Source organism: Sphingomonas montana, from assembly GCF_001956315.1.
GTDB classification, from domain to species: domain Bacteria; phylum Pseudomonadota; class Alphaproteobacteria; order Sphingomonadales; family Sphingomonadaceae; genus Sphingomonas_R; species Sphingomonas_R montana.
The window spans coordinates 1-56,503 of record NZ_MOLY01000041.1 but is presented as its reverse complement, the minus strand read 5'-3'; the positions used below and the strand labels follow the sequence as shown (position 1 = coordinate 56,503).

The 56,503-nt window shown below is 69.2% G+C and carries 53 protein-coding genes, 1 tRNA gene and 1 other annotated feature (1 of these 55 cut by a window edge); of the genes, 28 read left to right on the top strand and 26 right to left on the bottom strand.

What is annotated here, in order from left to right; translation table 11 throughout:
* Nucleotides 1-1,486: the 3' portion of an alpha-N-arabinofuranosidase gene (locus BKY59_RS11470; RefSeq protein WP_276205508.1), read on the top strand. Its footprint begins 110 nt before the window's first position; the window shows 1,486 of its 1,596 coding nt (coding positions 111-1,596); its start codon lies beyond the left edge, outside the window; it ends in the stop codon at nt 1,484-1,486.
* Nucleotides 1,487-1,724: 238 nt separating this feature from the next.
* Here BKY59_RS11470 and BKY59_RS11465 read toward each other — a convergent pair whose 3' ends face one another.
* The 7 genes from BKY59_RS11465 to BKY59_RS11435 all read right to left on the bottom strand — a co-directional run bounded on the left by BKY59_RS11465 (nt 1,725) and on the right by BKY59_RS11435 (nt 12,160).
* Nucleotides 1,725-2,648 (bottom strand): Gfo/Idh/MocA family protein, encoded by a 924-nt coding sequence (locus BKY59_RS11465; protein WP_076071634.1) that lies wholly within the window; start codon nt 2,646-2,648, stop codon nt 1,725-1,727.
* A 1-nt stretch (nt 2,649) separates the two neighbouring features.
* Nucleotides 2,650-3,633, bottom strand: coding sequence for an AraD1 family protein (gene araD1 / locus BKY59_RS11460; RefSeq protein ID WP_076071632.1), 984 nt, complete (start codon nt 3,631-3,633; stop codon nt 2,650-2,652).
* A gap of 65 nt (nt 3,634-3,698) precedes the next feature.
* Nucleotides 3,699-5,273 carry an aldehyde dehydrogenase (NADP(+)) gene (locus BKY59_RS11455; RefSeq protein ID WP_076071630.1) on the bottom strand — a complete coding sequence of 525 codons (1,575 nt, stop codon included), beginning with the start codon at nt 5,271-5,273 and terminating at the stop codon, nt 3,699-3,701.
* Nucleotides 5,274-5,372: 99 nt separating this feature from the next.
* Nucleotides 5,373-7,178 (bottom strand): sensor domain-containing diguanylate cyclase, encoded by a 1,806-nt coding sequence (locus tag BKY59_RS11450; protein WP_083672080.1) that lies wholly within the window; start codon nt 7,176-7,178, stop codon nt 5,373-5,375.
* 90 nt (nt 7,179-7,268) lie between these two features.
* Nucleotides 7,269-8,315 carry a phytase gene (locus BKY59_RS11445; protein WP_076071628.1) on the bottom strand — a complete coding sequence of 349 codons (1,047 nt, stop codon included), beginning with the start codon at nt 8,313-8,315 and terminating at the stop codon, nt 7,269-7,271.
* Nucleotides 8,315-11,131 (bottom strand): TonB-dependent receptor, encoded by a 2,817-nt coding sequence (locus BKY59_RS11440; protein ID WP_240500075.1) that lies wholly within the window; start codon nt 11,129-11,131, stop codon nt 8,315-8,317. Before BKY59_RS11440 ends, BKY59_RS11445 begins: the two co-directional genes overlap by 1 nt.
* 138 nt (nt 11,132-11,269) lie before the next feature.
* Complete coding sequence (locus tag BKY59_RS11435) at nt 11,270-12,160, bottom strand: bestrophin family protein (protein WP_076071626.1); 891 nt, start codon at nt 12,158-12,160, stop codon at nt 11,270-11,272.
* 151 nt (nt 12,161-12,311) lie between these two features.
* Here BKY59_RS11435 and coaBC point away from each other — a divergent pair, with 151 nt between their 5' ends.
* Genes coaBC through BKY59_RS11415 form a run of 4 tightly spaced genes read left to right on the top strand, consistent with a single transcriptional unit; the run spans nt 12,312 to nt 15,056 of the window.
* Entirely contained in the window at nt 12,312-13,502 is a 1,191-nt protein-coding gene (gene coaBC / locus BKY59_RS11430) for a bifunctional phosphopantothenoylcysteine decarboxylase/phosphopantothenate--cysteine ligase CoaBC (RefSeq protein ID WP_076071624.1), read from the top strand.
* Complete coding sequence (gene dut / locus BKY59_RS11425; protein ID WP_076071622.1) at nt 13,499-13,945, top strand: dUTP diphosphatase; 447 nt, start codon at nt 13,499-13,501, stop codon at nt 13,943-13,945. Before coaBC ends, dut begins: the two co-directional genes overlap by 4 nt.
* Nucleotides 13,942-14,706, top strand: a complete 765-nt coding sequence (locus BKY59_RS11420; RefSeq protein ID WP_076071620.1) for a HesA/MoeB/ThiF family protein — start codon at nt 13,942-13,944, stop codon at nt 14,704-14,706. The genes dut and BKY59_RS11420 overlap by 4 nt, the downstream gene beginning before the upstream one ends.
* On the top strand, nt 14,694-15,056 hold the full coding sequence (locus BKY59_RS11415) for a DsrE family protein (RefSeq protein ID WP_083672079.1): 363 nt from the start codon (nt 14,694-14,696) through the stop codon (nt 15,054-15,056). The genes BKY59_RS11420 and BKY59_RS11415 overlap by 13 nt, the downstream gene beginning before the upstream one ends.
* Before the next feature lie 544 nt (nt 15,057-15,600).
* Here the strand turns inward: BKY59_RS11415 and topA are convergent.
* The 3 genes from topA to plsY all read right to left on the bottom strand — a co-directional run bounded on the left by topA (nt 15,601) and on the right by plsY (nt 20,387).
* Nucleotides 15,601-18,261 (bottom strand): type I DNA topoisomerase, encoded by a 2,661-nt coding sequence (gene topA, locus BKY59_RS11410; protein WP_076071617.1) that lies wholly within the window; start codon nt 18,259-18,261, stop codon nt 15,601-15,603.
* A gap of 388 nt (nt 18,262-18,649) precedes the next feature.
* Complete coding sequence (dprA, locus tag BKY59_RS11405; RefSeq protein WP_076071833.1) at nt 18,650-19,753, bottom strand: DNA-processing protein DprA; 1,104 nt, start codon at nt 19,751-19,753, stop codon at nt 18,650-18,652.
* A gap of 16 nt (nt 19,754-19,769) precedes the next feature.
* Nucleotides 19,770-20,387 (bottom strand): glycerol-3-phosphate 1-O-acyltransferase PlsY, encoded by a 618-nt coding sequence (gene plsY, locus BKY59_RS11400; protein ID WP_240500084.1) that lies wholly within the window; start codon nt 20,385-20,387, stop codon nt 19,770-19,772.
* 334 nt (nt 20,388-20,721) lie between these two features.
* Between plsY and murI the strand changes: the two genes are divergently transcribed.
* Both murI and hemA read left to right on the top strand, forming a co-directional pair.
* Entirely contained in the window at nt 20,722-21,519 is a 798-nt protein-coding gene (gene murI, locus BKY59_RS11395; RefSeq protein ID WP_076071615.1) for a glutamate racemase, read from the top strand.
* 116 nt (nt 21,520-21,635) lie between these two features.
* Entirely contained in the window at nt 21,636-22,850 is a 1,215-nt protein-coding gene (gene hemA / locus BKY59_RS11390) for a 5-aminolevulinate synthase (RefSeq protein WP_076071613.1), read from the top strand.
* A 181-nt stretch (nt 22,851-23,031) separates the two neighbouring features.
* On the opposite strand, the gene BKY59_RS11385 is transcribed toward hemA, so the two are convergent.
* The 3 genes from BKY59_RS11385 to BKY59_RS11375 are packed head-to-tail and all read right to left on the bottom strand — an operon-like array spanning nt 23,032 to nt 24,476.
* Nucleotides 23,032-23,403 carry a tRNA-binding protein gene (locus BKY59_RS11385; RefSeq protein WP_076071611.1) on the bottom strand — a complete coding sequence of 124 codons (372 nt, stop codon included), beginning with the start codon at nt 23,401-23,403 and terminating at the stop codon, nt 23,032-23,034.
* Between the two features lie 19 nt (nt 23,404-23,422).
* Nucleotides 23,423-23,962: a DUF3429 domain-containing protein gene (locus tag BKY59_RS11380; RefSeq protein WP_083672078.1), complete on the bottom strand. Its 540-nt coding sequence runs from the start codon at nt 23,960-23,962 to the stop codon at nt 23,423-23,425.
* 22 nt (nt 23,963-23,984) lie between these two features.
* The gene (locus BKY59_RS11375; protein WP_076071609.1) at nt 23,985-24,476 is read right to left on the bottom strand and encodes a hypothetical protein; all 492 of its coding nucleotides are present in this window, start codon (nt 24,474-24,476) and stop codon (nt 23,985-23,987) included.
* Between the two features lie 119 nt (nt 24,477-24,595).
* On the opposite strand from BKY59_RS11375, the gene rpiB reads away from it, so the two are divergent.
* From rpiB to BKY59_RS11355, 4 genes are all read left to right on the top strand, one after another.
* Nucleotides 24,596-25,069: a ribose 5-phosphate isomerase B gene (rpiB, locus tag BKY59_RS11370; RefSeq protein ID WP_076071607.1), complete on the top strand. Its 474-nt coding sequence runs from the start codon at nt 24,596-24,598 to the stop codon at nt 25,067-25,069.
* Entirely contained in the window at nt 25,066-26,379 is a 1,314-nt protein-coding gene (gene glyA, locus BKY59_RS11365) for a serine hydroxymethyltransferase (RefSeq protein WP_076071604.1), read from the top strand. Before rpiB ends, glyA begins: the two co-directional genes overlap by 4 nt.
* A gap of 115 nt (nt 26,380-26,494) precedes the next feature.
* Nucleotides 26,495-26,956, top strand: a complete 462-nt coding sequence (nrdR, locus tag BKY59_RS11360) for a transcriptional regulator NrdR (protein WP_076071602.1) — start codon at nt 26,495-26,497, stop codon at nt 26,954-26,956.
* Between the two features lie 90 nt (nt 26,957-27,046).
* Nucleotides 27,047-28,195 carry a TrmJ/YjtD family RNA methyltransferase gene (locus BKY59_RS11355; RefSeq protein ID WP_076071600.1) on the top strand — a complete coding sequence of 383 codons (1,149 nt, stop codon included), beginning with the start codon at nt 27,047-27,049 and terminating at the stop codon, nt 28,193-28,195.
* 94 nt (nt 28,196-28,289) lie between these two features.
* Here the strand turns inward: BKY59_RS11355 and BKY59_RS11350 are convergent, their stop codons facing one another.
* Complete coding sequence (locus BKY59_RS11350) at nt 28,290-28,616, bottom strand: chorismate mutase (RefSeq protein ID WP_076071598.1); 327 nt, start codon at nt 28,614-28,616, stop codon at nt 28,290-28,292.
* Between the two features lie 209 nt (nt 28,617-28,825).
* Here BKY59_RS11350 and rpsD point away from each other — a divergent pair, with 209 nt between their 5' ends.
* From rpsD to BKY59_RS17745, 5 genes are all read left to right on the top strand, one after another.
* Nucleotides 28,826-29,440, top strand: a complete 615-nt coding sequence (gene rpsD / locus BKY59_RS11345; protein ID WP_076071596.1) for a 30S ribosomal protein S4 — start codon at nt 28,826-28,828, stop codon at nt 29,438-29,440.
* Nucleotides 29,441-29,714: 274 nt separating this feature from the next.
* Nucleotides 29,715-31,574 (top strand): ABC transporter ATP-binding protein, encoded by a 1,860-nt coding sequence (locus BKY59_RS11340; RefSeq protein WP_083672101.1) that lies wholly within the window; start codon nt 29,715-29,717, stop codon nt 31,572-31,574.
* A 92-nt stretch (nt 31,575-31,666) separates the two neighbouring features.
* Nucleotides 31,667-32,653: an agmatine deiminase family protein gene (locus BKY59_RS11335; RefSeq protein ID WP_076071594.1), complete on the top strand. Its 987-nt coding sequence runs from the start codon at nt 31,667-31,669 to the stop codon at nt 32,651-32,653.
* Between the two features lie 132 nt (nt 32,654-32,785).
* A complete protein-coding gene (gene aguB / locus BKY59_RS11330; RefSeq protein WP_076071592.1) occupies nt 32,786-33,634 on the top strand; it encodes an N-carbamoylputrescine amidase in 849 nt (282 codons plus the stop codon).
* Nucleotides 33,635-33,691: 57 nt separating this feature from the next.
* Nucleotides 33,692-33,853, top strand: a complete 162-nt coding sequence (locus BKY59_RS17745; RefSeq protein ID WP_165374840.1) for a hypothetical protein — start codon at nt 33,692-33,694, stop codon at nt 33,851-33,853.
* Between the two features lie 82 nt (nt 33,854-33,935).
* Here the strand turns inward: BKY59_RS17745 and BKY59_RS17740 are convergent, their stop codons facing one another.
* Nucleotides 33,936-34,085: a hypothetical protein gene (locus tag BKY59_RS17740; protein ID WP_165374839.1), complete on the bottom strand. Its 150-nt coding sequence runs from the start codon at nt 34,083-34,085 to the stop codon at nt 33,936-33,938.
* Nucleotides 34,082-34,888 (bottom strand): uracil-DNA glycosylase family protein, encoded by an 807-nt coding sequence (locus BKY59_RS11325; RefSeq protein WP_240500074.1) that lies wholly within the window; start codon nt 34,886-34,888, stop codon nt 34,082-34,084. Before BKY59_RS11325 ends, BKY59_RS17740 begins: the two co-directional genes overlap by 4 nt.
* A 104-nt stretch (nt 34,889-34,992) precedes the next feature.
* Between BKY59_RS11325 and folK the strand changes: the two genes are divergently transcribed.
* The 4 genes from folK to BKY59_RS11305 all read left to right on the top strand — a co-directional run bounded on the left by folK (nt 34,993) and on the right by BKY59_RS11305 (nt 37,212).
* Nucleotides 34,993-35,493, top strand: coding sequence for a 2-amino-4-hydroxy-6-hydroxymethyldihydropteridine diphosphokinase (gene folK / locus BKY59_RS11320; RefSeq protein ID WP_076071590.1), 501 nt, complete (start codon nt 34,993-34,995; stop codon nt 35,491-35,493).
* Between the two features lie 37 nt (nt 35,494-35,530).
* Nucleotides 35,531-35,606: transfer RNA gene (locus tag BKY59_RS11315), tRNA-Lys, on the top strand.
* A gap of 41 nt (nt 35,607-35,647) precedes the next feature.
* Entirely contained in the window at nt 35,648-36,430 is a 783-nt protein-coding gene (locus tag BKY59_RS11310) for an NUDIX hydrolase (RefSeq protein WP_165374838.1), read from the top strand.
* 44 nt (nt 36,431-36,474) lie between these two features.
* Entirely contained in the window at nt 36,475-37,212 is a 738-nt protein-coding gene (locus tag BKY59_RS11305) for an extensin-like domain-containing protein (protein ID WP_076071587.1), read from the top strand.
* Between the two features lie 142 nt (nt 37,213-37,354).
* Here BKY59_RS11305 and BKY59_RS11300 read toward each other — a convergent pair whose 3' ends face one another.
* On the bottom strand, nt 37,355-37,903 hold the full coding sequence (locus tag BKY59_RS11300; protein WP_076071585.1) for a hypothetical protein: 549 nt from the start codon (nt 37,901-37,903) through the stop codon (nt 37,355-37,357).
* 261 nt (nt 37,904-38,164) lie between these two features.
* A complete protein-coding gene (locus BKY59_RS18120; protein WP_076071583.1) occupies nt 38,165-38,479 on the bottom strand; it encodes a hypothetical protein in 315 nt (104 codons plus the stop codon).
* A gap of 111 nt (nt 38,480-38,590) precedes the next feature.
* Here BKY59_RS18120 and BKY59_RS11290 point away from each other — a divergent pair, with 111 nt between their 5' ends.
* Nucleotides 38,591-39,715 (top strand): sensor histidine kinase, encoded by a 1,125-nt coding sequence (locus BKY59_RS11290; RefSeq protein ID WP_076071581.1) that lies wholly within the window; start codon nt 38,591-38,593, stop codon nt 39,713-39,715.
* Nucleotides 39,716-39,903: 188 nt separating this feature from the next.
* Here BKY59_RS11290 and BKY59_RS11285 read toward each other — a convergent pair whose 3' ends face one another.
* Genes BKY59_RS11285 through BKY59_RS11275 form a run of 3 tightly spaced genes read right to left on the bottom strand, consistent with a single transcriptional unit; the run spans nt 39,904 to nt 42,487 of the window.
* The gene (locus BKY59_RS11285) at nt 39,904-40,743 is read right to left on the bottom strand and encodes a type II secretion system minor pseudopilin (RefSeq protein ID WP_076071579.1); all 840 of its coding nucleotides are present in this window, start codon (nt 40,741-40,743) and stop codon (nt 39,904-39,906) included.
* 23 nt (nt 40,744-40,766) lie between these two features.
* Nucleotides 40,767-41,387 carry a type II secretion system protein GspJ gene (locus BKY59_RS11280; RefSeq protein ID WP_076071577.1) on the bottom strand — a complete coding sequence of 207 codons (621 nt, stop codon included), beginning with the start codon at nt 41,385-41,387 and terminating at the stop codon, nt 40,767-40,769.
* Nucleotides 41,388-41,392: 5 nt separating this feature from the next.
* Nucleotides 41,393-42,487 (bottom strand): ABC transporter substrate-binding protein, encoded by a 1,095-nt coding sequence (locus BKY59_RS11275; RefSeq protein ID WP_240500073.1) that lies wholly within the window; start codon nt 42,485-42,487, stop codon nt 41,393-41,395.
* 86 nt (nt 42,488-42,573) lie between these two features.
* Between BKY59_RS11275 and BKY59_RS11270 the strand changes: the two genes are divergently transcribed.
* Nucleotides 42,574-43,209 carry a hypothetical protein gene (locus BKY59_RS11270; protein ID WP_076071575.1) on the top strand — a complete coding sequence of 212 codons (636 nt, stop codon included), beginning with the start codon at nt 42,574-42,576 and terminating at the stop codon, nt 43,207-43,209.
* Nucleotides 43,210-43,501: 292 nt separating this feature from the next.
* Here the strand turns inward: BKY59_RS11270 and BKY59_RS11265 are convergent, their stop codons facing one another.
* The 4 genes from BKY59_RS11265 to gspL form a co-directional block, all read right to left on the bottom strand.
* Nucleotides 43,502-44,731 carry a type II secretion system F family protein gene (locus tag BKY59_RS11265; protein WP_076071573.1) on the bottom strand — a complete coding sequence of 410 codons (1,230 nt, stop codon included), beginning with the start codon at nt 44,729-44,731 and terminating at the stop codon, nt 43,502-43,504.
* Between the two features lie 202 nt (nt 44,732-44,933).
* On the bottom strand, nt 44,934-46,475 hold the full coding sequence (gene gspE / locus BKY59_RS11260) for a type II secretion system ATPase GspE (protein WP_076071571.1): 1,542 nt from the start codon (nt 46,473-46,475) through the stop codon (nt 44,934-44,936).
* Nucleotides 46,472-46,957, bottom strand: a complete 486-nt coding sequence (gspM, locus tag BKY59_RS11255; protein WP_076071569.1) for a type II secretion system protein GspM — start codon at nt 46,955-46,957, stop codon at nt 46,472-46,474. The genes gspE and gspM overlap by 4 nt, the downstream gene beginning before the upstream one ends.
* Complete coding sequence (gene gspL, locus BKY59_RS11250) at nt 46,957-48,159, bottom strand: type II secretion system protein GspL (RefSeq protein ID WP_076071567.1); 1,203 nt, start codon at nt 48,157-48,159, stop codon at nt 46,957-46,959. Before gspL ends, gspM begins: the two co-directional genes overlap by 1 nt.
* A gap of 88 nt (nt 48,160-48,247) precedes the next feature.
* On the opposite strand from gspL, the gene gspG reads away from it, so the two are divergent.
* Genes gspG through gspD form a run of 5 tightly spaced genes read left to right on the top strand, consistent with a single transcriptional unit; the run spans nt 48,248 to nt 52,591 of the window.
* Nucleotides 48,248-48,676, top strand: a complete 429-nt coding sequence (gspG, locus tag BKY59_RS11245) for a type II secretion system major pseudopilin GspG (RefSeq protein ID WP_276205507.1) — start codon at nt 48,248-48,250, stop codon at nt 48,674-48,676.
* A 4-nt stretch (nt 48,677-48,680) separates the two neighbouring features.
* Nucleotides 48,681-49,157 carry a prepilin-type N-terminal cleavage/methylation domain-containing protein gene (locus tag BKY59_RS11240; RefSeq protein WP_076071565.1) on the top strand — a complete coding sequence of 159 codons (477 nt, stop codon included), beginning with the start codon at nt 48,681-48,683 and terminating at the stop codon, nt 49,155-49,157.
* Entirely contained in the window at nt 49,154-49,639 is a 486-nt protein-coding gene (gene gspI / locus BKY59_RS11235; protein WP_083672074.1) for a type II secretion system minor pseudopilin GspI, read from the top strand. The genes BKY59_RS11240 and gspI overlap by 4 nt, the downstream gene beginning before the upstream one ends.
* Nucleotides 49,636-50,484, top strand: a complete 849-nt coding sequence (locus BKY59_RS11230) for a type II secretion system protein N (RefSeq protein ID WP_076071563.1) — start codon at nt 49,636-49,638, stop codon at nt 50,482-50,484. The genes gspI and BKY59_RS11230 overlap by 4 nt, the downstream gene beginning before the upstream one ends.
* Before the next feature lie 10 nt (nt 50,485-50,494).
* Nucleotides 50,495-52,591, top strand: a complete 2,097-nt coding sequence (gene gspD, locus BKY59_RS11225; protein ID WP_076071561.1) for a type II secretion system secretin GspD — start codon at nt 50,495-50,497, stop codon at nt 52,589-52,591.
* Between the two features lie 56 nt (nt 52,592-52,647).
* On the opposite strand, the gene BKY59_RS11220 is transcribed toward gspD, so the two are convergent.
* Nucleotides 52,648-54,606 carry a glycoside hydrolase family 127 protein gene (locus BKY59_RS11220; protein ID WP_076071559.1) on the bottom strand — a complete coding sequence of 653 codons (1,959 nt, stop codon included), beginning with the start codon at nt 54,604-54,606 and terminating at the stop codon, nt 52,648-52,650.
* 142 nt (nt 54,607-54,748) lie between these two features.
* Nucleotides 54,749-54,804: a sequence feature (sul1 is cis-regulatory element that is thought to sense ions involved in sulfur or methionine metabolism; They are found in Alphaproteobacteria), on the top strand.
* Nucleotides 54,805-54,875: 71 nt separating this feature from the next.
* On the opposite strand from BKY59_RS11220, the gene BKY59_RS11215 reads away from it, so the two are divergent.
* Nucleotides 54,876-56,393, top strand: a complete 1,518-nt coding sequence (locus BKY59_RS11215; RefSeq protein WP_076071822.1) for a SulP family inorganic anion transporter — start codon at nt 54,876-54,878, stop codon at nt 56,391-56,393.
* Nucleotides 56,394-56,503: the final 110 nt, after the last annotated feature.

Genomic DNA, 56,503 nt, shown 5'->3' with positions numbered 1-56,503 from the left:
TTCGGCTGCCCCCGCGGCGACCATGACCATCCACGCCGACCAGCCGGGCGCCCGCCTGAACCGGCAGTTGTTCGGACAATTCGCCGAACATCTCGGCACCGGCATCTATGGTGGCCTCTGGGTAGGCGAACGGTCGAAGATCCCCAACACCCGCGGCTTCCGCAACGATGTGGTGGGGGCGTTGCGCGCGTTGAAGGTGCCCGTCATTCGCTGGCCCGGCGGCTGCTTCGCCGATGAATATCATTGGCGCGAGGGCGTCGGCCCGCGCGGCAAGCGCCCGGTCAAGATCAACACCCACTGGGGCGGCGTCACCGAACCCAACAGCGTCGGCACGCATGAATTCATGGATCTCGCCGAACAGATCGGGGCGGAGGCCTATATTGCGGGCAATGTCGGCAACGGCACGCCGCAGGAAATGGCCGAATGGGTCGAGTACATGACCGCCCCCGCCGGATCATTGGCGGACGAACGCGCCCGCAACGGCCATCGCGCGCCGTGGAAGGTCCCCTATTTCGGCGTCGGCAACGAGCTGTGGGGGTGTGGCGGCAACATGAAGGCGGATTATGCCGCCGATCTCACCCGCCGCTACGGCACCTTCATCAAGGCACCCGCCGGCACCAGCATCCTGCGGATCGCCAGCGGAGCGAACGCACAGGATTACAACTGGACCGAGGTGATGATGCGCGACGCGGGCGACCGGATCGACGGCATCGCGCTGCATTATTACACGCTGCCCGGCAGCTGGGGCAAAAAGGGGTCCGCCACCGAATTCGACGAGGACGGCTGGGCGCGTACCTTGTCCAAGACGCTTGAAATGGACGCGCTGGTGACGAAGCACAGCGCAATCATGGACAAATATGATCCGAAGAAGCGCGTCTGGCTGCTCGTCGACGAATGGGGCACCTGGTATGATCCGACACCCGGCAGCAACCCCGGTTTCCTGCAGCAGCAGAATTCGCTGCGCGACGCGCTGATCGCCGCGGTCAACATCAACATTTTCGCGCACCATGCCGACCGGGTGAAGATGGCCAACATCGCGCAGATGGTGAACGTGCTGCAGGCGATGATCCTGACCGATGGCGACCGCATGGTGCTCACCCCCACCTATCACGCGTTCGATCTCTACAAACCGTTCATGGATGCCACCTATCTCCCGATCGACCTGGTCTCGCCCTGGTACAACAAGAACCAGTGGACCATGCCGTCGGTCAGCGCCGCGGCGGTCCGCGGCACGGACGGGAAAGTGCATGTCGCCCTGGTCAATCTCGACCCGAACCGGCCCGCCACCATCACCGCGAAACTGGCGGGGGTCACCGCTGGTGCCGTCACCGGCCGCATCCTCACCGCGCCTGCCATGAACAGCGTGAACAGCATGGCCCAACCCAACCTGGTCCGGCCCGTCCCCTTCACCGGCGCACAGGTCGCCGGCGACACGCTCACCGCGACGCTGCCGCCCATGGCGGTCATCATGCTCGACCTGAACTGACGGGATGGGGGGCGGAGTGCGCGTAGACCGTGACGACTTCCGGTTTACCCGCTTCCGCAACCCCTGGTTCGACCCTGTCGAGAACCCTTCGCGGTTCTCGACAGGCTTGAACCAAACGGATCAGGCACGATCTGACTCATGCGATCACAGTGTAGCGGAAGCCCCGCGGTCCGCGCCCAAGTTCAGGAACCCGGCGCGCCTGATTGAAACGTCCGGCAGCGCACATCCCGCCCAACGCTCAGTCCTCGAACGCCGCCACCACTACCCGCGCGCTGCGCAGATAGGCGTCCGCCACATGGCGCAGCGGGCTGACGTCCACGTCGCTTTCCCTGCGGGCCACCAGCGCGGCGAACCGGTCGTACAGCCCGCGATATTCCGCCTCCGGTGCCGTCTCCTGCACCATGCCGGCGATGGTCAGCACGCTGCCGCCCTTCGACAGGACCAGCGCCCCGTCGTCGGTCTCGACGCGGATGTCCCAGGTCTGCGGTCCGGTCTGCCGCCAGTCGAAGGCCGCCGTGATCGGCACGCCGGTCTCGTCGCGGAACGTCAGGTCCGCCGCGATCGGCGCGCCGCGGTTGGCCGGAAACGACAATGTCCCGTCCAGCAGGAAGAACGGCCGCGGCAGGATATGCGTCACGATCGACAGGGCGTTGATGCCCGGATCGAACACGCCCAGCCCGCCGGGTTCCCAGATCCATGCCTGCCCCGGATGCCACACGCGGACATCCTCCTTCCACGCGACCGAGACGGACCGGATGACCCGCCCCGCGATCCAGTCCTTCGCCGCCGCCACGCCCGATGCGTAGCGTGAATGCCAGCTGGCGAACAACGATACGCCATGGTCGCGCGCCAGATCGGCCAGCGTCTTGACCTCGCTCAGCGTCGCGCCCGGCGGCTTTTCCAGGAACACATGCTTGCCAGCCAGAATGGCCGCACGCGCCGCCTCGTACCGCGCCTGCGGCGGCTGGCAGAGCGCGACCGCGTCGATCGCGTCGCCGTCCGCCAGCATCGCCGCGATGTCGTGATGATAAGGCAGATCGGGCAATCCCCCGCTCCGGCTCGCCACCGCGGCCAGCGTGAAATCGGGGGATGCCGTAATCACCGGGACATGCTGGTCCCGCGCGATCTTGCCCAGTCCGACGATGCCGATCCGGATCGCCATGTCAGAGCACCTTCACGGCGACCGGAACGGCATCCGCCACCGCGATCGGGTTGCGCACCGGCAGCACGAACGGCGCGGCCTCGATCTCGAACACATCGCCCGCCTGCGTCTGCACACCTTCGCTGAACGACAGCGTGGCGGTGCCGAAGAAGTGGACATGGACGTCGCCCGGCCGGCGGAACAGCGCATATTTGAAATGATGCGCCTCCAGATTGGCGATGCTGTGCGACATGTTCGCCTCGCCCGAAAGGAACGGCTTCTCCCACATGGTCGCCCCGTCGCGCACGATCCGGCTCGTGCCCCGCACGTCCGCCGGCAGTTCACCAACCAGCAGTTCGGGGCCGAGCGCTGCCGGGCGCAGCTTGGAATGGGCGAGCCACAGATAGTTGCCGCGCTCGGTCACGTGATCGGAAAACTCGTTGCCCAGCGCGAACCCCAGCCGCACCGGCACGCCGGCCTCGTCGATCAGGTAGACGCCCGCAATCTCCGGCTCCTCGCCCATGTCCTGCGCGAACGCAGGCGACGTCAGCGGGGCACCGGGTGCCACCAGCTGCGTCCCGTCGCCCTTGTAGAACCATTCCGGCTGCACGCCTTCGGCGCCCGCTGCGGGCTTGCCGCCTTCGACCCCCATCAGGAACATCTTCATCGAATCGGTAGGGGCCGCGTCCACCTTGGCCGCACGGTGCATCGCGTCGCGCCCCTCGGCGGACCCGAGATGGGTCAGGCCGGTCCCGGTCATCGCCAGGTGCGCGGGGTCGTCATGGTCGATCGGCGGCAACAGCGTCACGGTCGCCAGGTCGACGACATCGCCGGTTCCCGCCGCGGCAACCGCGTCGGCCAGTCCCTGCCCCGCCGCGATCGCCGCCAGCGCCAACGCCCGGACCGAGCCTGCACCCGGCACGATCCGGGCCACCCCGTCTTCACGGATCGCGGCCACGGAACGGCCTCCCCCGGCATCCCGATACTGCACCAGCGACAGACGCATCCCGACTCTCCTATCCTCGTCGTTTTCCAGTGCGGCTGTACCGCTCACGGGCTCAGGTCACAGTGTCAGGCCGGGGTCATCGTCCCGTCGATCCGCCGCGCCACGTGCCACGGGTTGGCGTCGCGCAGCACCGGCGGCAGCAGCGCGTCAGGCAGCGACTGGTAGCAGACCGGCCGCAGGAACCGATCGATCGCCAGCGCCCCGACCGACGTCGTGCGCCCGTCCGACGTCGCCGGGAACGGCCCGCCATGCACCATCGTGTGCGACACCTCGACCCCGGTCGGCCAGCCATTGGCCAGCACGCGCCCGACCTTTGCGGCCAGCAACGGCACCAGCGCCGCCGCCATCGCCTCATCGTCCGCATCATGCTGGATCGTCGCGGTCAGCTGCCCTTCCAGGCCGGTGATCACGTGCGCGATCTCGGTCTCGTCGCGGCACGCCACGATGATCGCGGACGATCCGAACACTTCGTGCCCCAGCGCCGCATCCGCCAGGAACTGCGCCGCATCGGTGCGGAAGATCGCGCCGCGCGCCTGGTTCACGCCATCGCCCACGCACCCGCGCGCCACGACCGTGACCGCCGCATGCTGTTCCAGTGCGGCGACACCCTGTTCGAAACTGGCATGGATGCCCGGCGTCAGCATCTGGACCGGCTTGGCCTCGGCCAGCACCTTGCCCGCTTCGGCCGCGAACGCGTCCAGATCGGGTCCGGCAATCGCCAGCACCAGCCCCGGATTGGTGCAGAACTGCCCCGCCCCCATCGTCAGCGACTGGACGAACGCCGCCGCCATCGCCGGCCCGCGCGCCGCCAGCGCCTGCGGCAACAGCACGACCGGGTTGATGCTGCTCATTTCGGCATAGACCGGAATCGGCACCGCGCGCTCCGCCGCGATCTTCACGAGCGCCAGTCCGCCGCCACGCGATCCGGTGAACCCGACCGCGGCGATCCGCGGATCGGCGACCAGCCCGCCGCCCAGTTCATGCGTGGTGCCCGGCAGGAACGAGAACACGCCTTCGTGAAGGCCGCAACTGTCCACCGCGGCGCGGATCGCGCGTGCCACCAGCTCGCCGGTGCCGGGGTGGGCGGGGTGCCCCTTCACCACCACCGGGCAACCGGCCGCCAGCGCGGATGCGGTGTCGCCGCCACCCACGGAGAAGGCGAGCGGGAAATTGCTCGCGCCGAACACCGCCACCGGGCCGAGCGCGACGTTGCGGCGCCGCATGTCCGGGCGCGGCAACGGCGCACGATCCGGCATCGCCGGGTCGATCGTCACGTCCAGGAAATCGCCCGCGCGCACGACGCTGGCGAACAGCCGCAACTGGCCGACAGTGCGCCCGCGCTCCCCCTCCAGCCGGACGCGCGGCAGGCCGCTCTCCGTCATCGCGCGCACGATCAGCTCGTCCCCCAGCGCCATGATCGCGTCGGCGATCGCTTCCAGGAACGCGGCCCGCGTCGTCAGGTCGGTTTCTGAAAAGCTCGGATAGGCGTCCGCCGCCAGCGCGCAGGCGGCGTCGATCTCGGCCGCGCCGGACTCCGCGAACTGCGGTTCCAGCATCGCGCCGGTGGCCGGATCGACCGCGCGGAACAGGCGCTGGCCGACATGCTCGGTCGCGCCGACCAGAATAGAGCCGTTGATCATGTATTTCCCGATCCGCTGATTTGTCGGACATTGGACTAACGGCTGCCCGATCCGGGCGCAAGGCGGTCCCGTCCCGTCCGGACCGGTCTGCCGTGGTGGTCAGGCGGCCAGTCGCAACCGGTTCCGCCCGGACCGTTTGGCATCGTACAACGCCCGGTCGGCCCGGTTCAGCAGGATCGTCGCGGACGTGTCGACGTCCGGATCCAGCCGCGCGACGCCGACGCTGATCGTGACGGCGGGCGCGTCGCCGGCATCGGCATCGGCATCGGCCCCATTGCCGCTCGCCTCGATGGCGGACCGGACGCGTTCGGCGATCTTCATGGCGACGGTCTCGTCCGCGCCGGGCAACAGCATCACGAACTCCTCGCCCCCCAGCCGGCCGACCAGGTCGTCGCGCCGCGACGCGCCGGTCGCGGCGCGCGCGATGCGGCGCAGCACCGCGTCGCCGATCAGGTGCCCGAACCGGTCGTTCACCGCCTTGAAATGATCCACGTCGAAGATCGCGACGGACAGCGGTTCCCGGCCGGTGCGGGCCGTTTCGATCGCCTCGTCCAGCACCCGCAACGCGCGCCGCCGGCTGGCCAGCCCGGTCAGCTGGTCGGTGTCGGCCGCCGCCTCGGCCGTTGCGCGGGCCGCCTCCAGCGCCGCTGCGGCGGTCACCCGGTCGGTTACGTCCTGGATCACCCCGAACAGGCTGATGAGCGTCCCGTCGGGCGCGCAGTCGGCGTGGCCGCGCGTCAGGACATGGCGGATCGCCCCGTCGGGATTGACGAGCCGCGCCTCGAACACGAACTCGCCGCCGATGTCGGCCATCGCCGACGTGATGAACGCGGTCACCCGTTCGCGGTCGTCGGGGTGGTACGCGGCGATCGCGTCGGCCAGCGACGGCGCGTCGCCCACCGCCATGCCGTGCAGCCGGAAGACCTCGGGCGACCACAGCAATGTCCGGGTCACGGTGTCCATCCGCCAATGGCCCATCTGTGCGGTGCGCTCCGCCATCCGGAGCAGGCGGTTGCTCTCGCCCACCTGACGCATCAGTTGTCTGTGCGTCGCCAGCAGCGCCGCCAGCGGCAACGCCGTACCCAGCATGACGAGCAGGTAGAATTGCAGGAACAGCGATACTGCGCGCTGATTGTCGTGCAACAGCATCATGGGGCCATGCGCGTCGGTGGTCAGCGCCGTTCCGATCGCCGCGATGGTCAGCACGCCCCCCGCCGCCCCGATCGGCCCCAGCCGGTATGTCGCCGCGAGCAGGGCGACCAGCGGCAGGAACAGCAACGGGTAGCCGGACTGTGCGAATACGCCGGCCGTCACCACCGCGACCAGCCCCAGCAGCAGCAGCAGGTCCCGCCGCCGCACGACCATATCCGGGTTCCGACCGCGGACCGCATCGGCCGCGATCAGGATCAGCGGCGTCAGGATCAGCATGCCCAGCAGGTCGGTCAGGAACCAGGATGCGCTGAACTGCGCGCTGCCGAACCCGGTGCCGATCGACGCCAGGAACGCACTGGCCGATGCCGCCGCGGTCGCCGCGACGCAGAACCGCCCGATCTCCGCCGGTTGCGTGAAGCGCGGCCGCGCCTCTCCCCGGCCACGCAGCATCCACCAGCCGATCACCGCCTCCGCCATGTTGGCAAAGGTCATGCCGACGACATCCCCCGGCGCGGCACCGAACGCCAGATTGGCCGCCGCGCTCGCCACCATGGCGCCCGCGACATAATAAGGGATCAGCCTGCGTCCCGACAGCAACAGCGTGGCCAGCAGGATGCCGCTGGGCGGCCAGATCGTCGCAATGCCGTCCGCACCCTGCGTCAGGTGCAGCGCCAGCCATGCGAAGCCGAAATACAGCACCGCCACCGCGATCGGCCCCAGGATGACGAAAGGTCGGGTGGGAGGCAGCGCCACGTGCAGTGTCCGTTCGGTTGAGACGCCCCCGCCGGTAGCACCGCCCGCCTTAATGCTTCGACAACGGCGTCGGTGCCGCCCGATCCGCCCCTATCGCAGCCGCAACGCGGCCAGCACGTCGGCCCAAGCCGTCAGCTTGAAATTCTGCGTCGCCGGAGCATTGTCCCCGTCCTGCACCACCAGCAGCCCACCCGGATAGTCCGGCCCGAAATCGCCGGTCACCAGGTCGATGCCATCGGTTTCGGACGTCGCGTCCACCCGCCCGTCGCCGATCCGGAACCGCCCGGCAAAGCGCATGTCGGGCAGCCGGTACAGCGCATAGGCGTTGTCGCCCTGGCTCGACACGATCAGATAGCCGCCCGTCCGGCCGCGCGGGGCCAGCGCCATCCCCTCCGCATCCGCGAACAGCGTCACGCCGTCCACCCGGCCCAGCGGGCGTGGCGTCACCGGCGCGTCTGGTTCGGCGTCGAAACTCCACAGGCCGACATCCTCTTCGGATACGTACAGCCGCCCGGTGCGGTCGTCGGCGACGCAGCCTTCGGATTGCGTCCCCAGTTTCAGGCTGCGGACCCGGCGCGCGGTCGGCGCCGCGCCACTCAGGTCGAACGCCATCTGGTCGATCCGCCCGTCCTTCATCACGACGAAGCCGAACAGCGCCCCGTCGCGCGCGCGCCGCCACAGGCACATGCCATAGGCTTCGCCCGGGCCGACCGGCACCGACGCCAGCGGCAGCAGCCGCCGCGTGACCGCATCCAGCCGGAACAGCGCCATCTTCGCGGCGGCGACATCGGCCCGGTCGCTCGCCGCGACCAGGATCGCGGGCACGCCGCCGATCGTCACCCGGTCGCGCAGGTCGACATTGTTCAGCCGCGCGGACGGCGTGAACCCCAGCCGCTTGCCGTTCAGGTCGTACAGATGGATGCCGGCCCGCTTGTCGGTCGCCACGATCAGGCTTGCCGCCGGGTCCGCCGGGTTGCGCCAGATCGCGGGATCGTCCGCCGCATCGTCCAGGCTGTCGACCGGATCCGTCTCCGCCCGCGCCTGCACCACGGCCGTGACGGGCGCTACGACCGCATCCGGCTGCGGCACCGGCGCGCAGCCCGCCAGCAGCAGCGCGAAGATCGCCACCGTCCGCATCAGAAGTTCACGCGCACGCCGCCGGTATAGCGCCGACCGAACGTCTCATGCTCGATCGTCCGCGCGCTGATGCCCGCATAACGCCGCCCCGGCCCGTTCAGCAGGTTCGCCCCGTCGACATAGATTTCGACATTCGGGGTCAGGGCATAGCGGGCCGACGCGTCCAGCTCGTCGTCCGTGCCCCAATATTGGTCGCCGCCATCGCCCAGCGCCAGCACCGCCACGCCGTTCCGCACGCCCTCCTGCGGCGACGCGATCGAATCGATCCACGGTGTCCGCTTCTGATAGTTCACCCGCGCCGAAAAACCGTATTTCTCGTAATAGGCGCCGACATTGTAGACGAATTTCGACGTACCAGGGAACATGATCTCCCGACCGTCGGGCGTCGTGGCCTCGCTCTTGTTATATGTCGCGTTGGCCTGGATCCCGAAGCCGCCCATCCAGTCCGGCAGACCCAGGTCGCCCACAAATGGTTCGAGCTGCTGCTGGAACGCGCCTTCGACCCCGTAGATCTTGCCGTCGCCACCGTTCAGGGTCGTCGACAGGATATATTGCGACCGGTCCTGCCCACCGCTGTTCAGCACGGTCGATCCGAACGTGCGGGTGTTGTTGAACAGCACGTCGCGAACATCCTTGTAGAACGCACCGACCGAGAAGAAGCCCTGCGGCTGGATATACCATTCGAAATACAGATCGACACCGCGCGCCTTTTCGGGCGTCGCCTCCGGGTTGCCACCGGATACGGTCAGGTTGGCGTCGTTGAACGTGAAATTGGGTCGCAGCTGATCGTAATCAGGCCGCGCGGCACCCGTGTTGAACGACAGCCGAAGCTTCTTGGATCGGTCCAGGTCGAAATTGAAATGCAGGCTGGGATAGATCAGGGTCTGGTCGTTCTTCACATCGATCGGGGTGTTGACGTTGTTCAGCACGACGATGGCGCTGCCGTCGTTGCGGATATGTTCGACCCGCGCGCCGCCGACGACGTTACCCCAGTCATATTTGACCAGCGCCATGGCATAGCCCGCCAGCACTTCCTCGCGGACGCGGTAGAAGTTCGCGGTCTGCGGCACATAGGTGCCGACGCCGCGCGCCTTCGCCAACGGGTCCTCGACCCGCTCGCGCCCGAAATAGCGGAAGTCGTAGCCGAGCGGGATTTCACCGCGGAACGGCCCGTCGATCGCGATCGCGTTGTAATTCGTGCTGATCCCCGCGCCCGCGAACGCTGCGGTGCGTACGTCGAGCAGGTCCTCGTTCGACGTCTTGGTACGGTGGTCATACTGACCGCCGACCGAGAACACCGCCTCCCCGCCCAGCAGGCCGGCTTCGTAACTGACGTCCAGCTTGCCGGTGTAGGCCCGCGTGATATCCTTGGCGAGCAGCGAACGCAGCCGGACCAGGTTCAGCGGAAAATCCTCGATCTGGCGGACCTGCGCCCCGCGACCATAGGTCCCGTCGGCGTTGGTGATGGTCCGGTACAGCGTCACATAGGACTGCTGCGGATCGCGCAGGTCGTAGTCGATCGTCGGGCGGTTGGCGGCCGCCGACGGGCTTTCATAGTTCAGCTGCGCCGGCTGCGTCCGGTCGTCGATCGACCGCGTGTAATTGCCGCGCCACCTGATCTTCAGCGTGTCGAGGTCGTGATCGCCGCCGATCGTGCTGGTGAAGATCGACTGCTTATATTTGCGGATCGTGAAATTGGGATTGATATCGATGCCGTACAGCGTGCCCTGAGATGGCGTGTTGCCGGTGCAGACGTCGGCATAACCGGTATTGGGGGCGCGCGGCGCGGACGGCGTGGTCGCGCATGCCGTCGCGGCGGTCGGCACACGCGCCGCCTGATCGTCCAGGTCGAAGATGTAGTTGGACCGCAGTTCGTCGTCCTTGAACGCGGAATAGATGGACGACACGAAGAAACGGTTGTCGCCGTCCGGCTTCCATTCCAGCTTGGCCGAACCGGAATAGTTGCGGCGCGTCAGGCGGTACAGCTTGTTTTCGGTTTCGCGCGCCCAGACACGGTCGGCGAACCCCGGGCGGTTGTCGCGAAATTCGTTGGCCCAGTCATTCTCGAAATTGTCGGTCACCATGCCGCGCTGATAATAGCTGCCCGACACCAGCAGGCCGATCTCGCCGATCCCGGTGTTCCACCGGTTCGCCAGCACCAGCGAACCGTCATATTCCACGGTGTCGCCCAGCTCGACATAGCCCGCGCCCGCCTTTGCCGCGACGTGGAAGCCCTTATAGTCGAACGCGGACCGCGTCACGATGTCGACATTGCCGGCGATCGTCTCGCCCGTCATGTCCGGCGTCACCGCCTTGCGCACGATGATCTGCGACGCGATCGCCGACGGGATGGAATCGAACCGCGCGTCGCGGCCTTCCGGGCTTACCACGTTGATCCCGTCGAACGACAATGTTGTCCAGTTGATCGGCGCGCCGCGCAGGTTGATGTAGCGCGCCTGGCCCTGGTCGCGCTGGACCGCCACGCCGGGCAGCCGGCTGACCGCCTGCGCGATATTCTGATCGGGCAGGCGCCCCACCGCGTCGGATGCCACGACGCTCACCAGCGACGGCGATGCCTTCTGGATCGCCAGCGCCGCGGCTTCGGACTCCGCGATCGGGCGGGTGCCGGTCACGACGATCGCGTCGGCTTCCGCCTCGGCGACCGCGCTGGCCGGCAGGTCGGCGGCCGCTTCTGTCGGGACGACCACCTGCGCGCCGGCGGCCACGCTCGTCATGCCGATCGTGGCACATCCGGCGGCAAGGAACGCGCGCATGGACATGCGGCCGGCGTTGCGCCGGTTAAACTGACTGGTCACGATATGAGCCCCCAACGACGCCGTGCGTCCGATCAGGGGCAGCTAGGGTCGCTGCATGACGGCGGGGCTACGCGACGATGACGGCCCCGCGTCGATGACGTTACGGTTCAATGACGTTACCGCACTGCAACATATTATTTACCACAGGATACCCTTCACCGGTTCCAGCGGCCGCGGCGCCTCGTCGCCGATCGCCTCCAGCAGATCGATCTCGATCGTCCGACACATCGACGTCAGCGGGACGTCATGATCGTCATTGGCGAACGGATCGACCAGATCGTCGCCGATCCGCAGGATCGCCAGGAACATCAGCCCCGCCACGGTGGATCCCAGCGGCGTCGCCCAACCCAGCGACTCCACCAACCCGATGGGCAACGCCACGCAGAACAGCCGGGCGAAGATTTCCGGAAAGAAGCGGTACTGCATCGGCAGCGGCGTGTTCTTCAGCCGCTCCATCCCGCCCTGTGCATTGGCGATGTCGACCAGCACGCGTTCCAGCTGCGTCTGCTGGATCGTGTCGATCAGCCCGCGGCGCTGCGCCTCCGCCATCCGCCGCGCGGTTCCGTCCAGCAATCCGTTCGGCACGTTCTGGCGTGACAGTCCCTCCTGCGCCTCCTCCGGCGACAGCATCCGCAAGACTTCCGGGGCCGGGTCCTGCTTGCGCAGCCGGCAGCGCAGCGCATGGACATAGGCGATCTGGCGCAGCACGATCGTCCGCTTCAGGTCGACCACGCCCGGCTCGTCGTCGTGCAGGAACGCGATCGTGCTGCGCGCCAGACTGCGCGATGCGTTGATCATCAGCCCCCACAGCCCGCGGCCTTCCCACCACCGTTCGTACGCGCTGTTGACGCGGAACCCCAGGAACAGCGCGATCGCCGAACCGAACAGCGTCAGCGGCAGCGACGGCGCCTTGAACGGCAGCACGAAATAGGTGACCGTCACGATCACGTCCCAGATGAACAGGACGGTCAACGGGCGCCACACCTCGCTGACCATGCGCCGCACCCGCGGCGTACTCGGAACGATCATTCGCGCCTGCCTTCCTCGTCAATATCGTCGCGGGCCAGAGCGTTCCGGGCCCGATATGGTTGCATCCATCATGCTGCACGCGCGTGCAACCGATCGGCTGCCGCGGCGGGACGCACTCGACAGCCTCCCCGCCAACCGCCAATAGGGGGCCATGCCGGGCAAGCATATCCTCCTGATCGTCGGTGGCGGCATCGCGGCCTACAAGGCGTGCGACCTGATCCGCACGCTGCGCCGTGCCGGCGCCACCGTCACCTGCGTCCTGACCGACGGCGGCGCACGCTTCGTCACCGCCATGACGCTGGCCGCCCTGTCCGAACGCCCGGTCCATACCAGCCTGTGGGACCTGGACGAGGCGGAAATGGGCCACATCCAGCTCAGCCGGCAGGCGGACCTGGTCGTCGTCGTGCCCGCTACCGCCGATCTGCTGGCGCGAATGGCGGCCGGCATCGCGGACGATCTGGCCACCACGCTGCTGCTCGCCACCGACAAGCCCGTGCTGGTCGCGCCCGCGATGAACGTGCGGATGTGGCTGCACCCTGCGACGCAGCGGAACGTCGCCACCCTGCGCGCCGATGGCATCACTGTCGTCCCGCCCGATGAAGGCGCGATGGCCTGCGGTGAATATGGTCCCGGCCGGCTGCCCGCCATCGATGCGCTGAGCGACGTCATCCTCGCCCGCTTCGCGGCACCGGCACCCCGGCCCGGCCTGCTGGCCGGTCGCCACATGCTCGTCACCGCCGGGCCGACGCACGAACCGATCGATCCGGTCCGCTACATCGCCAACCGGTCCTCGGGCAAGCAGGGGTTCGCCATCGCCGCCGCCCTTGCCGCGCGCGGCGCGCGCGTCACGCTGGTCGCGGGGCCGGTCGCGCTACCCACCCCGCCCGGCGTCGACCGGGTGGACGTGGAAACCGCGCGCGACATGGCCGTCGCCGTCGACGCCGCCCTGCCCGCCGACGCCGCGATCCTGGTCGCCGCCGTGGCCGACTGGCACGTCGCGCCCAGTCCACAGAAGATCAAGAAGACACGCGACGGTACGCCGGCGCTGGTGCTGCGCGAAAATCCGGACATATTGGCGACGCTCGCCGCCCATCCACGCCGCCCCGCGCTGCTCGTCGGTTTCGCGGCGGAGACGGAGGACGTCGTCGCCCACGCCACGGCCAAGCGGCTGCGCAAGGCGGTCGACTGGATCGTCGCTAACGACGTCTCGGGCGACGTGATGGGCGGCGACGAAAACAGCGTTCATCTCATCACCGCCGCCGGCGTCGAAAGCTGGGCCACCGCGTCGAAAACGCTCGTCGCGGAACGGCTCGCCGACCGTATCACGGACCAGTTCTCATGACCCCGATCACGATCCGCCTGACGCGCCTGCCGCACGGCGCCGGCCTCCCGCTGCCCGTCTACGCCACTGCCGACGCCGCCGGCATGGATGTCGTCGCGGCGGAGGACCATGTCCTGGCGCCTGGGGCTCGCGCCGCCATTGCGACCGGTTTCGCCATCGCGATCCCGACCGGCTATGAGGTTCAGGTCCGCCCACGGTCCGGCCTCGCGCTGCGTCACGGCGTCACCTGCCTCAACACGCCCGGCACGATCGACGCCGACTATCGCGGGGAGGTGAAGATCATCCTCGCCAATCTGGGCAGCGCGCCGTTCACCGTCACGCGCGGCGACCGCATCGCGCAACTCGTTCCCGCCGCGGTCCAGCGCGCGACCCTGACCGAGGTCGCGGAACTGGACGAAACCGACCGCGGCAGCGGCGGCTTCGGATCGACCGGCACCCGGTGAGCGCCGCACCCCCGCCCCTCGGCGACGACCAGCTCGATCGCTATGCCCGGCACATCGTGCTGCGTGAGATCGGCGGCGCAGGGCAGCAGGCGCTGCTTGCCGCCCATGTCGCGATCGTCGGCGCGGGCGGCATCGGCGCACCGTTGATCCAGGCGCTTGCCGCCGCCGGGATCGGCCGCCTGACCGTCGTCGATGACGACGTCGTGGCACTGTCCAACCTCCAGCGCCAATATCTGTTCGGCACCGCCGACATCGGCCGGTCCAAGGTCGCCGCCGCCGCCGATGCGGTCGCCCGGCTGAACCCCGACGTCCGCTTCGTACCGCGCAACGAACGACTTGGAGCGGACAGCTTCGACGCCTTCGCCGACGATGCCGACGTCGTGGTCGACGGTTCGGACAATTTCGAAACCCGCCTGATGGTCGCCGATGCCGCGCTCGCCCGCCGCATCCCGCTCGTCTCCGCGGCCGTCGGGCAGTTCGAGGGCCAGCTCGCGGTCTATCGCGGCTGGGAACCCGGCCGACCCTGCTACCGCTGCCTCGTCGGCGACGCGCCCGACCGCGGCGATGCGTCCTGCGCGGATCAGGGCGTGCTCGGCGCGCTGACCGGCGTTCTCGGCAGCCTCGCCGCGATCGAGACAATCCGCCAGATCGTGCCGTTCGGCGAGGACAGCGCCGGCAAGCTGTTGCTGGTCGACGCGCTCGCCTTCCGCTTTCGCACGCTCACCGTGCCCAAGGATCCGGGCTGCCGATGCGCGGGCTGACCATCATCGTCGCGGACGTCTCGTCCGAACGGTTCCGCACCGCGCTTTCGCTCGCCACCGCCACCGCCGCGCTCGGCGGTCGGACGCGCATCTTCCTGCAAGGCGAAGCGGTCACCCTGCTGCGCGATCCGATCATGGGGCGGGGGGACGACGCCCATGCCGACGCCGGACTGCCGACGCTCGCTACACACTATGCCGAAGCCCTCGCCCTCGGCGTCCGCTTCACCCTCTGCCAGTCCGGCCTGACCCTCACCGCCACGCAACCGAGCGACTATGAACCGACGACGGAGTATGCCGGTCTGGTCAGTATCATGGCGGATCTCGGGGACGATCGCTTGGTCGTCGTCTAACGCGGGTCGGCCCGACCTGGCACGCAATAGTTCGAAGAGGATCCACCCCCACCCCGTTTGGTTCGAGCCTGTCGAGAACGCCGCGCGAGGTTCTCGGCAAGCGCGAACCGAACGGAGCGGGAAGGCAGCGCGAAGACATCTTCGCTGAAGCCGCCCATCCAGAGCGCAGCCGAGACGGCCCACAGCATCACCAAAGTTGCCCTTGTGAGAACTTGCTTGGCCATTCCCCAAAGCGGGGCAGGCTCATTCCTGGCAAAACGCCGCCCGCATCAGCTGCTGATCTACAATCCGCGCCCGGAACCAATCCGCCAGCTGCGCCTCGGACAGTTCGCCATCAGCAAGCGCCATCGAAGCGAGCAGTTCCTCGCCTGTTGTCGAACAAGAGCCCCACCGGATTGATCTTCACATGCAATCACGCGCCGATCCACACCGTCCGCTTGTTGCCGACGAACGGATAGTTCCGCGATACCGAGTTGCCGATACCTACGAGTGTCATGGCCTTCGTCATAACCGTTGTACTACGGGAAACGACGAAGGCTCGCGATCACTCCGCCGCCACCGCCTTCTTCACAGCCGGCTTCTTCGCAGCCGCCGGCTTCGCGCCAGCCTTCTTCGGAGCTGCTTTCTTGGCCGGTGCCTTCTTCACGGCCGCCGTCTTGGCCGCAGGTGCATCGGCCCCCGCCTTCGCCGCTGCGGGCTTCTTCGCCGCGGCCGCCTTCTTCACCGGCGCCTTCTTCTTCCCCTTCGGCGGGCCCTTCGCCGCACGCTCGGCCAGCAGCATCAATGCCTCGTCCGCGGTCATCGTCGCCGGATCGGCCGTCTTGGGCAGCGTCGCGTTGGTCTCGCCGTCGGTCACATAGGGGCCGAACCGCCCCTCCATCAGCTTCACCGGCTTGCCCGTCACCGGACTGTCGCCGAATGCGGCCAGCGGCTCCTTCGCCGCCCCGCGTCCACGCCCGCCACCGGCCGCCGCCTCGGCCAGCTTGACCACCGCCGCGTTCATGCCCGTCTCGAACACGTCCGCCGTCGTCTGCAATCGGGCGTACTTGCCGTCATGCAACAAATATGGCCCGTAACGCCCGATCGACGCGACGATATCCAGCCCGCTCTCCGGATGCGCGCCCACCGTCCGCGGCAGCGACAGCAGCTTCAGCGCACCCTCCAGATCCACCTCCGCCCCGAAATCCTTCGGAATCGACGCGCGCTTGGCGTCCTTCTCGTCACCCAGCTGCACATAGGGCCCGAACCGCCCGGTCCGCTTGCTGACCTCCAGCTGCGTCTCCGGATCAATACCCAGCGCCACCGGCCCGGTATCGGCCCCCGCCTCCGCCCCGCCCGCCTGCGCGAACCGCCGCGTATATTTGCACTCCGGATAGTTGGAACACGCCACGAACGCGCCGAACTTGCCGCCACGCAGCGCCAGCTTCCCGTCGCCGCATGCCGGGCACGCCCGCGGATCGGTCCCGTCCTCCTTCTCGGGGAACAGGTAGGACCCCAGGAATATGTCCAGCTCCGCCGTCACTTCCGAAGGCTTCTGCTCCATCACCTCGGCGGTCTTCGGCTTGAAATCACGCCAGAACGCCTCCAGCACCGCCTGCCATTCGGCCCGCCCACCCGACACATCGTCCAGGCTGTTCTCCAGCCCCGCGGTGAAATCGTAGCTGACATAGCGTTCGAAGAAGCGCTCGAGAAACGCCGTCACCAGCCGCCCGCTCTCGTTCGGCGTGAAACGGTTCTTCTCGACCGTCACATAGTCGCGGTCCTTCAGCACCTGCAGCACCGACGCATAGGTCGACGGCCGCCCGATGCCGAGTTCCTCCATCTTCTTGACGAGGCTGGCCTCGGAATAACGCGGCGGCGGCTGCGTGAAATGCTGCTCGCTGTCGACCGACTTGCGCGCCGGCCCGTCGCCCTCCTTCATCCGCGGCAGGCGGCGGCTCTCCTCGTCCGCCTCGTCGTCGCGGCCCTCCTCGTAGAGTGCGAGGTAGCCCGGGAACAACACGACCTGACCGGTCGCGCGCAGCGCCTGCTGCCCGGTCTGGTCGGCCAGCTCCACCGTCGTCCGCTCCAGCCGCGCCGACGCCATCTGACTGGCGAGCGCTCGCTTGAAGATCAGGTCGTACAACCGCGCATGGTCACCCGATCCCGCCTTGTCGCGCCCGAAATCGGTCGGCCGGATCGCCTCATGCGCCTCCTGCGCATTCTTCGCCTTCGTCGTGTAGAGCCGCGGCTTGTCCGGCACATAGGATGCGTCGTAGCGGTTCGCGATCGCGCCCCGCGCTGCGGAAATGGCGCTATGGTCCATCTGCACGCCGTCGGTCCGCATGTACGTGATCGCGCCGTCCTCATACAGCGCCTGCGCCACGCGCATCGTGTGGCTGGCCGAGAAGCCCAGCTTGCGCGCCGCCTCCTGCTGCAACGTCGATGTCGTGAACGGCGCCGGCGGATTGCGGGTCAGCGGCTTGGTCTCGACGCTCTCTACCGAGAAGCGCCCGGCCTCGACCGCCGCCTTCGCCGCGGCCGCATCGCCGCCATTGCCGATCGACAGCCGGTCGAGCTTCTGGCCCTTCCACCGCACCAGCCGGCTCGTGAACGCGACGCCGTCCTGCTCGAACACCGCGGTGACCGACCAATATTCTTGGTGGACGAACGCCTCGATCTCGCGCTCGCGGTCCACCACCAGCCGCAGCGCCACCGACTGCACCCGCCCCGCGGACTTCGCCCCCGGCAGCTTGCGCCACAGCACGGGCGAAAGCGTGAACCCGACCAGATAATCGAGCGCCCGGCGTGCGCGATATGCGTCGATCAGGTCCTCGTCCAGCGCGCGCGGCCGGCCCATCGCCTCGGTCACCGCCTGCTTGGTGATCGCGTTGAACGTCACACGCTGCACGTCGCTCGGCAACGCCTTCCGCTTGCGCAGCACCTCCTGCACGTGCCAGCTGATCGCCTCGCCCTCGCGGTCCGGATCGGTCGCCAGGATCAGCGTGTCGGCCCCCTTCGCCTCGTCGGTGATCGCCTTCAGCTGGCGCGCCTTGTCCGCATAATTCTCCCACTGCATGGCGAAACCGTCGTCGGGATCGACCGATCCGTCCTTGGGCGGCAGGTCGCGGACATGGCCGTAGGATGCCAGCACGCGGTATCCCGGGCCGAGATATTTCTCGATGGTCTTGGCCTTGGCGGGCGATTCGACGACGACGAGTTTCATTGCGGCAAGCCTTCAATCTCTCACATGTACGCACGAGGGTGGCGATGCCCGCCCCCGGTCGTCAAGTCGCGGCGCAGATGGGGACGCCGTCCGTCCCGCGCATCCCCGCCGCACGCCTCCTACAGGGCGGCCGACGCGGCGTCATCCCCGGCGCGGGTCGACATCGCGACGCACCGTGGTTCAAATTCGGGAAGCGACCGCTGTCGCGCGTCGCGCGGCAGCCGTAACGCTCCGTCGGCCGGGGGGGGGATTGGCCGACGGAGCGAGCGGCAAGTCGGTTGCCGCGTCCGATCTACGTAGGGTCAGCGGGATCGGTTGCAAACCAAATCTTACAAATTTGCGACACCGGGGCTTGCCCGAATTGCATCGTTCAGAACGTTCAGAGCCTTCAGAAGGACAGGCTGACCCGCCCGCCGGCATGACGGTCCAGCCGCCCGCCCAGTTCCAGTTCCAGCAAAACCGTCTGCACGATCGCGGGCGCCAGGCCCGCCTGCCGCACGATCTCGTCCACTCCCACCGCGGTCGGGCCGAGCAGCCCCACCACCCGCGTCCGGTCGCGGTCGTCCGCATCGACCGGTGGCGGAGCTTCATATTCACGCGTCGGCGCCGCGACCCCCTGACCCGTGCCGTGCGCCGCATTGCGGCCGATCGGCCCGATCGCCTCGATCACGTCGGCGGCCGACTGCACCAGTACCGCCCCCTCGCGGATCAGCAGGTTGCAGCCCTGCGCCCGCGGGTCGAGCGGTGAACCCGGCACCGCCATCACGTCGCGGCCGAACTCGGACGCCAGCCGTGCGGTGATGAGCGATCCTGACCGCGGCGCCGCCTCCACCACCACCGTACCCCCGGCCAGCCCCGCGATGATCCGGTTGCGATAGGGGAAATGCCGGGCGCGCGGCTCCGTCCCCGGCGGCTGTTCGGCCAGCAACAGCCCGCCGTCGCCGATCGCACGCTGCAGGTCCGCATTTTCGGGCGGATAGACGATGTCGATCCCGCCTGCGATCACGCCGGCCGTCCGCGCCGCCCCGGCCCCCGCATGTGCTGCTGTATCGATCCCGCGCGCCAGGCCCGACACCACCAGATATCCCGCATCCGCCAGTTCGGCGGCCAGCCCGCGCGCGAACCGCACCGCGGCGGCCGACGCGTTGCGCGCGCCCACGATCGCCACCGCCTGCCGTTCCAGCAAGGCCGTCCGCCCGCGCAGGATCAGTGCGGGCGGCGCGGTCTCGATATGCGCGAGCAGCGGCGGGTACAGCCCCTGCCCAACGAACAGATAGCGTGCGCCCAACCGCTCGACCGCGGCGACCTCCGCCTCCACCGCAGCCAGTGTCGCCACCGCCGGGGCCTTTCCGCCGCCGCGCCGCGCCATGTCCGGCACCGCGGCCAGCGCCGCCGCCGGCGTGCCGAACCGCGCGATCAGCTGGCGGTAGGTGACCGGCCCGATCCCCGCGGTCCGGATCAGCCGGAGCCGGGCGATCCGGTCGTCGTACAGCGTCGCATCGGCCAAGTCAGCTGTCACCGCCGGGCAGTTCGGGCTTGCTGCGGCCGATGCGTGGCTCGGTCCCGTCCAGCAACCGTTCCACATTGCTGCGATGCTTCCACGACACCATCAGCGCCAGCGCCAGGAACAGCGGGACCAGATCGAACTGGCCGAAGAACGCCGCCGCCACGGGCGTGACCGCCGCCGCCGCGATCCCGCCCACCGAGGAATAGCGCGTCACCGCCATCGCGGCGATCCAGACGCCTGCGAAGATCATGCCGGTCGGCCAGTGCAGCGCCAGCGCGATGCCCAGCAACGTCGCCACGCCCTTGCCGCCGCGGAACCGCAGCCAGGCGGGATAGCAATGGCCGAAGAACGCCGCGGCCCCCGCCGCCGGCATCAGTGCCGGGTCGATCGCACCTGCCGCCAGCACCGCCACCGCGCCCTTGCCCGCATCCAGCAGCAACGTCGCCGCCGCCAGCCCCTTGCGCCCGGTGCGCAGCACGTTGGTCGCGCCGATATTGCCCGAACCGATCGTCCGCAGGTCGCCCGCGCCGGTCATGCGGGTCAGCAGGATGCCGAACGGCACGGCCCCAAGCAGGTACGCGCCGACCATCACCAGCGCCGCCACCATCCACGGTTCCATCGTCGAAATCGTCACGCCCCCCAGTCGCGCAGAACATAGCGCCCCCGCACCGGGACGCAAATGATCTTGGTCAGGAGCGGTGCTTCGCCTCCGACATTCCGAAGAGAGGACAACGGTTACTGCGCAACCCGCCCATCCCGAGCGAAGTCGAGGGACACTTCGAGTGCTGTCGAGAAGCCCACAGCACCCCTCGGCTGCGCTCGGGGGAACGTGCCTCGACTGCGCTCGGCAGGGACGGGATGGGAGGCGGAGCGAACGGGGAAAACCCGAGCCACGCCACCTGGCCACCGTCCCACCTAGCTTCCCGACCCACCCCCCTGCTACGACGCGCCGCATGCCGGACCTCCGCCCGATCCTGTTCTTCGACTCCGGCATCGGCGGCCTGTCGGTCCTTGCCCCCACGCGCGCCGCGCTGCCGCTTGCCCCGATCGTCTATGCCGCGGACAACGCCTTCTTCCCCTACGGCGTGAAGTCGGAGGGCGAAATCGCCGGCCGCGTGCCCGTCCTGCTCGGCCGGCTGGCCGAACGCTACCGTCCGCGGCTGGTGGTCATCGCCTGCAACACCGCGTCCACCATCGCGCTGGGACCGGTGCGCGCCGCGCTCGACATCCCCGTCGTCGGCACGGTGCCCGCCATCCGCCCGGCCGCGCTGGCATCGCGCACCCGGGTCATCGGCGTGCTCGGCACAGATGCCACCGTGCGGCAACCCTATGTCGATCGGCTGGCCGCGGAATATGCCGCGGACTGCCTGGTGCTGCGCCACGGATCCGCAGCACTCGTCGCGCTGGCCGAGGCGGATCTGCGCGGCGATGCCACCGCCGACGCCGCCTATGCCGCCGTCCTGTCCGGCTTGCTCGATCAGCCCGGCGGTGACCGCATCGATACGGTCGTGCTTGCCTGCACGCATTTCCCGCTCGTGGCGGACCGGCTGGCGGCCGTCGCACCCCGCCCGCTGCACTTCGTCGACGGCGGGCCGGGCATCGCGCGCCGCATCGTCCACCTGACGCAGGGCCAGTCCTGGCCGGCCACCGCCGCACCCGGCATCGCGGTGTTCACCGGGCCGATCGATCCCGCCCCCGCCTTCGCGGCCAGCCTTGCCCGGTTCCGGCTGGAACGGCACGAACGGCTCTGATCGGCCACGTCGATCATGGCGAGACAAAATGCCGCAATGCTGCGCTGCGATCACGCTGGAGTTCCGGCCCCCGCGGTCGTACATACCGGCATCATCTTGGTTCCGGAGTGCCCCGGTTGGACTATCAGCGTGTTTTCAATCAGGCGATCGATCGCCTTCATGCCGAAGGGCGCTACCGGGTCTTCATCGATATCCTGCGAAACAAGGGGTCGTTCCCGAACGCGCGCTGTTTCGCCGGCCATAACGGGCCGAAGCCGATCACCGTCTGGTGTTCCAACGACTATCTCGCCATGGGCCAGCACCCCGCCGTCGTCACCGCGATGGAGGATGCGCTCCACGATGTCGGCGCCGGCTCCGGCGGCACGCGCAACATCGGCGGCAATACGCATTATCATATCCAGCTTGAGGGAGAGCTTGCCGACCTGCACGGCAAGCAGGCCGCCTTGCTGTTCACCTCGGGCTATGTCTCCAACGACGCGACGCTGTCGACGCTCGCCAAGATCCTGCCCGGCTGCATCATCTTCTCCGACGAACTCAACCACGCCTCGATGATCGCCGGCATCCGTAACTCAGGCTGCGAAAAGCAGGTGTTCCGCCACAACGACCTCGACCATCTCGAGGAACTGCTCGCCGCCGCGAACCCGGATGCACCAAAGCTGATCGCGTTCGAAAGCGTCTATTCGATGGATGGCGACGTCGCACCGATCGCGGCGATCTGCGACCTGTCGGACAAGTATAACGCGCTCACCTATCTGGACGAGGTCCACGCCGTCGGCATGTACGGCGCGCGCGGCGGCGGTATCTCAGAACGCGACGCCGTCGCCGACCGCGTCAACATCATCGAGGGGACGCTGGGCAAGGCGTTCGGCGTGATGGGCGGCTACATCGCGACCGACCAGACGATCGTCGACGTCATCCGCAGCTATGCGCCCGGCTTCATCTTCACGACCTCGCTGTCGCCCGTGCTAGTCGCCGGCGCGCTCGCCAGCGTCCGCCACCTGAAGGCATCGTCGGTCGAACGCGACGGGCAACAGGCCGCCGCCACGCGACTGAAGACGATGTTCGCCGACGCCGGCCTGCCCGTCATGCCGTCCACCACGCACATCGTGCCGCTGATGATCGGCGACCCGGTCAAGGCCAAGCGGATCAGCGACATCCTGCTGGCCGAATACGGCGTCTACGTCCAGCCGATCAACTACCCGACGGTCCCGCGCGGCACCGAACGCCTCCGCTTCACCCCCGGCCCCGCGCACGACGAATCCATGATGCGCGACCTGACCAACGCGCTCCTCGAAATCTGGGATCGCATGGAACTCCGCCTGGCGGCATAACAACAAACCTTGATAGTTCCCCGGCGAAGGCCGGGGCCTAGGTGAAACGCGGCCACCTAGGCCACGGCCTCCGCCGAGGAACAACAACGAGCACAAGAACAACAAAAAGCCCCTCTCCTTCAAGGGAGGGGTTGGGGTGGGGGCAACAGCGCCTAAGAAGCGCAATCGGCCCTCAAACGGCTCAAGCCAACCGAGCCCCATCCGGCACATCCTCATCGGGCACGGCCAGCACGATCGCCCCATCCGCATCGGCGAACCCCAGCACCAGCACCTCGGACCGCATCCGCCCGATCTGCCGCGGCGGAAAATTCACCACCGCCATCACCCGCCGCCCGACCAGTTCCTCCGGCGCATAACGCTCGGTGATCTGCGCCGCACTCTTGCGCACGCCCACCGCCGGGCCGAAATCGATCGTCAGGACGAACGACGGATTGCGCGCCCCCTCGAACGGGATGCACGTCCGGATCGTCCCCGCCCTAATGTCGACCGTCAGGAAATCGGCAAATCGCGTCTCCACCGCAGGTGGTGCATTCGGATCATGGATCAGATGCACGGCAAAACCTCGAACGACCTCACCCCGCCAGCACCCCAGCCAGCACGGTCAGCCCGCCCAGCCCCAGCGACAGCACCAGCCGCAGCCAGCCCCACCAGCGGCCGATCATGCCCTCCGCCACCAGCATCCGGTCGACCAGCCAGCTGCCCGCAATTGCGCAGCCCAGCACGATCAGCAGTGCGCGCATCGGGCTCGCGCCTGCCAGCCCCTGCACGCAGAACCCCATCAGCGACGCGCCGATCCCCAGCAGCAGCAGGATCGACCGCCGCCGCCCTTCGGCGCGGGTCAGCGCGATCCCCCACCAGCTGCCCCCCAGAAATGACAGAATCAGCGCGCCATAGACCAGCGCCAGCGCCTGCCCGTTCAGCCAGTCCATGCCCAGCAAGGGGGACAGGATCGCCGCCCCCTGCGGCAACAGCCCGGCAAGGCCCAGCCCGATCGCCAGCCGCACCGGTTCCGCGCCGCCCACGCGCCAGCCGTCGGCATCCGCTTCCGCGACCGCGTGGACCGTCGGGGGTGCCGCCGCGTCCCCGCGGGCATCGTCGTCTTCGCTCGTCATGCCCCGTCCTGTACCGCCGCACCTAGTCCCGGCAATAGCCTTCGACACCGGCCTGCACGATCAGGCAATCCCGTTTGTTGGCCAGCCATTTGAACCCGGTCTCGGCCCCCGTACCGGGCCGCGCGACCAGCGCCTGTCCGCGCCGCACGAACCGCAACGTGCCGCCCTCCGCCGTCGCATCGAATGTCGTGCGGTCGTCCAGCGTATCCTGGTTGCGGACATGGAAACCGCCGCCTGCCGCCGGCTCGGCCACGAACGACAGCCCTTCCGGCCCGGTCCAGGTGCCGACGAATCTGACGGGCGCGACGGCCGTTTCCGGCTGCGTTGCCGTCCTGCCGGCACCGGTTGCGCTTGCGACGGTCGCGTTCGTGACGGGCGCGACCGGCTCGGCCAGGGTGCTGTTCGCCGCAGGCGCATCGCCGCCGTTCGACGCGCCGCCATCCCCGCACGCCGTCAGCAGCATCGCCGCGACGATCGCCGGCCCCGTCCAGAGCCCCGTCAGAGGCCCCGTCATCCTGTCGAATAGGGTCATTCCGTCCTCCCTCCGCATCGTGGCTGGCCTTCCGGGCCGCACGCTCCTACTAGCCACGCAAACCCCGTCCTGTCTCCGACTCGTTCCCGAAACGGACCTTCATGCTGCACAGCACCCCCCACCGTCGCATCGCGATCGCCTCGGACCATGCCGGTTTCGACATGAAGGCCGCACTGGCGATCACCTTGCGCGATGCCGGGCATGATGTCGTCGATCTCGGCCCGCACGATACCGCCCGCGTCGATTATCCGGACTATGGCTATGAACTGGCGACGGCGGTGGCCGACGACCGCGCCGACGTCGGCATCGCGATCTGCGGTTCCGGCATCGGCATCTCGATCGCGGTGAACCGCAATCCCGCCATGCGCTGCGCGCTCGTCTCCGACGCGCTGTCCGCCCGGCTCGCGCGGCAGCATAACGACGCCAACGTCATCGCGCTCGGCGCGCGGCTGATCGGCATCGACATGGCGCGCGACTGCGTCGACATGTTCCTCGCCACCCCGTTCGAAGGCGGCCGCCACGGCGACCGCGTCGCGAAACTTTCCACGCCCCCTCACGCGAAGGACCCCGCATGAGCACCCAACCGATCCAGGGCGACGATATCCGTCCCGAAGGCTTTTTCACCCGCGCGCTTGCGGACAGCGACCCGGCGGTCTTTGCCGGCCTGACGCAGGAACTGACCCGCGAACGCAAGCAGATCGAACTGATCGCGTCCGAGAACATCGTGTCCGCCGCGGTGATGGAGGCGCAGGGCTCGGTCTTCACCAACAAATATGCCGAGGGCTATCCCGGCAAGCGTTATTATCAGGGCTGCGCGCCGTCCGACGTCGTGGAACAGCTCGCGATCGACCGCGCGAAGCAGCTGTTCGGTTGCGCCTTCGCCAACGTCCAGCCGCATTCGGGCGCGCAGGCGAACGGCGCGGTCATGCTCGCGCTGGTCAAGCCGGGCGACACGATTCTCGGCATGTCGCTCGATGCGGGCGGCCACCTGACGCACGGCGCGCGCGCTGCGATGTCGGGCAAGTGGTTCAACGCCGTCCAGTACGGCGTGCGCGAAGATACGCAGCTGATCGACTATGACCAGGTCGAGGCGCTGGCGCACGAACATAAGCCGCGACTGCTGATCGCCGGGGGCTCCGCCTATCCGCGGATCATCGATTTCGCCCGGTTCCGCGCCATCGCCGATGCCGTCGGCGCCATCTTCCTTGTCGACATGGCGCATTTCGCCGGCCTGGTCGCGGCCGGCGTCCACCCCTCGCCGCTCGGCCACGCGCATGTCGTCACCACGACCACGCACAAGACGTTGCGCGGTCCGCGCGGCGGCATGATCCTGACGAATGACGAGGCGATCGCCAAGAAGGTCAACTCCGCCGTCTTCCCCGGCCTCCAGGGTGGCCCGCTGATGCACGTCGTCGCGGCAAAGGCCGTCGCGTTCGGCGAGGCGCTGACGCCCGAATTCAAGTCCTACAGCCGCGCCGTCGTGGAAAACGCCAGGGTGCTGGCCGCCCGCCTGAAGGAACGTGGCAGCGATCTCGTCGCCGGCGGCACGGACACGCATCTGGCGCTCGTCGATCTGCGTCCGCTGGGCGTCACCGGTCGCGATGCGGACGAGGCGCTCGAACGCGCCGGCATCACCTGCAACAAGAACGGCATCCCGTTCGATCCGTTGCCGCCCGTCAAGACCTCCGGCATCCGCGTCGGCACGCCGGCCGGCACCACCCGCGGCTTCGGCCCCGCCGAATTCCGCGACATCGCCGACATGATCGCCGACGTGCTCGACGCGCTGTCCAAGAATGGCGAGCAGGGCGACCCCGCCGTCGAAGCCGACGTGAAGCGCCGCGTCGAAGCGCTCTGCGACCGCTTCCCGATCTATCCGGGGCTGTAGGACCGCGCCGCAACTGCCGTTCGAGCCTGTCGAGAACCCCCATCCCGTTTGGTTCGAGCCTGTCGAGAACCCTGCGCTGAGTTCTCGACAGGCTCGAACCAAACGGAGTTTGGGAATGCGTTGCCCCTTCTGTGCCCATGACGACACCCAGGTAAAGGACAGTCGCCCGACCGAGGACGGCGCCTCGATCCGCCGCCGCCGCCTGTGCGAGGGGTGCGGCGCACGTTTCACCACCTTCGAACGCGTCCAGCTCCGCGACCTGACCGTCGTTAAGAAGGACGGCGACCGCCAGCCTTTCGACCGCTCCAAGCTCGAACGCTCCGTCGCCATCGCCTGCCGCAAGCGCCCGATCGACCCCGCCCGCCTGGAACGCATGGTCTCCGGCATCCAGCGGCAGCTCGAGACATCGGGTGAAAACGAGGTGAAGGCTACCCGCATCGGCGAAATGCTCATGGACGGCCTCCGCGCGCTCGATACCGTCGCCTACATCCGCTTCGCCAGCGTCTACAAGGACTTCACCGAAGCCCAGGATTTCCGCGACTTCGTCGGAAGCGTGGCGGAGGCGGTGGAGGAGTAGGCTTGAGGCCACCGGGCCGATCGCCATCTCCAACCCACCCCCGTTCGGTTCGAGCTTGTCGAGAACCCGCCTGCGTCGCAAAGACCGAGCATGACATTCTGGACCTACATCCTCCGCTGCGCCGACGGCACCTACTATACCGGCCACACGGACGACCTCGAACGCCGCATCGCGCAGCACGATGCTGGCGCCTTTCCCGGCTACACGCACGATCGCCGTCCGGTCACGCTGATGTGGTCCGAGAACTTCCAGACCCGGATCGAAGCTCTGGAGCGCGAGGGGCAGATCAAGGATTGGTCGCGAAAGAAGAAGGAAGCCCTGTTCCAGGGAAACTGGCCCGCGGTGTCGGCGGCGGCAAAGTCGGCGACGCCGTCGCGTGATCGAGAGAACGAAACCGCGCTACCCACCGTTCGGTTCGAGCCTGTCGAGAACAAAGCGCTCGTTTCTCGACAAGCTCGAACCAAACGGATTGGGGAAGATGCCACCGTGGAAGGTGCGCAGGAAAGCACCGCCCCACCCCCCGTCATCATCCTCGTCCGCCCACAGCTCGGCGAGAACATCGGCAAGGCGGCGCGGGCCATGCTGAACTTCGGGCTCACCGAACTGCGCCTCGTCTTGCCTCGCGACGGCTGGCCGAACCCCGCCGCCACCGCCGCCGCATCCGGCGCGGACCGCGTGCTGGCCGACGCGAAGCTCTACGCCACGCTGGCCGAGGCCACCGTCGACTGCGCGCATGTCTACGCCACCACGGTCCGCAAGCGCGGCGTGGCCAAGCCCGTCGTCACGCCCGAACAGGCCGCGACCGCGATCCACGCCGCGCCCGGCCGCGCCGCGATCCTGTTCGGCCCCGAACGGTCCGGGCTGGAAACCGACGACGTCGCCGTCGCGCGCACGATCATCACCGTCCCGATCAATCCGGAATTCGGCTCGCTCAACCTGGCGCAGGCGGTCATCCTGGTCGCCTATGAGTGGTCGAAGGGCGTCGCGCTGGCGCAACCCACGCTGGTCGAACCCTATCCGCCTGCACTGCAGGACGAACTGGACGGCATGATCGGCCATCTCGACCGCATCCTGGTGTCGACCGGTCATTATTTCCCGCCCGAACGCGCGCCCGTCGACCGCCGCCAGCTCCGCGGCATCCTCACCCGCCCCGGCTGGACCGCGGGCGAGGTCCGCACCCTGCGTGGCGTGCTGCGGTCGATCGAACGGAAGCTAACGGACCCCGATAGAGCGGAATAAGCCCGTCCTTCCCGAGCGAAGCCGAGGTCTCCGACGTCGCGCTTCTCGGCTACGCTCGAAAGAATCCCTCGACTTCGCTCGGGATGGACGGAGTTCAGTTGGAAGGTTCCGCACCCACTCGGGCATCGAACGTCGCCAGTTCATACGCGATCGAAGCCTCTACCAACTGCTCCCACAACGCAGCCACCACATCCGCCGGGGCACCCACCACCCCGGCATGCGCCACGGCCTGCGCGATCACCGCCGCCTTGCGTGCCGCGTCGCGCACCTGCCCACGCTCCGGCTTGATCCGCGCCGCGGCCCGCATGTAGCCGAACCGGACAGCCAGCAGTGCCACCAGTTCGCGGTCCAGCGCATCGACGCCGCGCCGCACCTCCGCCATGGTGCTGCAATTTTCAGGCGACAGGATCGGATCGGTCATGCCGCGGACCCTACCCGCGCGCGCCGCATGCCGTCCAGTTCGGCGGCCCGCTTGACCAACACCCCGCTTTCGCCCATAGGCCCGCCTTCGCAATTGGCTCCGCACCCCGGTGAAGCGGCGGCCCTGCCCCCCGGACTTGATCCGGGGCCAGCAGCGCGGTTCCGGGACATTCCGACAGCAATGTCACACGCAATTGAAGGATCGACAGCATGTCGAAGCGCCATAGCGCCAAGTACAAGATCGATCGCCGCATGGGCGAGAACATCTGGGGTCGTCCGAAGTCGCCGGTCAACAAGCGCGAATACGGTCCCGGCCAGCACGGGCAGCGTCGCAAGTCCAAGGTGTCGGACTACGGCATCCAGCTGAAGGCCAAGCAGAAGCTCAAGGGCTATTACGGCGAAGTGACGGAGAAGCAGTTCAAGCGCTCCTACACCGATGCCGCCAAGATGAAGGGCGATACGTCGCAGAACCTCATCGGCCTGCTCGAGCGCCGCCTCGACATGGTCGTCTATCGCGCCAAGTTCGCGCCGACGATCTTCGCGGCACGTCAGATCGTCAACCATGGCCACATCCGCGTCAACGGCGTGAAGTGCAACATCGCATCGCGCCGCGTGAACCCGGGCGACGAGATCTCGTTGGGCAGCAAGGCGCAGGAAATGACGCTCGTCATGGAAGCCCAGGGCCTGTCCGAGCGCGACATTCCCGATTACGTCACGCCCGACGGCACGACGAAGGTCACCTACGTCCGCGTCCCCACGCTCGACGAAGTGCCCTATCCGGTGAAGATGGAACCGAACCTGGTCGTCGAATTCTACAGCCGCTGACGCAAGGTCGTAGTGACGCTACGACGAGCACCACTCAGCGGCGCGGCCGGCGGCACTATAGTGTCGACCGACAACGTGGCTCTGCCACGGCGCACCGAACCAGGAAGGCGGCCCCGGCAACGGTGCCGCCTTTCTGCTGTTTCATTCCGGAACAGCGAACTATCGCGGCGCCGGGCCTGCCCGCCGCATTAAATCTGGACGCGCGGACCGTTCCCCCTATCGCCCGTGACGATGTTGTGCTGCGTTGCACCATAGGCCGGACAGGAGAATGGACGTGCCCTTCCTTGCGGGACCCCGGCGGTTCGTCTGTCACTATATCGCGGCACGCCCGGCGATCTTCGTCGCGCTCGCTCTGGTCGTCATCGGCGCATCCGCGGCGGCGGTCGGCGTCCAATATGCCATGAAGCTGCTCATCGACGCGATGGCGACCGGTCGCGCGCACGAAGATGCGGTCTACGCCGCCCTCGCGCTCTTTCTCGGCCTGACGCTGTTCGAAAGCCTGCTGCAACGCACCGCCGCGCTGACGCTCGGTCACGCGACCGTGACGTCGGGCATCCGCATCCGGCTCGACATGTTCGAATATCTGACCGGGCATCAGATGCCGTTCTTCCAGAACCACCGCGCCGGGTCGCTCGCCCACCGCGTGTCCAGCCTGTCGGGCTCGTTCGGCACCATCATCCACCGGCTGTTCCAGGAAATCACGCCGCCGCTCATCGCCTTTGCCGGCGCGATCCTGATCTTCCTGTCGATCGACATCCGCATGGCCGTCGTGCTCGGGCTGATCTTCCTGGCGGTCACGGCGGCGCTCGTGCTGCTCGGTATGCGGGGAGACAAATATCACAAGGCGTTCGCGGCCCGCGCCGGTGTCGTCGGCGGCGAGCTGGTCGATCTCATCAGCAATATCTGGATCGTGAAGGCGTTCGCCGCCCGCCGGCGGGAGGCGGACCGGCTGCGCGATTTCCTGGGCGACGAGGCGTCCGCGCAACGCAGCGGCTGGGTATTCGTCGAAAAGATCCGTGGCGCGCACGATATCGCACTCGTCCTGCTGGTCGGCGGCACGCTGGTCTGGGCGATCGGGCGCTGGGCGGCCGGCGCGATCAGCACTGGCGACGTGCTGGTCATCAGCACCATGACCTTCCGCATCCTGCAGGGCTCGCGCGATCTGGCGATGGCGCTGATCGATACCAGCCAGCAATGTACCTATCTGCGCGAAACGCTGGACGTGATCGGCGTGCCGCAAACCCTGCGCGACGTGGCCGGCGCCCCCCCGCTGATCGTGCGCGACGGCACCGTCCGGCTGGACGGTGTGACTTTCGGCTACGACCCGCATGCGCCGATCCTGCACGATCTGACGCTGGACGTACCGGCCGGGCAGAAGGTCGGCATCGTCGGCCCGTCCGGCGCGGGCAAATCCTCCATCCTGCAACTGCTCCAGCGGTTCCACGATGCGCAGGCGGGCCGCGTGCTGATCGACGGGCAATGCGTCGATGCCGTCACGCAGGAAAGCGTCCACGAAGCCATTTCGATGGTGCCGCAGGACGTGCTGCTGTTCCACCGCACGGTCACCGAGAATATCCGCTTCGCCCGGCCCGACGCGGACGACGCCGCCGTCCGCCGCGCCGCGGAGGCCGCCGGTTGCGACGGCTTCATCCGCGAACTGCCGCACGGCTATGACAGCATCGTCGGCGAACGCGGTACCAACCTGTCCGGCGGGCAGCGCCAGCGCATCGGCATCGCCCGCGCTTTCCTGCGCAATACCCGCATCGTCCTGCTGGACGAGGCGACGTCCGCGCTTGACACCGGGTCGGAACTGGAGGTGCAGCGCGAGCTCGATGCGCTGATGGCCAACCGCACCGTCATCGCGGTGGCGCACCGCCTCTCCACCGTCGCGGGCTTCGATCGCATCGTCGTGGTCGATGGCGGCCGCATCGTGGAGGACGGCGCGCCGCAGGATCTGCTCGCGGCGCCGGACGGCCTGTTCCGCGCGCTGTGGCAGCTCCAGGCCGAAGGGCTGGCGACCGCCGAGATCGTGTCGCCCGAACGCGCCTATCTGCGCCGCATGGCCACTTTTTCCGAAGACGCGTTCCAGCGCGGCGTCCAGGCCGCCCGCCGCCGGGCCGAAGCCTTCTTCTGAACGCCGCGGCGCTATGGGCCTTGCCATGGCCCTTGCCACCCACCGGAACGCACGCCATTTCCGCCCCGACCTCCCCTGCCCGAAGGAAGCCCATGCCCGCCCACCGCCAACCCGCCGAATGGGCCCCGCACGACAGCGTCTGGATCGGCTTTCCCAGCCATGCCGACCTGTGGCTCGACGATCTGGCACCGGCGCGGGACGAGGTTGTCGCCTTCGCGCACGCCGTCCATGCGGGCGGGCGGGGCGAGCGCGTCGTGCTCGTCGCCGCGGACGATGCCGCCGCCGACGCCGCCCGCGCACTGGCCGACGACGGTATCGACGTCCACGTGGCTCCGTTCGGCGACATCTGGCTGCGCGATACCGGCCCTATCATGCTGAGCGACGGCACCAGCCGCTGGGCCGCCCTGTTCGAATTCAACGGCTGGGGCGGCAAGTACGACCTGACCCATGACGATACGGTCGGTGCTGCACTGGCCGACGCCGCCGGCTTCCCCGCGCGCGCCAACGACTGGGTGCTGGAAGGCGGCGCGATCGACGTGGACGGCACCGGCATCGCGGTCACCACCGAACAATGCCTGCTCAACCCGAACCGCAACCCGGATCTGACCCGCACCGGAATTACCGACCGGCTCGCCGCCGATCTCGGGCTCGACCGCATCCTCTGGCTGGGTGACGGTCTGGCCAACGACCATACCGACGGGCATGTCGATAATCTTGCGCGCTTCGTCGGCCCCGGCCGCATCGCGATCCCCGTGCCGGCGGGCCAGGACGATCCCAACGCCGCGGTCTATGCCGATGCCGCCGCCCGCGCGCGCGACTTCGGGCTGGAGGTTGTCGCAATCCCTTCCCCCGGCGCGGTGCTGCGCGAAGACGGGATCGTGCCCGCCTCCTACATGAACTTCTACATCGGCAACGCCGCGGTCGTCGTGCCGCTCTACGGCGCGCTCAATGACGACGCGGCCGTCGCCGCTATCGCCGCGCTATTCCCCGACCGCATCGTCACCGGCATGCGCGCGGACCATATCCTGACCGGCGGCGGCAGCTTCCATTGCATCTCGCAACAGGTGCCGCGCATCTGATTGACCGATTCGGGACATGTCGAGGCGACGTTGTGACCGGCGCTCGCTTCGGGTTGCGTGCCGGCGATCGCGCTCTATCTGCTGACCGTCTCCATTGCCGCGCGATACGGCGTTCGCCTGTAGGATCCGTTCATGACCCAGATCACCGTCGCCGCGCTGCAACTCGCCTTCACCGACGACATTGCCGAAAACATCGCCAACGTGACCGAACTGGTGCGCGAGGCCGCCGGCCGCGGCGCGCAGGTGGTCCTGCCGCCCGAACTGTTCGAAGGCCATTATTTCTGCCGGGTCGAGGATGAGGGCATCTTCGCCCGCGCCATGTCGGTCGATACCCATCCGGCGGTGCTGGCGATGCGCACGCTCGCCGCCGAACTGTCGATCCATATCCCGACCAGCTTCTTCGAAGCCGACGGCCCGCATCACTATAATTCGCTCGCCATGGTCGGCCCCGACGGCGCGGTGCAGGGCATCTACCGCAAGAGCCACATCCCCGATGGACCGGGTTACGAGGAGAAATTCTACTTCCGCCCCGGCAATACCGGGTTCCGCGTCTGGAAGGACGCGCCCGTCCCACTCGGCGTCGGGGTCTGCTGGGATCAGTGGTATCCGGAAACGGCGCGCGCGATGATGCTGATGGGCGCGCAGGTCCTGTTCTACCCCACCGCCATCGGCAACGAACCGCATGACCCCTCGCTCGATACCTCCCGCCTGTGGCGGCGGGCGATGGTGGGCCACGCCGTGTCCAACGTCGTCCCGGTCGTCGCGGCCAACCGGATCGGTACGGAGGAAGGCCAGACCTTCTATGGCCACAGCTTCATCGCCGACGAACGGGGCGACCTGATCGCGGAATTTGGCGCGAACGAAACCGGCGTCCTCACCGCCACGCTCGACATCGACCGGGTCAAGCGCCACCGCGCCGCCTTCGGCTTCTTCCGCGACCGCCGCCCGGAACTTTACGGCCGGCTGGTGCAGGATATCTGAACGCATGGCCCCGTGGGCGCGATCGGCGCGTTGAGGACGGAACATTGGAGATCCAGCATGGCCAAGCCACCCCCGTCCCCGCCCAGTTCCGATATCGACGGCGTCTTCATGGATGCCCGCCCCGGCGTTCCGAACCGCGACGTTTCGAAGGGCACCGCCAAGGAACTGGACGACAAGCAGGACCTGAACGTCGCGCGACCCAAGGAGGATTCCGTCTGACCCGGGGCGGATGACTGCAATGGCCGTTCGGACCTGGAACCGAACGGCCGTGATCGGACAAATCGACCCGGCCTCGCCAATCTTACCGACGCCCCCGGCGCGCCAGCCGCCATACGCCCCAGCTGACCAGTCCCACGGCCGCCGCACCCGCCACGATCCACCCCATCGCCCCCAGCGCGGCCATGATGAGGATCAGCATGAAATCCGCGATGGCGAGCGTCAGATGGATCACTCGGCCGGGTCGCCGTCCGCCCGGCCGTCCGTGCGCCCCTCCGCCATCGAACGCAGCACCAGCGCCCGCGCGATCACCGCCTCCAGCACCGCGGCGTCGATGCCCACCCCGTCCGTCGCCAGCGGCGCACAGTCGATCAACCACACCCCGCTCGGAAACCGGTGATCCGCCATCGCCGCATAAGGGGCCTTGGGCAGTTTGCCGCCCAGCGCCTTTACCGCCGACCGATGCGCATCCTCGCCCAGCGCGACCACGACGCGCAGTTCGGGCAGCGCGGCCAGCGGTGCCGCCAGGAACGGCCGGCACGTCAGCAGCTCGTCCTTCGTCGGCTGGTTGTTCGGCGGCACGCAACGCACCGCATCGATGGTCACGACGCCGTCCAGCACCAGATCATCCGCGGTGCCGATATCGACATGATCGTGCGCCAGCCGGAACGCCAGCAACGTGCCGTACAGCGTCCCCCCGCCCTTCTCCGCATCGAACGTCCGGCCCGTCCGGTTCCCGCCCTTCAACCCCGGCGACAGCCCGACGATCGCCAGCCACGCGTCGCCGTCGCCGAACACCGGCACCGGGGCGTTGTGCCAGTCGGGATGCGCCAGCCGCTGTTCGGCCCGGAACGCCGCCAGCCGCGGGCAGAGCGGACAATCGCGCGGCGGTTCGGTCACCGCCAGTTCGGTCGCGGCCGGCGCGGGGCTGGCTGCCGGCGCTTCGGCGTCCAAGGCGTTGGCGGCGATGTCGGCGTTGGCGGCGATGTCGGCGGGGGCGGCGATGTCGGCGGGGGCGGCGGTGGGATCGGTCATCATGCCCACTGCATAGCCGCCCGGCCCGATATTCCCAACCCCGCCGCCGTGACGCGCGTCGCCCGCGATGCTGGACGGCGGTCGCCAAAGCGTGTCTGACGCCGGCAATGACCGGTCCCGTCTTCCGCTATGCGCTCGCTCTGGGCGGCAACCGCCGCACCCGCTACGGCGGGCCGCGTGCCACGCTGGCGGCGGCCTGCGCCGCGCTGTCCGCGGCCGGCATCGCGATCGACCGGATGTCGCCCATGTTTGCGACACCGGCGATGGGGCCGGCCGGCCGCGGGTTTGCCAATGCCGCGATCCTGGTGTCCACGCCGCTGCTGCCGGAACAGCTTCTGGCCCTTCTGAAGCGGATCGAACAGGATTTCGGGCGGCGGCGCGGCCGGCGCTGGGGGCCGCGTCCGCTCGATCTCGATATCCTGCTCTGGTCCGGCGGTGCCTGGCCCCCCGCCCCGCGCCGTGCCGCGGCCGGCCGGTTGCAAGTGCCGCATGCCGGGCTGGCCGCGCGGCGGTTCGTGCTCGATCCGCTGGTCCGCATCGCGCCGCGCTGGGCACTGCCGGCAACCCGCCGCACGATCGCGCAACTTCATGCGCGCGCCAAAGGTTGACCAACCGTCGTTCGCGCCATAGATGGCGCGCTCGGTAGGGCCCATAGCTCAGTTGGTAGAGCACGTGACTTTTAATCACTAGGTCGATGGTTCGAATCCATCTGGGCTCACCAAATATCCGAAACCGCCGCTGCGGCATGCCGAGGGTCAAGCATTGACCGGCCAGACGCCCGCACCGCCGGCCACCATTCCCGCCGCCACGCTGATCCTGTTCCGCGACGCGGCACCCGGTGCCCCGCCCGACGTGCTGATGATCGAACGGGCCGGCGGCATGGCGTTCGCGGCCGGCGCCATGGTATTTCCCGGCGGCCGGATCGACCCAGGCGATCACCGCGCGGCCGGCACCGACCCCGCCCCCGGCGCCAGCGATGAAAACGACGCCGCCGCCCGCATCGCCGCGATTCGCGAGACGATCGAGGAAGTCGGCATCGCCGTCGGCCTGTCGCCCGCGCCGGACGCGCCGACCCTTGCGCGGCTGCGCACCGGCCTGGCTGCTGGGTCGGACTTCGCCGGGCTGATCGCACAGGCGGGGTTGCGGCTGGCACCCGACATGCTCGTCCCCTTCGCACGCTGGTGCCCCAATTTCCACGAGACGCGGATGTTCGACACGCGCTTCTTCCTCGCCCGCGCACCGGCCGGTGCCATCGCGATCCCGGACGGGACCGAAACCACCGCCGCGCTCTGGGCCACGCCGCAGGCGATCCTGACCGATGCCGATGCCGGCCGCCGGCACATCATCTTCCCTACCCGCCGCAACCTCGAACGGCTGGCGGCACTCGGCACGTTCGATCGCGCGGCGGCGCAGGCCCGCGCCATCACGCCCGACCGCATCGTCCCGTGGATCGAGGATCGGGACGATGACCGCTGGCTCTGCATCCCGGCCGACCGCGGCTACCCCGTCACCGCGGAACGGCTGGACAGCGCGCGTCGCGGATGAAGCCTCCGCAACGCAAGTCCGCACCCGCGCGTACTGGCTACACCATGTCGCTGCGCCCGCTCCTCACGACACTCGCCGTCCTGTTCGGTCTCGCCCTAGTGGTGCTGGCCGCACTGACGGTCGGCCACCGCCGGCCGCAGGACGTGCCCTGGACGCGGCTCGACCTTGGCGACACCGTCGGGATGTTCACAGGGCGTAAGCTGTCCGCCCTGAAAGCCGATCCGGCCGAATGCCGCGCTTTGCTGGGCCGGGCGGGTATCGCCTTTACCCGCCTGCCCGATCGCCGCGACGGCCCGTCCTGCGGCTACCGCGACGGTGTCCGCGTGCGGACCACGGGGCCGCTGTCGATCGGCTACCGACCCGCGATCGGTGCGTCCTGCGCCGTCGCCGCGACGCTGGCGACCTGGGAATGGCAGGTCGTCCAGCCCGCCGCAATCCGCCATTTCGGCACCCGCGTCGCCACGATCGACGATTTCGGCACCTATAGCTGCCGGCGGATCGGCGGCGGCAGGCGGGCGGGGGCGACCGCGGGCTGGTCCGAACATTCGGCCGCCAATGCGGTCGACATCGCCGGTTTCCGGCTGACCGACGGCCGCCGCGTCACCGTCGTCGGGGACTGGACCGGAACCGGTCCGAAGGCCGCGTTCCTGCGCGATGTCCGCGACGGCGCCTGCCGGCTGTTCGCCACCACCCTGTCGCCCGACTACAACGCCGCCCACCGCGACCATCTCCACCTCGACCAGGCCCAGCGCGGCCCGGCGGGCTGGCGCGCCTGTCGTTGACGGGCGAAGAGCCACAACCGTCATCCCAGCGGGCGGATGGGATCCATTATCACTACGCGTCCGGTTACGCTCTCAAACGGAGTGATAATGGATCCTGACGTCCGTCAGGATGACGGTCGAGGCGTTTCGAGATTTACGCCCCTCAGTTCGCCAGCCGATGCTCCACCTTCTCCACCCACTGCGGGAAGAAGCAGGGCTCGCGGTTCGACCAGCCCGGCGCGGTCGCCGCCGCCTCACTGATCGATTGCAGAAATATACGCCGCTTTTCCGGGTGCAGATGCGGCAACGCGGCCGCGGCACAGAATGCCCCCGGCAGCCAGGGCCGCACCCCGCCGCCGATCAGCCGCTCGTACAGGAACCGATATGCGCCGAACCCGGACAGCCGGTCCTGCCCCAGGTCGAACGCCGTCATCGTCACCAGCGGCGCCAGGAACGGTTCGACCGCATCCAGCCCGCTGTCGTCCGGCACCAGGTTGCGGACATGGTCCAGCCGCGCATAGATCCGGATCTGCGCGCGAATGCTCGCCGCCTCCACCACATCGCGTGACCAGCATTCCATCGCGTCGCGCCGGTCCAGCCCCACGTCCAGCGATCGCCGGATGTAGCGCTGCGTCGCCGCCGGGAAACTGGCGAACTCCTTCATCTCCGAAAGGGACATCGCACCATAAGCTGGCTTAGACCTGGCACCCATCGCAGTCCCTCCGCTCGAACCATCAGGCGACCGATCATGCACCGCGCCGATTGCCAGCGCATTAACCGCGACCACCCATCCGAACATGAAGGAAGCACGCGCGCTGCTGCAACGCAACAACCGCGCGCGCTATTCCGATAGTTCACCGAAGAGTCATATTCGCGCAACACTCGGTAAGTTGCCCACTCCCTCGTCGATCGAATCGAAAAAGGCCCGCCCCGATCGGGGCGAGCCTTTCTGGTCGTGTGATGGGCCAGAAGGTTATTCCTTGCCGGCCCGCGCGGCTTCCGCTTCGGCATCGTAACCGCTCGACGGGGCCGGGTCCTTGCCCTTGCCCGGCTGTGTGTTGGACGGCGCATCCGACGTCGGAAACGTCTCGTCCAATGCCACGTCCAGCTTGGCATCCTCGTCGGACGGGTCCGCGCTCAGCCGGCTGTCGTCGTCCGCATCCAGTCCTTCGCGCACGACCGGTGTCGCACCCGCGACGGCCGCTTCGCCTTCCGGGCCGCCGGGCGGGGGTGGCGCCACCGCAAGGCCGTCGTCCGCGCTGCCGTCGAACATCTTGTCGTCTGCCATGGTGCGTCTCCGTTACTGAATGTTGCTGGACCAACGACGCCCGACCCGCCGCGTTCCCTCGCCCGCCCCGGCACTTGCCCGACGGGACGAATCGCGGCTTAACCGGCGGACATGCCCGCACCATCCCCCAGCCCGATCGCCGACGATCCCGCGCCCCCCGTCGGCACGGCCGCCGCGATCGGTTCGATTGTGGCGTTCTGGGCCTTCTACTGCGCGGTCGCCACGTTGCGCGCGGCTCTGCTGAACTTCGACGGGCAATATGACCTGCTGCTCCGCCGGCTGGTGGTGACCGCGGTCTCGATGGCGATCAGCGCCGCGATGTGGCGCGCGCTGCGCCGCGTGACGCGCCACGGGCCGGCCCGCGCGGTGGCCATCGTCGCGTTGCTGTCGGTCCCGGCCGCGCTCGCTTATGCCATCGTCAACCAGCGGATGTTCCTGCCGGCCGTCGGCACGCTCCAGGTGGGCGACGACGGGGCCGCGGCGAAAGCGATCGGCACCATCGCCGCGCATGCCGATGTTGCGGTAAATGGCTATTTCTTCTTCGCCGCCTGGGCCGCGCTCTATCTGGCGCTCGCCTATGCCGCGCAGGGTCGCGTCGCCGAACGCCGCGCGGCACGGTTCGCGGCGGCCGCGCAGTCGGCGGAACTCCGCGCGTTGCGCTATCAGGTCAATCCGCACTTCCTGTTCAACACGCTCAATTCGCTGTCCGCGCTCGTCATGACGGGCAAGCCGGACGAGGCGGAACGGATGATCCTCAACCTGTCCACCTTCTTCCGGTCCAGCCTGGCCGGCGATCCGGCCACAGACGCGCCGCTGGCGGACGAAATCGCGCTGCAAAGGCTGTACCTGGCGATCGAGACGGTGCGCTTTCCCGCCCGCATCCTGCTGATCGAGGATATCGCCGATCCCGTCGCCGACGCGCTGGTGCCGGGGCTGATCCTGCAACCGCTGGTCGAAAACGCGGTGAAGCACGGCGTCTCGCGCAGCCGAGGCCTAGTCACCATCGCGATCCGCGCGTGGGCGCAGGACGACATGCTCGCCCTGTCGGTCACCGACGATGCCCCCGCCGATCCGCGACCCGACGATGTCGCGCCCTCCACGACCGGCATCGGCCTGCGCAACGTCGCAGATCGCCTCGCCGCCCGCTTCGGCGCTCGCGCGCTCTGCCGCGCCGGCCCCAGCCCCGGCGGCGGCTTCGCGGTCACCATCCTGATGCCGCTGGTGCGGGAGGAATGAAGGGGGCTACACGGCCCGCCTTCACCCGCCTACCTGTCGGTCCCAAGCGCTCAAAGCCTGTCTCTCGAGCGCCCCCCAACCGCCCATCCCGAGCGCAGCCGAGACGGCCGACATCGCCCCTCGGCTACGCTCGGGAAACGTGCCTCGACTGCGCTCGGCATGGACGGGACTTTAGAAACACAGCCGCCCTAGAAAACCAGCGCGGGCGCCTGCTCCGGCACTGCCGCGCCCCGCCACCGGCCGATCGGCACCACCTCCACGCCCGCCGGCGTCCGCCGCCGCTGCAACAGGCTCGTCAGTTGCTGCGGCGTGTCGCCGATCGTGACCCTGGCCCGCACCCAGAACAGGTCGGACGTGAACCCGGCCCCCGGCGGCACCGATACGCCCGCCCGCTGGAAATCCTCCGCGGTCAGGAACCCCTGGCCGGCCCGCACCGCGACCAGCGTCTGCGCCGCCGCCGGATTGTCCAGCAGGATCGCCAGCAGTTCGGGCGACGCCGCGTTCAGGTTGACCGGTGCCTGCCCCGGCAATGCGGTCGCCAGCTGCGCCAGTGCGACCAGCGTCTGCGGGCTCAGCCCGAACAGGCTCAGTGGGGCCAGGTCGGTGATCGGCCCGCCCTGCCGGATCAGCGCCCCGGCGCGCAACGCCAGTTCGGGCGGCAGCTTCAGCGCCTGCGCGATGCGCGCGGCGACCAGGCTGGCGCCGATGTCGTCGCTGGCCAGCGCATTGATGTTGAACCGTCCCTGCGCATCCGCGATCGCCAGGTCGAACGTGCCGCCCTGGATCTTCGCCCCGCGCTCCGCCAGCGCGGCCCACGGCTCGCCCGCATGGTCCGCCGCCGGCGCGGTCACCGCATCGCGGCGCAATGCCACGATCGCGCTCGCCTCCGCCCCGCGCACCGCCGCCTGTGCCGCCGCCGCATCGCGCATCCGCTGCGCGCGGGTCAGCGCCGCGTCCTCGCCCGACAGCATCAGCGCCACCACCCCGGCCGCCAGCGCCACGAACAGCAACACGGTTATCAGGATCATTCCGCGCTCGTCCGGCCGGGGCGTCACGCGGCAATACCCGCCGCCATGCCCGCCGGCCGGGGCTTCTCGATCGGCACCGGCAACGCCACGATCCGCCGCACCGTCCCCGCCGGCCGGCCCCTGCCCGGGGTCAGCACCAGCGTCACGTCGATCGCGTCGGGCCAGTCGCCCTGCCGTTCCACCTCCGCCGGCGGCCAGCTGTCGCGCCACCCCGCCGCCCCGTCACGATAGCGCCAGCGCGCGGCCGACACCCCGTCCAGCAACCGTTGCGACCGGATCGGCTCGCCCGGCACGACCGGCATCAGCGTCCGGGTCAGCGCGCCCGCGACCAGCGTATAGGCGACCGGCGCGCCATAGCCGCCATTGGCCTGCGCATGCCGCCGGAACGCCACCCCCGCCGCACTGCCGGTGATGGCACCTTCCGATACCTGCTCCAGGTCGCTCGTCACCACGAACATCGCGCGTTGCAGGTCGCCCAGCCGCTCCAGCCGTCCGTCGGTCTGCGCCTGCACGCCCAGTACATTCTCGACCAGCGCCAGCCCCGCTACCGCGATCAGCCCGAACAGCGCCAGCGACACGATCAGCTCGATCAGCGTGAAACCCTGCTCCGCTGCCGGAACATCGCGGCGGCGCAAGGGCGTCATGGGGCTCACGCAGACGCGCTCGCCGCCGCTACCTGATACCCGTCCGGCCCCGCCACCAGGATCGACAATTCGCGCACGCAACTGCCGTCCGACCGGAACTTCAGCGTACCCGTCACGCCGCGATACGCCTCCATCGCCAGCAGGCCGGCCCGGTCGATCCGGTTCTGCGCGCGCAACGTCTGCACGATGCCCGCCGCGTCGTAGGCCAGCGCCGCGATCGTGCCCGGCGTCCCGCCATGCTGCGCCTGATAGGCCGTGGCGAACGTCCCGAACACGGTCGGGTCGGGTGCCGCGATCCACGCGCCGGCCATCGCCTGCAACGCGGCCGGCGCATAATCCACCGCCTGCATCATCCCCAGCAACTGCACCCCGCTGCCCGCCAGCCCGCGCGCCGCCGCCGCGAATCCCTCACCCGCATCCGCCACCAGCAGCGCGTCCGGCACACCGCCCGTCAGCCGCCCCAGCGCCAGCCCGAGACCCGCCAGATCCGCCGGCCGCGCAACCGGCACCAGTTCATAGCCCAGCTCGCCCTGCAACCGCGCGCAGGTCGCCGCCACCTGCGTCGCCCAGGCCCCGTCGCCCGCCAGCAACCCGATCCGCCGCAACCCGCGCTGCCGGCCATACCGCAGCACCGCCGTCGCCAGCTGCGACGCGGTGATGCCCAGCAGGAACGCACCGCTTTCATACAACGCCACATCGTTGCTGAACGACAGCACCGGCACGCGCCCCGCCGCCTCCGCCAGCACCGGGCGCACGTCGCCGCTGAACACCGGCCCCACGATCATCCGCGCGCCGCCCTTGATCGCCGCCCGCGCCGCCGCCGCCGCACCCGTGTTCGTATCGACCGCCGTCGCCAGCACCGGCCGCCCGCCGAACGGCAGCCGCAGCGACGCCGCCCGCTGCATGCTCAGTCCGAGGTTGGCGGATGCGCCGGTCAGCGGTAGCAGGAAGGCGACCGGTTCGCGATTGACGCGCGGCGCCGCCACCAGGGGAGCAACCGACAATGCCACCGACAGCAGCCCCACGGATCCTGCGAGGCGGAACAGCTGCCGGCGATCCATCCCGGTCGGATCCATCGGCGGCCGGTCTGGAAACGTCATCGCCATCCGTCCTCATTCCCATCGGTCGGCACCGCCGCCGCATCCTGCTGTTCGCAGGGCTCGGCGCGGGTGCCTATCTGCTCGCGTTGCTGGCCACCATACCCGCGCGGCTGGTGGTGCCCGAAGACGTGCCGGCGCTGCGCGCTGTATCAGGAACCATCTGGCACGGCGAGGCCGCGTTGCCCGGCGGCGACCGGTTGGAATGGCGGTTCGCCCCGCTCCGCACGCTGACCAGCCTTGCGTTCGCGGCGGACTTCACCGTCACCGGCGCGCAGACCGATCTCGCCGGCCGCGCCGCCTTCACGCCGTCCACCGTCCGGCTCGATTCGGTCGCCGGCCGCGCGGACGGATCACTGCTCCGCGCCGCCTTTCCCGATCTGCCCTTCGCCTGCGAACTCGGGCTGCTGGTCGATGTACCGCGCCTGACGCTGGGCAACGGCGCGACCGACGTCGCCGGCGAGATCCGCAGCACCCCCGGCACATGCACGGCGCGTTCCGGCGGCGTCGCCGCCCCCGTCCCCGCTCTCCTCGCCACCGCCCGCGCCGCCGGCCCGAACAGCACCGCGCTTCTCGTCACCCCCGCCACGCAACGGCGCCAGACGCTCGCCCGCACCGTCTTCACCCGCGACGGCCGCGTCGCGATCACCATCCCCCCCGCCGGCGCCGCCCTCCTCCCCTTCGCCAGCCCGCCGGGCGGCTTGTCGCTGGAAACGACGCTGTAGCCTCCGACCCGCGTCATCCCTACCGACCGTCCATCCCGAGCGAAGTCGAGGGACCCTTCGAGCGTAGCCGAGAAGCCAACAGCGCCCCTCGGCTGCGCTCGGGGAAGCGTGCCTCGACTTCGCTCGGCATGGACGGATCTGGAAAGCTGGGCAGAACCTCAAGGGCGCCCGATCAAGTCGCGCCCCACACCCCAACCCCGTTTGGTTCGAGCCTGTCGAGAACCCTGCGCTGAGCTCTAGACAGGCTCGACCCAAACGGATCAGTGAAAAAGTTCATCGGGTCAGCAGAAACCTACATCCCCACCAGATTGTTCAAGTTGATGATCGGCAGCAAGATCGCCAGCACCATCAGCAGCACAAGCCCGCCCATCATCAACAACACCGCCGGCTCCACCAGCGCTACCAGCGTCGACACCGCCTGCTCCAGTTCCCGGTCCAGTTCCCCCGCGGCGCGACCCAGCGCCGGCCCCAGCCGCCCGCTCGACTCGCCAGACGCCACGATCGCGACCAGCATCGACGGGAAGATCGCCGCCTCGGTCATGCCCGTCTGCAAACTCGCCCCCTCGCGCACCCGCGCCGCCACCGCCCGCGCGCGTTCCCGCACATGCAGGTTGGGCGTCACCGCCGCTGCCGCGTTCAGCGCCTCGACCAGCGGCACCATGCTCTGCACCAGCGTCGCCAGCGATCCCGCGAACCGCGCCGCATTATGCTTGCGGCTGAACCCCGCCACCGGCCGCGTCGTCGCCAGGAAACGGTGGAAGCGCAGCCGGTTGCCCTCCTTCTTCACCCACGCCCGCCACGCGATCACCGCCGCGACGATCCCCGCCGCCATCACCAGCCCGTAACTCTGGAACCCGGCGCTGAGGCCGATCAGCGCACGCGTCAGCAGCGGCAGCTCCGCCCCGCGCGACACGAACACCTTCACGATATCGGGCACCACATAGACCAGCAGCAGCACCATCATGCCGATCGACACCACCGCCAGCAGCGCGGGATACAGCAACGCCAGCTGCACCTTCTGCTGGTTCCGGTGGCGATGCTCGACGAACTCGGCCAGGTGGTTCAACACCTCCGGCAACCGCCCGGACTGTTCCCCGGCCGCCACCGACGCGCGGTAGAATTCGGGGAATGCGGCGGGATGATCACCTAGCGCCTGCGCGAAACTCCGCCCGTCCAGGATCCCGCCGCGCACGTTCAGCAGCAAACCCGCCATCGCCGGCGTATCGGCCTGCGCGGCCACCAGCCGCAGCGCCTCCTCGATCCGGATATCGCTGCTCACCAGCGTCGAGATCTGCCGCGTCACGGTCGACAGCGCCCGCGCCCCCACCCGCTTGCGGAACAGCTGCGACAGGTCGATCCCGCCCTTCGCGTCGCCCACCGGCTTGTCGGTCATCTCGACCGACGTCGGCAACAACTGCCGCTCCCGCAACACCCGCCGCGCCGCGCCCGCATTGGCGGCCTCCAGCACCCCGCGCGAGGCTTTGCCGGCGGTATCGACCGCCTTGTAGGAGAAGGCTGGCATCAGCGACGCGCTCCGGACCGGTTCTCGACAAGCTCGAACCAAACGGGGCGGGAAGACGGACCCCTACCCCCAACTCCGTTCGGTTCGAGCCTGTCGAGAACCCGACCCAAACCCCAAGCTCCGTTCGGTTCGAGCCTGTCGAGAACAAAGCGCACCGTTCTCGACAAGCTCGAACCAAACGGGTTGGAGGAACGGGAAAACCTCACAAATCATCCCTCACCACGCGCGCAACCTCGTCCACCGACGTCAGGCCACCGCGTACCTTCGCAATTCCGTCGTCCAGCAGACTCGGCCCCCGCTCCCGCGCCGCCGCGACCAGCGCCGCCTCCGACGCGCCGTCGTGGATGAGCGCCTGCATCCGCTCGTCCACCGTCACCAGCTCGTACAGCCCCAGCCGCCCGCGATACCCGTCGCCGTGGCACGCCGGACACCCCACAGGCCGGTACACCACATCGCCCACCGCGATCGCCCCCGACATCAGCGCGACATCCCGCGTCCCCGCCACATCCGCCGCCCGACATGCCTGGCACAGCTTGCGCACCAGCCGCTGCGCGATCAACCCGACGATCATCGGTGCGAGCAGATAGCGTTCCACCCCCATGTCGATCAGCCGCGTCACGCTGCCGATCGCGCTGTTCGTATGCAGCGTCGACAGCACGAAATGCCCCGTCATGCTCGACCGGACCGCCACCTCCGCGGTCTCGTCGTCGCGGATCTCGCCCACCATGATGACGTCCGGATCCTGCCGCAGGATCGCGCGCAGGCCGCGCGCAAAGGTCAGCTCGGTCTTCGGATTGACCTGCGTCTGGCCGACACCCTCCAGCTCATATTCGATCGGATCCTCGACCGTCATGATGTTGCGCTGCCGGTCGTTCAGCCGGGTCAGCGCGGCGTACAGCGTCGTCGTCTTGCCGCTGCCGGTCGGCCCGGTGACCAGCACGATCCCGTGCGGCCGCTGCAGCAGCGTATGAAACACACCGATATCATGCTCGTTCATGCCGAGCGCCTTCAGGTCGAGCTGCGTCGCCCCGCGGTCGAGCAGGCGCAGCACCACCCGTTCGCCATGCTGCGTCGGGATGGTCGAGACACGCGCATCGATGTCGTACCCGCCGACCCGCAACGTCACGCGCCCGTCCTGCGGCACGCGCTTCTCGGCGATGTCGAGCTTGGCCATCACCTTGATGCGGCTGACCAGCAACGGCGCCAGCGCGCGCTTCGGCTCCACCCGGTCGCGCAGCACGCCGTCGATCCGGAACCGCACGAGCAGCCGCTTCTCCTGCGTCTCGACATGGATGTCGGACGCGCCCTCCTTCACCGCTTCCAGCAGCAACGCGTTGATCAGTCGGATCACCGGCGAATCGTCGCGATTGTCGAGCAGATCGTCCACCGCCGACGCGCTGTCGGCCAGCGCCGCCAGGTCGCTGTCGCTAGCGGACGCCGCGTCCGACGCCTCGGTCGCGCTGTCGCGATACTGCGTGCTCAGCGCCGCATCGAACGCCGCATCGTCCAGCGGCACGATCGGCATCGCATCGCCAAACAGCCGCTGCACCTCCAGCATCGCCGCCAGCGACGGCATCCCGCGCGTCACGCACTCGCCTCCCGCCGGCGTCGCCCGCACGATCACCCCGTGCCGGCGTGCAAAGCCATAAGGCAGCCCGGCGATCGCCACCGGATCGGCCGGCTGCAACAGCAGCGCCTCGTCCGATGACACATCGACCACGTCGGTCACGATCACGTCGCTCATTCGCCCTGCACTACCAGTTGCACGTTGACCGATCCGGGCGCCGTCCCGCGGTCCAGCCGCAGTTCGGCCAGCGTCACGCCACCGCCCGTCTCCAGGTCAGCCAGCCAGCGGATCGTCGCATCATAAGGCACACCGTCCATCACCACGCGCGTCCGCCCGCCCTCGGGCTCGACGCGCTGCACGGTCAGGCCGAATCCGGCGGCGGTGGTGGTCAGGATCTGCGCCACCGGCCCGGTCCGCGCGGTTCCCGCCGGCCGCACCGCCGGCCCCGCCGCGACCAGCCCGGCGGACAGCGTCTCGTACGTCCGGATATCGGCCAGCGCCTGGCCCCGCGCCGCCTGCAACGGCTTCACGACCAGTACCAGCATCAGCGCGATCACCGCCACGCCGCCCAGCACCGCCAGCATCACGCGCTCGCGCGGCGACCGGTCCATCCACCACGACAGGCCACGCATCACATAAGGTTCGAACGGGATCGCCATCAGCCTGCCTCTCCCGTCGCCGATACCGACGCATTTGCCCGCGTTTGGACCGTGATCTGCCCCTCGGCACCGCCCGCCGCCGCGGTCCCGCCGCCGCCGCTCACCACCAGCCCGGCCGCGCGCATCCGCGCCTCCACGCCCTGCACCGCCGCCAGATCCGGCGCGCTGACGTCCAGCACGATCGTCCCCGCGCCCGCGTCATAGGCCAGCGACCGCAACGTCACGCCCGCGCCCATCGCCTGCGAAATCCGCCCCATCATCGGCACGAACGTCGCCCCCGGCGTCGCATTCCCGCTGGGCAGCAGGTCCCCCGCCACCTCGGCCAGGTCGCCGCTGGTCGACGTCCCCGGTGCGATCCGCTCGACGATCGCCGCGGTGTCCGCCTTCCGGTCCGCCGCGATCCGTTGCAGCGCGATCGTGTCCGCGGCCGCGATCGCACCATGCGCCAGCAACCCGCACCCCGCCACGATCGCCGCCCGCCGCCACAGCGCCGACGTGCCGCGCCGCACCCGTGCGAACACACCCTGCCGCAGGTCCAGCACGGTGGCCGGCACCGCGTCCGCCACGCCATCGACCGCGGCCACCCCGGCGATCCCGTCCGGCAAGGCCTCCCCGTACAGGATGCAATCCGGCCGCCCGGCCATCGTCCAGATCCCTGCGAACCGCGCCGTCGGCACCGCGAACCCGCCGCCGTCCGGCGTCCGCACCACCACCCGGTCGGCGGTCCGCGCCACGCTCCACGCACCCTCGGGCGGCAGGGGCAGCGCCAGCGCGTCGGGTATCAGCACGGCATGGCCCAGCCCCGCTGCCTCTACCCGCGCGACCCAGCCCGCCATCGTCGCGCGCGCCACCACGCCGGCCAGATAGCGCCCCGGCCCGGTCGCGATCCCCAGCGCCGCATGCACCGACTCGATCGGCTCGGCGATCCGGTCCTCGATCGCGAACGGCAGCGCCGCCAACCGCTGCCGCCGCGCCGCCAGCGGCAGGTCGACGATGGTCAGCAGAACCTGCTCGGTCGGCACCAGCACGACCGCGCCGGTCCGCGCGCCCGTCCGCTCTCCCTCAGGCGCCGCCACGCGCAGCACCGGGGCGCCCCCCGGACCGGGCCCGAGCATCCAGACGCCGCCCGGCCCCGCCGGTGGCAGGAACGCCCGCAGACGCCGATAGTCCTGTTCGCGGATCGCGTGTAACGTGACTTTCACATAAAGCCTTATTGGTGGTCCGATGACGACGTTGCCGACAGACATTAGCCTACCGCAGGCCCAACGGGTACTGCCTCAACAAAGACATTTGGGTGACAGTCAGGCCGGGCTGACGCTGGTCGAAATGATCGTCGTGCTGGCGATCATCGCGCTCGTCGCCGCGCTCATCGTGCCCAACGTCATCGGCCGGCCGGACGAGGCGCGCGTCACCGTGGCGCGCACCGATCTGAAGACGATCGCCGCGGCACTCAAGATGTACCGGCTCGACAATGGCGACTATCCGTCGACGCAACAGGGCCTGACCGCACTCGCCGAACGGCCGTCCGGCGCGCCGGTGCCCGCCAACTATGCGTCCGAAGGCTATCTGCCGCAGGTGCCGATGGACCCCTGGGGCCGGCCCTACGCCTATCGCAATCCTAGCGCGAGCGGCACCGGCTTCGACCTGTCCTCGCTCGGCAAGGACGGCCAGCCGGGCGGCGAGGGGCTCGACGCGGACCTGACCGAACGCCGCCGCTGACCGCATGCGCACGAGCGGGTTCCGTTCTCATTCCGGCTCCGAAGCCGGCATGACGCTGGTCGAAATGCTGGTGGTCCTGGTCATCATCGGCATCGCGGCCGGCGCGGTGACGCTGGGCATGGGGGCCACCACCCACGGCGCCGGCGCGGAAAGCGAGGCGCGTCGCCTGTCCGCGCGGATCCGCATGGCCGCCGACGACGTGATGGTCACCGACCGCGCCGTCGCCTTCACCGCCGACGCGCGCGGCTACGGTTTCGTCGCGTGGGACGGCCGCCGCTGGGCCACGTCCGACACGCCGCTGCTCGCGCGGCACGACCTGCCGTCGGGCGTGACGCTGTCCGGCGTCACCCCCGCCCCCGTTCCGATCGGCATCGACGGCATGGGCGGCACCATCGACGCGCGCATCGGCTCGGCGGCGGACAGCTGGCACGTGCGCTACGACGGCATGACCGTGACGACCACCGCGGACGGCGCGTCATGACGCGCCGGTTCTCGACAGGCTCGAACCCACCGGTAAAATCCAGACACCTTCCGCTGGCTCCGCCTGGTTCGAGCCTGTCGAGAACCCCGCGCAACTCGGTTAATTCGACCGAACAGGGCTTCTCACTGATCGAGGCGCTCGTCGCACTCCTCATCCTGGGTGTCGCCGCCGCCGGCCTGGTCCGCGCGGTGGAAAGCCATATCGATTCGATCGCGCGGCTCGAATCGCGCGCCGCCGCAGTCTGGGTCGCCGAAAACCGCCTGACCGAACTGGCACTGGGCGACTCATCCGGCGCCGCCGGCGCAGGAACGGTCGACATGCTCGGCCGACGCTGGCAGGTGCGCACCATGATCCGCACCAGCCCGGACCCCGATCTGTCCCGCATCGACGTCGCCGTCGGCCCGCCGGGTGCCAACCCCATGGTCACGCTCGGCGGCTTCGTCGATCGCGGGCCGAAGGTCGCGCCGGTGCCCGTAGCATGACGCTCGTTGCCGCAGCATTGCCCGTCCGGGTCGCGCGCAGCCGCGCGGCGATCGGCGTCGACCTGTTCACCTGCGCGGTCATCGTCTCGGTCGCGGTGGCACTTGCCGGCCTCACCTGGCGGTTGAGCGGCGAATCGGGGTTGCCCGCCCCCGCCGTCGCGTTCGTGCCCCCCGCCCCGCCCCCGCCGATCGATGTCGCCGCGATCGTCGCGGCCAGCCCGTTCGGATCGTCGGCGCCGCTCGCCGCCACCGCCGTCGCCGGCAACCTGACGTTGCGCGCCATCATGTTCGCGCGCCCCGCCAGCGCATCGACCGCGCTCGTTTCGGCCGGTGACGCGCCGTCGACACTGCTCCATATCGGCGATCCCGCCCCCGGCGGCGCGATCGTCGACAGCATTGCGGTCGATCATGTCCTGCTGCGCGGCCCCGCCGGCCTCCAGACGCTCGGTTTTCCGAAACCCGGCGCGCCGCCTGCCCCCGCCGGCACCGCGCCCGCGGCCCAGCCGTTCGTCGGCCTGCCCACGCCGACCGCCCCGGCACCCGTTCCCTCCGCGCCGCTCGTCTTCTCGCCCCCGCCCTCCGGCCTCGGCGCCCCCTCCGCTTTCCTCGACAGCATGGGCGCCACTGCCACCGACGGCGGCTACCGCATCGGCACGGGCGCATCGCCCGCCATGCGGTCGGCGGGGCTGCAACCCGGTGACCTGGTCGAACGCGTCAACGGCGTCGCCGTCGGCGATGCGTCGCGGGATCGGGCATTGTTCGCTTCCGCCGCCGCCGGCGGCCCGCTACGCGTAGAACTCGTCCGGAACGGCCGTCGTATCGCCGTATCGCTCCCGGCCCGGTGAAGGACCCCGCATGATCCGCCCGACCCGTTTCCTTGCCGCCGTGGCGCTTGCCGCGCTGCTGCCCGCGATGCCTGCCCCCGCGCAGGCCCCGGTCGCCGACGTCGTCGTCAACATGCGCGACGTCGAAATCGCCGACGTCGCAGAACAGATCAGCCGCATCACCGGCCGCACGCTCATCCTCGACCCGTCCGTCAAGGGTCGCGTCAACGTCACTTCCGCCGAACCGCTCAGCATCGGCGGCGTGTGGGAACTGTTCCAGTCCGTCCTGCGCGTCCAGGGGTTCGCCGCCGTCCGGTCGGGACGCAGCTGGCGCATCATCCCGCAGGCCAACGCGATCCGCGATGGCGGCAGTTCGGGCGTCCGCGGCACGGCCGGCGCGCAGGACGTCGTCACCCGCCTCATCCGGCTGCGCAACCTGCAACCGGAGGCTGCGGTCCGCGTGTTCCGTCCGCTCGTCGCCAGCTTCGGCACGATCGAGGCGATCACCAACCCCGACGCGGTCGTCGTCACCGACTATGCCGAAAATGTCCGCCGCATCGAACGGCTGGCCGCATCGCTCGACAGCGGCGGCGGCACCAATTTCGACAGCATCACGCTCCGCAACGGTTCCGCGCGCGATGTCGCGACCGCGATCCAGGCGGTGATGGGCGACGGCGGGGCAAAGGTCGTCGCCGACGAACGAAGCAACATAGTCCTGGTGCGCGGCGACGCATCCTCGCTGGCGGAGGCGCGCCGCATGGCCCGGCTGCTCGACCAGCCCGGCGGCGCCACCCCCATCACCCGCGTCTTCCGGCTGACCAACGGCGACGCGGAATCGATCACGCTCGTCCTGCGCGGCCTGCTCGGCGACGGCGCGGGCGCCGCCGACAACCCGGTTGCGCGCAGCCTGGCCGGTTCGTCGATCGGTGCCGGCGGCCTCGGCGGTGGCAGCAACCTGGGCGGCGGCATCGGCCCGTCGCTGTCCGCGGCCGGTGGTTCCGCGCTGGCCGCGGCGGCCGGGGGCGGCAGCGGGGGCGGGCTAGGCTCGCTGCTCGGCGCGTCGGGCAGCATCGGCGCGGGTGCCGGTGGACAGCGGCCGGCCGTTCAGGGCTTCTCCACCCCCGATCTCGCGGTTCAGCCCGCGCCCGAAATCAACGCCATCGTGGTGCGCGGCACGCCCGCCGCGATCGCCTCGCTCGAACCGCTGATCACCGATCTCGACGTCCGCCGGCCCCAGGTGCTGATCGAGGCCGCGATCGTGGAGATCACCGGCGATCAGGCCGAGGCGCTCGGTATTCAGCTCGGCGTCGGCGCCGCCGCCATCACCGGCGCGGACGGCCTGTCGAACTCCGCCACCACGCTCGGCCTGCCGCTCAGCGCGATCCTGTCGGTCGTCAACCCGGTCGCCGCCGCCGGCGTGCTCGCCAACGGGCTGAGCGGGAATGTCGGCATCGGCAACAATTTTAACATCCTGGTCCAGGCGCTCGGCACCTCCACCCGCGCCAACCTGCTCAGCACGCCCAGCGTCACCACGCTCGACAACGAAGTCGCGCAGATCGTCGTCGGCCAGAACGTCCCGTTCCGCACCGGCAGCTTCGCGACCGACGGCAACAGCACCAACCCGTTCACCACCATCGAACGACAGGATGTCGGCATCACGCTGCGCGTCATCCCGCGCATCCTGCAGGGCAACGTCGTCCGGCTGGAGGTCAGCCAGGAAGTGTCCTCGCTCGTCGGCGCGGTGTCGGGTGCGGCCGATCTCATCACCAACCGCCGCGCGATCCAGACCAAGGTGCTGGCCGACAATGGCGGCACCATCGTGCTCGGCGGCCTCATCACCGACGATCGCCAGAACAGCCGCAGCCAGGTGCCGGTCCTCGGCGACGTTCCCGTCCTCGGCAACCTGTTCAAGAGCCGGTCGACCAGCCGTACGAAGCGCACGCTGTTCGTCTTCCTGAAACCCACCATCCTGCGCGACAAGGCCAGCGCCGACACCGCCACCGACCGCCAATATGCCCGCCTTCGCGGCGAGGAAGCCAATATCGAACTCCGCCGCCGTCCTGGCGACAGCCCCCTTCTCCGCCCCACCGGCCCCCGCCTGACGACGGAGATCAACGGGCTCTACTAGGCCCGCGCGCGCCGTCCGCCCGAAGCGAGCGCGGTTCGGACAGGCGGCGGACGGCGTCAGGCCAGCTTCGGCGCGATCTTCCAGTGGGTCGCATAGCGCTCATGCGCGATCCGGTGGTACGGGATCAGCCGCACGGTCGTCGCGTCCGCCGCGGCGATCGTGAACTCCAGCGGCCGCGCGCCCGGCCGGATCGTCCGTGCGATCGTCTCCGGTTCCCCCGCCAGCGTCGGCGGTGTGAACGGCGTCGCGTTATACTCTCCATATTTGCGTTCGTTGACGATCCGGTCCGCCCCGTCGGGCAAGCCTTCTCGGCCCAGCGCCCCGGCCAGCACCAGCGGGCCATAGGTGAACGCCACGATGTCCGGCGCTGCCGGCGACCGCGCAACGCCGGTTTCCATGACCAGCCGCAGTTCCACCATGTCGCCCTGCCGCCACGTCCGCGCCAGCGCGACATAGCTGCCAGGGGTCGTCGACCGTGCCGCTTCCGCACCGTTCACCAGCACCACCGCGGTCCGGCTCCAGCCGGGGTGACGCAGCTTCAGCGTCAGCGCGGTCGGCCGCTCCAGCGTCCAGCGCAGCGTCGTGGTGGCCGCATCGGGAAACGCCGTCGCCTGCGTCAGCACCGCGCCCTTCTCCCGCCACGTCACGGCCGAAGGCACGAACAGGTTCACGTACAGCGCGGCATCGTCATGAAAATAGATCGAATCGCGATATTTGACATGGTTCTCCATGCCCGTTCCGGTGCAGCACCAGAAGGAATGCTCCGCCGTATGGTACAGCTTCATGTACCCCGGCCGCGCACCCTGGAAATAGGTCGTCATGCCGCTGTTGGGATCCTGTGACGCCAGGATCCCGTTGAACAGGGTCCGCTCGTAATAGTCGGCATAGCGCGCCTGCGGATCGTGCAGGAACAGCGCGCGGGTCAGCTTCAGCATGTTGTGCTGGCCGCAGGTTTCGGATCCCTTTGCGGAAAACACATGCTCGGCAAAATCGGCCGCCGGAAAGAAAAGCTCGTTGTCGCCGTGCCCGCCCGTCGCGAACGACCGCGTCAGCGCTACCGTCTTCCAGAAGAATGCCGACGCCGCATGATATTCCGGCTTGCCGGTCGCCTCCCACACGCGCTGGAACCCGACGATCTTCGGGATCTGCGTATTGGCGTGCATCCCGTCCAGCCGGTCGCGGTTCTGCGCCAGCGGCGCCATCACCGCCTTGTGCGAAAAACGCTCCGCCATGCGCGCATAGTCCGGCTTGCCGGTCATCAGCGCCAGGTCGGCGAACACCTCGTTCATGCCCCCATGCTCGGTATCCAGCATCGTCTCGAACTGCGCATTGCTCAGCGGGCGCGTCGCGACGACCGCCCAGTCCGCCAGCCGCAGCAGCACCGCGCGCGACGTCGTGCTGTCCGCCAGCATCGCCCCGTCCCGCAGCCCGGCATAGACCTTGTGCAGCGTGTACCACGGCACCCCCGTGATCGGCTCGCCGCGCAGGTGCCGCGCCACCAGCGCCGGACCATCGGGGAACGCGCAGACGAGGCCGGTCCCCGCCGCCGCCTGGCAGGCCGCGAGTTCGTCCGCGATATAGTCCACCCGCGCCTTGTAGCGCGCATCGCCGGTCGATCGGTAGGCCAGCGCACAGGCCGACAGATAATGGCCGAGCGTATGGCCGTGGCAGTTGATATCCGCCCAGATCGCCGCTGATTCCCAACCGCCATACACCGCGGCCTTCGGCGCCAGGCCGGCATTCACGCGAAAATTGTGCAGCATCCGGTCCGGCTGCAACGTCAGCAGATACGCCTCGGTCCGGCGTTGGGCATGCAGGAACGGACCGTCGCCCAGCGTCACGTCCGCCAGGTCGAACGGCCGCAGCTTCGCCACCGGCAACCCGGCCGGGCGCGGCACCTGCGCAGTCGGCGCTGGCGCCGCCGCCAGCGCACCAGACCCGGCCAGCACCGCCCCGGTCGCAACCCCGCCCAGGAACGTCCGACGCGACGGGGCGGCACAACAGGGGGTCCTCATCGCCGCATCCTCAGCGCATCTGTTCTCATTATCTCACGGCGTATCATAAGCCGACCGACGATCAAGCGGCCGCCGCTTACCCCGGCGCGGATCCGAAAGCATTGCCTTGCCGCCGGCGATCCGTTAACAGCCGCCCCACTCACTAGGACCCGGTGCAAACCCGGGTGGCTATTCCGGCCGCCGATCCGCCGGACAACGCGAAGCGCATGCCTTTCCCGCCGCCGGTCGAAACCGGCCGGTCCTGCTGCGCGGTCTGCGAGTTCTCACATATGACATCTGCTCTATCCCGCTACCGGGCCGAATGGTTCGACGGCTTCGGCGGCGCGCGGCGCGACATGCTGGCCGGCATGGTTGCCACCTTCGCCCTCATTCCGGAAGTGATCGCCTTCGCGGTCGTCGCCGGCATCGATCCGGAGGTCGGGCTGTTCGCCTCCTTCGTCATCGGCATCGTCATCGCGTTCGTCGGCGGCCGCCCGGCGATGATCTCGGGCGCGGCCGGGTCGGTCGCGCTGGTCGTGGCCGCCCTCGTCCACAGTTACGGGCTGCAATATCTGCTCGCCGCCACGGTCCTCGCCGGACTGTTCCAGATCCTGTTCGGGCTGTGCAAGCTCGACATCCTCATGCGGTTCGTCTCGCGCTCGGTCCGCACCGGCTTCGTCAACGCGCTCGCGATCCTGATCTTCGCGGCACAGCTGCCGCAACTGGTCGACGTCAGCTGGCACACCTATGCCATGGTCGCCGGCGGCCTTGCGATCATCTACCTGCTGCCGCGGCTGACCACCGTCATTCCCTCGCCGCTGGTCTGCATCGTCGTGCTGACGGTCGTCGCGGCGCTGTTCCCGATGCCGGTCGCCACGATCGCCGATCTCGGCCGGCTGCCCGCGTCGCTGCCCAGCTTCGCCTTCCCTTATGTCCCGCTCGGCTGGGAAACGCTGCGTATCGTGGCGCCCTATGCGCTGGCGATGGCGGCGGTCGGCCTGCTCGAATCGATGATGACCGCGGGCGTCGTGGACGAGCTGACCGAAACGGGCAGCGACAAGGCACGCGAATGCACCGGCCTCGGGCTCGCCAATGTCGCGGCCGGGTTGTTCGGCGGCATCGCCGGCTGCGGCATGATCGGCCAGACGGTCGGCAATGTCCGCTATGGCGGGCGCGGCCGGCTGTCGACGCTGGCGGCGGGCGTGTTCCTTCTCGTCGTGCTGGTGCCGCTGCGCCCCTGGGTGGCGCAGGTGCCGGTCGCGGCGCTGGTCGCGATCATGGTGATGGTGTCGATCAGCACCTTCTCCTGGGGGTCGTTCCGCGATCTCGCGCGCCATCCCAAATTGTCGGGCGTCGTGATGCTGGCGACCGTCGCGGTGACGGTGGCGACGCACGACCTGTCGGCCGGCGTCATAGTGGGCGTCCTGCTCAGCGGGCTGTTCTTCGCCTTCAAGGTCACCCGGCTGATGGACGTCCGGACCGACTACGATGCCACAGCGGACGTCCGGACCTACACCGTCACCGGTCAGGTCTTCTTCGCCAGCGCGGATATCTTCGCCGATCGGTTCGACCTGCGCGACACCACGCGCACCGTGCGGATCGACCTGACCGGCGCGCATCTATGGGACGTCACCGCCGTCGGCGCGGTCGAACGGGTGGTGACGACGCTGCGCGCCCGCGGCACACAGGTCGACGTCGTCGGCCTGAACGCCGCCAGCGCCACGCTGATCGATCGCCACGCGCCGCTCATTGACGATGCGGGCGCCGCACCCGCCGGTCCGCCGCCGCTCAGTCGACCGCCAGCCTGACCCGCACCCGCTCCGTCCCGCGCGCGAACACCGCGCTGTCGGCGGCCAGTCCCTCCAGCCGCCACGCGCCGGCCATCCCGCCGACCGCCACCGGCCGGCTGCGCCCGTCG

Excerpts from the sequence above, each read along its gene's own strand:
- gspM (WP_076071569.1), bottom strand. The coding sequence starts at position 46,957 with ATGGCGATCCCGTTCGAACCTTATGTGATGCGTGGCCTGTCGTGGTGG.
- BKY59_RS11280 (WP_076071577.1), bottom strand. The coding sequence starts at position 41,387 with ATGACGCCCTTGCGCCGCCGCGATGTTCCGGCAGCGGAGCAGGGTTTC.
- BKY59_RS11380 (WP_083672078.1), bottom strand. The coding sequence starts at position 23,962 with ATGACGAGCGAAGACGACGATGCCCGCGGGGACGCGGCGGCACCCCCG.
- BKY59_RS11240 (WP_076071565.1), top strand. The coding sequence starts at position 48,681 with ATGCGCACGAGCGGGTTCCGTTCTCATTCCGGCTCCGAAGCCGGCATG.
- BKY59_RS11415 (WP_083672079.1), top strand. The coding sequence starts at position 14,694 with ATGCGCGGGCTGACCATCATCGTCGCGGACGTCTCGTCCGAACGGTTC.
- BKY59_RS11215 (WP_076071822.1), top strand. The coding sequence starts at position 54,876 with ATGACATCTGCTCTATCCCGCTACCGGGCCGAATGGTTCGACGGCTTC.
- BKY59_RS11375 (WP_076071609.1), bottom strand. The coding sequence starts at position 24,476 with ATGACGGGGCCTCTGACGGGGCTCTGGACGGGGCCGGCGATCGTCGCG.
- dut (WP_076071622.1), top strand. The coding sequence starts at position 13,499 with ATGACCCCGATCACGATCCGCCTGACGCGCCTGCCGCACGGCGCCGGC.
- folK (WP_076071590.1), top strand. The coding sequence starts at position 34,993 with ATGACCGGTCCCGTCTTCCGCTATGCGCTCGCTCTGGGCGGCAACCGC.
- gspI (WP_083672074.1), top strand. The coding sequence starts at position 49,154 with ATGACGCGCCGGTTCTCGACAGGCTCGAACCCACCGGTAAAATCCAGA.
- BKY59_RS11275 (WP_240500073.1), bottom strand. The coding sequence starts at position 42,487 with ATGACGTTTCCAGACCGGCCGCCGATGGATCCGACCGGGATGGATCGC.
- BKY59_RS11445 (WP_076071628.1), bottom strand. The coding sequence starts at position 8,315 with ATGCGGACGGTGGCGATCTTCGCGCTGCTGCTGGCGGGCTGCGCGCCG.
- BKY59_RS11350 (WP_076071598.1), bottom strand. The coding sequence starts at position 28,616 with ATGACCGATCCGATCCTGTCGCCTGAAAATTGCAGCACCATGGCGGAG.
- BKY59_RS11335 (WP_076071594.1), top strand. The coding sequence starts at position 31,667 with ATGCCCGCCCACCGCCAACCCGCCGAATGGGCCCCGCACGACAGCGTC.
- BKY59_RS17745 (WP_165374840.1), top strand. The coding sequence starts at position 33,692 with ATGGCCAAGCCACCCCCGTCCCCGCCCAGTTCCGATATCGACGGCGTC.
- plsY (WP_240500084.1), bottom strand. The coding sequence starts at position 20,387 with ATGGAACCGTGGATGGTGGCGGCGCTGGTGATGGTCGGCGCGTACCTG.
- glyA (WP_076071604.1), top strand. The coding sequence starts at position 25,066 with ATGAGCACCCAACCGATCCAGGGCGACGATATCCGTCCCGAAGGCTTT.
- aguB (WP_076071592.1), top strand. The coding sequence starts at position 32,786 with ATGACCCAGATCACCGTCGCCGCGCTGCAACTCGCCTTCACCGACGAC.
- BKY59_RS11465 (WP_076071634.1), bottom strand. The coding sequence starts at position 2,648 with ATGGCGATCCGGATCGGCATCGTCGGACTGGGCAAGATCGCGCGGGAC.
- BKY59_RS11355 (WP_076071600.1), top strand. The coding sequence starts at position 27,047 with ATGACATTCTGGACCTACATCCTCCGCTGCGCCGACGGCACCTACTAT.
- rpsD (WP_076071596.1), top strand. The coding sequence starts at position 28,826 with ATGTCGAAGCGCCATAGCGCCAAGTACAAGATCGATCGCCGCATGGGC.
- BKY59_RS11455 (WP_076071630.1), bottom strand. The coding sequence starts at position 5,273 with ATGATCAACGGCTCTATTCTGGTCGGCGCGACCGAGCATGTCGGCCAG.
- murI (WP_076071615.1), top strand. The coding sequence starts at position 20,722 with ATGCCGGACCTCCGCCCGATCCTGTTCTTCGACTCCGGCATCGGCGGC.
- rpiB (WP_076071607.1), top strand. The coding sequence starts at position 24,596 with ATGCTGCACAGCACCCCCCACCGTCGCATCGCGATCGCCTCGGACCAT.
- coaBC (WP_076071624.1), top strand. The coding sequence starts at position 12,312 with ATGCCGGGCAAGCATATCCTCCTGATCGTCGGTGGCGGCATCGCGGCC.
- BKY59_RS11290 (WP_076071581.1), top strand. The coding sequence starts at position 38,591 with ATGCCCGCACCATCCCCCAGCCCGATCGCCGACGATCCCGCGCCCCCC.
- BKY59_RS11265 (WP_076071573.1), bottom strand. The coding sequence starts at position 44,731 with ATGCCAGCCTTCTCCTACAAGGCGGTCGATACCGCCGGCAAAGCCTCG.
- BKY59_RS11230 (WP_076071563.1), top strand. The coding sequence starts at position 49,636 with ATGACGCTCGTTGCCGCAGCATTGCCCGTCCGGGTCGCGCGCAGCCGC.
- BKY59_RS11285 (WP_076071579.1), bottom strand. The coding sequence starts at position 40,743 with ATGATCCTGATAACCGTGTTGCTGTTCGTGGCGCTGGCGGCCGGGGTG.
- BKY59_RS11220 (WP_076071559.1), bottom strand. The coding sequence starts at position 54,606 with ATGAGGACCCCCTGTTGTGCCGCCCCGTCGCGTCGGACGTTCCTGGGC.
- gspD (WP_076071561.1), top strand. The coding sequence starts at position 50,495 with ATGATCCGCCCGACCCGTTTCCTTGCCGCCGTGGCGCTTGCCGCGCTG.
- nrdR (WP_076071602.1), top strand. The coding sequence starts at position 26,495 with ATGCGTTGCCCCTTCTGTGCCCATGACGACACCCAGGTAAAGGACAGT.
- BKY59_RS18120 (WP_076071583.1), bottom strand. The coding sequence starts at position 38,479 with ATGGCAGACGACAAGATGTTCGACGGCAGCGCGGACGACGGCCTTGCG.
- BKY59_RS11305 (WP_076071587.1), top strand. The coding sequence starts at position 36,475 with ATGTCGCTGCGCCCGCTCCTCACGACACTCGCCGTCCTGTTCGGTCTC.
- gspE (WP_076071571.1), bottom strand. The coding sequence starts at position 46,475 with ATGAGCGACGTGATCGTGACCGACGTGGTCGATGTGTCATCGGACGAG.
- araD1 (WP_076071632.1), bottom strand. The coding sequence starts at position 3,633 with ATGCGTCTGTCGCTGGTGCAGTATCGGGATGCCGGGGGAGGCCGTTCC.
- topA (WP_076071617.1), bottom strand. The coding sequence starts at position 18,261 with ATGAAACTCGTCGTCGTCGAATCGCCCGCCAAGGCCAAGACCATCGAG.
- BKY59_RS11325 (WP_240500074.1), bottom strand. The coding sequence starts at position 34,888 with ATGATGACCGATCCCACCGCCGCCCCCGCCGACATCGCCGCCCCCGCC.
- BKY59_RS11435 (WP_076071626.1), bottom strand. The coding sequence starts at position 12,160 with ATGATCGTTCCGAGTACGCCGCGGGTGCGGCGCATGGTCAGCGAGGTG.
- BKY59_RS11300 (WP_076071585.1), bottom strand. The coding sequence starts at position 37,903 with ATGGGTGCCAGGTCTAAGCCAGCTTATGGTGCGATGTCCCTTTCGGAG.